General features: G+C 41.4%; 35 protein-coding genes and 1 tRNA gene (2 of these 36 running past the window's edge). 17 read left to right on the top strand and 19 right to left on the bottom strand.

All coding sequences use genetic code 11. From position 1 onward, the window contains the following. Positions 1-183: the 3' portion of a sulfotransferase family protein gene (locus tag QQK06_RS15320; protein ID WP_284245638.1), read on the top strand. It extends 456 nt beyond the left edge of the window; 183 of the gene's 639 nt are visible here — the last part of the coding sequence; its start codon lies off the left edge, out of view; its stop codon occupies positions 181-183. A gap of 80 nt (positions 184-263) precedes the next feature. On the opposite strand, the gene QQK06_RS15315 is transcribed toward QQK06_RS15320, so the two are convergent. After that, entirely contained in the window at positions 264-647 is a 384-nt protein-coding gene (locus QQK06_RS15315) for a winged helix-turn-helix transcriptional regulator (RefSeq protein WP_284245637.1), read from the bottom strand. A gap of 144 nt (positions 648-791) precedes the next feature. On the opposite strand from QQK06_RS15315, the gene QQK06_RS15310 reads away from it, so the two are divergent. The 4 genes from QQK06_RS15310 (at position 792) to QQK06_RS15295 (ending at position 6310) form a co-directional block, all read left to right on the top strand. Beyond that, a complete protein-coding gene (locus tag QQK06_RS15310) occupies positions 792-1334 on the top strand; it encodes a nuclear transport factor 2 family protein (protein ID WP_284245636.1) in 543 nt (180 codons plus the stop codon). Positions 1335-1607: 273 nt separating this feature from the next. Then, entirely contained in the window at positions 1608-3401 is a 1794-nt protein-coding gene (locus tag QQK06_RS15305) for an FAD-dependent oxidoreductase (RefSeq protein ID WP_284245635.1), read from the top strand. After that, complete coding sequence (locus QQK06_RS15300) at positions 3398-5248, top strand: 2-oxoacid:acceptor oxidoreductase subunit alpha (protein WP_284245634.1); 1851 nt, start codon at positions 3398-3400, stop codon at positions 5246-5248. Before QQK06_RS15305 ends, QQK06_RS15300 begins: the two co-directional genes overlap by 4 nt. 9 nt (positions 5249-5257) lie before the next feature. Further along, on the top strand, positions 5258-6310 hold the full coding sequence (locus QQK06_RS15295; protein ID WP_284245633.1) for a 2-oxoacid:ferredoxin oxidoreductase subunit beta: 1053 nt from the start codon (positions 5258-5260) through the stop codon (positions 6308-6310). Positions 6311-6760: 450 nt separating this feature from the next. Here QQK06_RS15295 and QQK06_RS15290 read toward each other — a convergent pair whose 3' ends face one another. From QQK06_RS15290 to QQK06_RS15275, 4 genes are all read right to left on the bottom strand, one after another. Beyond that, a complete protein-coding gene (locus tag QQK06_RS15290) occupies positions 6761-14563 on the bottom strand; it encodes a DUF4347 domain-containing protein (protein ID WP_284245631.1) in 7803 nt (2600 codons plus the stop codon). Positions 14564-14597: 34 nt separating this feature from the next. After that, entirely contained in the window at positions 14598-15416 is an 819-nt protein-coding gene (locus QQK06_RS15285) for a sulfotransferase (protein WP_284245630.1), read from the bottom strand. 458 nt (positions 15417-15874) lie between these two features. Then, entirely contained in the window at positions 15875-18523 is a 2649-nt protein-coding gene (locus QQK06_RS15280) for a TonB-dependent receptor domain-containing protein (RefSeq protein ID WP_284245629.1), read from the bottom strand. A 145-nt stretch (positions 18524-18668) separates the two neighbouring features. Beyond that, positions 18669-21572: a hypothetical protein gene (locus tag QQK06_RS15275; protein ID WP_284245628.1), complete on the bottom strand. Its 2904-nt coding sequence runs from the start codon at positions 21570-21572 to the stop codon at positions 18669-18671. A 281-nt stretch (positions 21573-21853) separates the two neighbouring features. On the opposite strand from QQK06_RS15275, the gene QQK06_RS15270 reads away from it, so the two are divergent. Further along, positions 21854-23032 (top strand): cyclic di-GMP phosphodiesterase, encoded by a 1179-nt coding sequence (locus QQK06_RS15270; protein ID WP_284245626.1) that lies wholly within the window; start codon positions 21854-21856, stop codon positions 23030-23032. A 72-nt stretch (positions 23033-23104) separates the two neighbouring features. Here QQK06_RS15270 and QQK06_RS15265 read toward each other — a convergent pair whose 3' ends face one another. From QQK06_RS15265 to queA, 6 genes are all read right to left on the bottom strand, one after another. Continuing rightward, positions 23105-23548: a hypothetical protein gene (locus tag QQK06_RS15265; protein WP_284245625.1), complete on the bottom strand. Its 444-nt coding sequence runs from the start codon at positions 23546-23548 to the stop codon at positions 23105-23107. Positions 23549-24113: 565 nt separating this feature from the next. Then, on the bottom strand, positions 24114-25061 hold the full coding sequence (gene secF, locus QQK06_RS15260; protein WP_284245624.1) for a protein translocase subunit SecF: 948 nt from the start codon (positions 25059-25061) through the stop codon (positions 24114-24116). A gap of 11 nt (positions 25062-25072) precedes the next feature. Further along, positions 25073-26920, bottom strand: a complete 1848-nt coding sequence (secD, locus tag QQK06_RS15255; protein ID WP_284245623.1) for a protein translocase subunit SecD — start codon at positions 26918-26920, stop codon at positions 25073-25075. Positions 26921-26982: 62 nt separating this feature from the next. Beyond that, positions 26983-27318, bottom strand: coding sequence for a preprotein translocase subunit YajC (yajC, locus tag QQK06_RS15250; protein WP_284245622.1), 336 nt, complete (start codon positions 27316-27318; stop codon positions 26983-26985). A gap of 37 nt (positions 27319-27355) precedes the next feature. After that, the gene (gene tgt / locus QQK06_RS15245; protein WP_284246633.1) at positions 27356-28489 is read right to left on the bottom strand and encodes a tRNA guanosine(34) transglycosylase Tgt; all 1134 of its coding nucleotides are present in this window, start codon (positions 28487-28489) and stop codon (positions 27356-27358) included. 86 nt (positions 28490-28575) lie between these two features. Beyond that, complete coding sequence (gene queA, locus QQK06_RS15240; RefSeq protein ID WP_284245621.1) at positions 28576-29622, bottom strand: tRNA preQ1(34) S-adenosylmethionine ribosyltransferase-isomerase QueA; 1047 nt, start codon at positions 29620-29622, stop codon at positions 28576-28578. 209 nt (positions 29623-29831) lie between these two features. Here queA and aceK point away from each other — a divergent pair, with 209 nt between their 5' ends. The 4 genes from aceK (at position 29832) to rimI (ending at position 32734) form a co-directional block, all read left to right on the top strand. Next, positions 29832-31592, top strand: a complete 1761-nt coding sequence (gene aceK, locus QQK06_RS15235) for a bifunctional isocitrate dehydrogenase kinase/phosphatase (RefSeq protein WP_284245620.1) — start codon at positions 29832-29834, stop codon at positions 31590-31592. A 117-nt stretch (positions 31593-31709) separates the two neighbouring features. After that, positions 31710-31786, top strand: a tRNA-Trp gene (locus tag QQK06_RS15230). Between the two features lie 117 nt (positions 31787-31903). Next, positions 31904-32284, top strand: coding sequence for a DNA polymerase III subunit psi (locus QQK06_RS15225; protein ID WP_284245619.1), 381 nt, complete (start codon positions 31904-31906; stop codon positions 32282-32284). After that, positions 32285-32734 (top strand): ribosomal protein S18-alanine N-acetyltransferase, encoded by a 450-nt coding sequence (rimI, locus tag QQK06_RS15220; RefSeq protein ID WP_284245618.1) that lies wholly within the window; start codon positions 32285-32287, stop codon positions 32732-32734. 448 nt (positions 32735-33182) lie between these two features. Here rimI and QQK06_RS15215 read toward each other — a convergent pair whose 3' ends face one another. After that, complete coding sequence (locus QQK06_RS15215; RefSeq protein WP_284245615.1) at positions 33183-34454, bottom strand: M56 family metallopeptidase; 1272 nt, start codon at positions 34452-34454, stop codon at positions 33183-33185. Position 34455: 1 nt separating this feature from the next. Next, a complete protein-coding gene (locus QQK06_RS15210) occupies positions 34456-34863 on the bottom strand; it encodes a BlaI/MecI/CopY family transcriptional regulator (protein ID WP_284245613.1) in 408 nt (135 codons plus the stop codon). Between the two features lie 253 nt (positions 34864-35116). Between QQK06_RS15210 and prfC the strand changes: the two genes are divergently transcribed. From prfC to QQK06_RS15195, 3 genes are all read left to right on the top strand, one after another. Next, positions 35117-36697, top strand: coding sequence for a peptide chain release factor 3 (prfC, locus tag QQK06_RS15205; protein ID WP_284245612.1), 1581 nt, complete (start codon positions 35117-35119; stop codon positions 36695-36697). Between the two features lie 179 nt (positions 36698-36876). Then, positions 36877-38616: an arginine--tRNA ligase gene (gene argS / locus QQK06_RS15200; RefSeq protein WP_284245611.1), complete on the top strand. Its 1740-nt coding sequence runs from the start codon at positions 36877-36879 to the stop codon at positions 38614-38616. Positions 38617-38822: 206 nt separating this feature from the next. Further along, complete coding sequence (locus QQK06_RS15195; protein WP_284245610.1) at positions 38823-39608, top strand: TatD family hydrolase; 786 nt, start codon at positions 38823-38825, stop codon at positions 39606-39608. Here QQK06_RS15195 and QQK06_RS15190 read toward each other — a convergent pair. Next, a complete protein-coding gene (locus QQK06_RS15190; RefSeq protein ID WP_284245609.1) occupies positions 39591-40214 on the bottom strand; it encodes an AhpA/YtjB family protein in 624 nt (207 codons plus the stop codon). The two genes, QQK06_RS15195 and QQK06_RS15190, sit on opposite strands and share 18 nt — an antisense overlap. A 99-nt stretch (positions 40215-40313) precedes the next feature. Here QQK06_RS15190 and serB point away from each other — a divergent pair, with 99 nt between their 5' ends. Next, positions 40314-41381 carry a phosphoserine phosphatase SerB gene (gene serB, locus QQK06_RS15185; RefSeq protein ID WP_284245608.1) on the top strand — a complete coding sequence of 356 codons (1068 nt, stop codon included), beginning with the start codon at positions 40314-40316 and terminating at the stop codon, positions 41379-41381. A gap of 29 nt (positions 41382-41410) precedes the next feature. On the opposite strand, the gene QQK06_RS15180 is transcribed toward serB, so the two are convergent. After that, complete coding sequence (locus QQK06_RS15180; protein ID WP_284245607.1) at positions 41411-43882, bottom strand: PilZ domain-containing protein; 2472 nt, start codon at positions 43880-43882, stop codon at positions 41411-41413. A gap of 142 nt (positions 43883-44024) precedes the next feature. Between QQK06_RS15180 and radA the strand changes: the two genes are divergently transcribed. After that, positions 44025-45386 carry a DNA repair protein RadA gene (radA, locus tag QQK06_RS15175; protein WP_284245606.1) on the top strand — a complete coding sequence of 454 codons (1362 nt, stop codon included), beginning with the start codon at positions 44025-44027 and terminating at the stop codon, positions 45384-45386. Between the two features lie 87 nt (positions 45387-45473). Here the strand turns inward: radA and metH are convergent, their stop codons facing one another. From metH to QQK06_RS15160, 3 genes are all read right to left on the bottom strand, one after another. After that, the gene (gene metH, locus QQK06_RS15170) at positions 45474-49166 is read right to left on the bottom strand and encodes a methionine synthase (protein ID WP_284245605.1); all 3693 of its coding nucleotides are present in this window, start codon (positions 49164-49166) and stop codon (positions 45474-45476) included. Between the two features lie 41 nt (positions 49167-49207). Continuing rightward, entirely contained in the window at positions 49208-50155 is a 948-nt protein-coding gene (locus QQK06_RS15165) for a homoserine O-succinyltransferase (protein WP_284245604.1), read from the bottom strand. Between the two features lie 825 nt (positions 50156-50980). Continuing rightward, positions 50981-52024, bottom strand: coding sequence for an alpha/beta fold hydrolase (locus QQK06_RS15160; protein WP_284245603.1), 1044 nt, complete (start codon positions 52022-52024; stop codon positions 50981-50983). A 445-nt stretch (positions 52025-52469) separates the two neighbouring features. Between QQK06_RS15160 and QQK06_RS15155 the strand changes: the two genes are divergently transcribed. Then, positions 52470-54614: a winged helix-turn-helix domain-containing protein gene (locus QQK06_RS15155; protein WP_284245602.1), complete on the top strand. Its 2145-nt coding sequence runs from the start codon at positions 52470-52472 to the stop codon at positions 54612-54614. Positions 54615-54797: 183 nt separating this feature from the next. Here the strand turns inward: QQK06_RS15155 and recA are convergent, their stop codons facing one another. Further along, entirely contained in the window at positions 54798-55826 is a 1029-nt protein-coding gene (recA, locus tag QQK06_RS15150; protein ID WP_284245601.1) for a recombinase RecA, read from the bottom strand. 305 nt (positions 55827-56131) lie between these two features. Here recA and mutS point away from each other — a divergent pair, with 305 nt between their 5' ends. Beyond that, positions 56132-57671: the 5' portion of a DNA mismatch repair protein MutS gene (gene mutS / locus QQK06_RS15145; RefSeq protein ID WP_284245600.1), read on the top strand. The gene runs 1028 nt beyond the window's last position; only the first 1540 of its 2568 coding nucleotides appear in the window; the start codon lies at positions 56132-56134; the stop codon falls past the right edge of the window.

Raw genomic sequence — 57671 nt, 5'->3', positions numbered from 1 at the left:
AGCCAGCCGGAAACTTTCGAGCAACTACACCAGTTTTTGCAACTGCCACAACCGATAACCAAGTTTGACAGGCTCAATGTCGGCGGCAAGATCACCGCCTGGAAAGATCTCACTCACCCAAATAAAATAGCATCAACCCGAAACGGGAAAAGCAGCGCGTTAAACTACTTCAATAATGTTTAGTAGTTTATTTCTACTCTGTCAGTTTTGATGCATGAGTTGATGAATCATCTGACAGCCAGCAATGAATAATGGATATTTAATCACATAATCTTTTCGTCATATTCTCTGCGAGAGCGTTTGATTTCCTCATGATTCTCGCTCGCCCAGGTGACTAGTTGATACAAAGGTTTAACTATACCGAGCCCCATAGTTGTGAGCTCGTATTCAACCCTTGCCGGCACTTCAGGGAAGACAGTTCTTTTAACATAGCCTTCTCTTTCTAAGTCTCGCAAAGTTTGGGTTAACATTCGTTGAGAAATACCGACGATTCTTGATTTAAGTGAGTTGAACCTGTCGGCGCCGTCGACCAAGGCAAATAAAATGAGCATTGACCATTTATCGCCTATTTGAGTGATAACATTGCGAATTGGACACTCTTCATTGTTATGAAACATTCTTCTTTCTGTTTTAACTTTAGCTACCACGATTCACCTCTTCCTTACCATTCGCCCATACATAGGTTACCAATTTGTGCCTTAGGCAGGTTTACGTGCCTAATTGTAACCTTGGTTACTTTTAATTACCATAGTGTATATTAATAACCTACTTTATCTTTTCAGGAGTTATCCATGCGGAAATCCATCACACTTTTATTACTTGTTCTAACTAGTCTTACCTCATTCGCGCAGAATGCTAATACGGCAACGATTAATTTTAAATCACTGCAAAAATCAAGCTGGACACAGCAAGAAATAAACAATGCAGAGCTGATCACCGGCTTTGTGCAAAAGCTGATGAACGATCATGATTTCGATTATGTATTAAAGCACTATAACGATAGTTCATATACTCAACACAACCGTAACCTTCCTGACAAAATAGTAGGCCTGGTTGGTTTCTTACGGGAGTTTGTTGAAGATTATCCAGAGTACTCTTATGAAGTGAAGCACATCTACGTAGATGGTGATTTTGTTATCTTCCATTCGCACGCAACCTTAGAAAAAGGAGATCGTGGAAATGATCAAAAAGGTATGAATATTATAGATACTTGGCGTATTGAAAATGGCAGAATTGTCGAGCATTGGGATTCAATTCAAGCACTTGATGGTTTTATGCGGTTTTATTCACTAGTAAGCGGTGGCAACATCCGCAACACAAATGGCGTATTTTAGCATTAAGCAAAACTGTATGTGAGTAGTCAGTATTATTCTTACTCGATTACTCATTACAGTTCGTCACTGTTAAGGCATTGCCGATGTCCGCTATGATAAAAATGTCAATGTCAGAGTTGATAATAACCTAATAATTGCGTTTAACAATTCAAGTTAACATGTATACAAATTACGAATGGAGACCCGTAAATAAAAGTTTTTCTGAAAAATTACTTAACAGCTTTCAAAATTGGTGTAGATTAATAAGTAAGCACTTTTTCTGGGGGGAATTAAGTGAAGCCAACCGATACCAGTAATTATCAACATTTTTTAAAAGTAGTTGATTGCCAATACGCCTGCCCTGCACATACGCCGGTTCCTGAATACATTCGTTTAATTGCTGAAAAACGTTATACCGAAGCCTATATGATCAACTGGCATTCCAATGTATTTCCCGGCATTTTAGGTCGAGTGTGTGATCGTCCGTGTGAACCTGCGTGCAGGCGCGGCAGAGTAGAAGAAAAACCTGTGGCAATATGTCGATTAAAACGTGTCACCGCCGACTATAAAGATGATATCCATCAGTATATTCCGGCGGTTCCGAGACAAAAAAATGGTAAAAGAATTGCTTTAATTGGTGCTGGTCCCGCTTCTCTGACAGTAGCCCGCGATTTATTGCCACTCGGTTATGATGTAGTGATGTACGAGCGAGATGCTAAAGCTGGCGGTATGATGCGGAGCCAAATTCCGGCGTTTCGTTTGCCGGAAACCGTACTAGATGAAGAGTTAGCATATATCCTCAACATGGGCATTGAAGCGCACTTTGGTGAAGAGATCTCAAGCTTAAATAATTTATTGAAAGCAAATTTTGACGCGATATTTGTTGGCACAGGCGCACCTCAAGGGCGCTGGCTCTCGATAGACGGCCACGAAAAAACCTCAGAGCAGGTAGACACAGGTATCAACTGGCTCTCCAATGTCAGCTTTGGCCATGTTACCAGTGCAGAAAAACGCGTCGTCGTCTTAGGTGGTGGCAATACCGCGATGGATTGCTGCCGCACCGCAAAAAGACTGGGAGCGAAAGAAGTCACAGTGTTAGTTCGTTCAAGTTTTGACGATATGAAAGCCTCCCCTTGGGAAAAAGAAGATGCCATGGCAGAAGGCATTGAAATAAAACCTAATTACACGCCATTAGCATACGTCTTTGAACAAGATGAATTCAAAGGCGTACGTTTTAGCAAAGTTGAGTCAGTCTACGATAAATTTGGCAAACGAACGTTAAAAGATACTGGCGAAGTTTTATTTGTCCCTTGCGAGCAAGTATTAGTTGCCGTTGGTCAGGACACGGCATTTCCGTGGATTGAACGTGATATCGGACTGCGCTTTAACAAATGGGGCCAACCGGCACTTAACCGTGCCACCTTACAATCCACACTAGACAAGGTATTTTTTGGTGGTGATGCCGCCTTTGGTCCGGAGAATATTATTTCTGCGGTCGCTAATGGCCATCAAGCGGCAATTTCCATCGATTTATTTTGTCAGGGCAAAAATCCGGAAAACGAGCGACCGGAAAGTGGCTTTAATCTGATCAGCCAAAAAATGGGCATTCACGAGTGGAGTTACCAAAGCCAGATCGATCACGGACAGCGCAAAAATGTCCCACATGTTGAATGGCAACAAGCGGTCAAAGAAATTAATACCGAAGTAGAATTAGGTTTTGATGAAAAACTGGCGCTTGAAGAAGCACATCGTTGTTTAAATTGTGATGTGCAAACCATTTTTAACGAAACTACCTGTATCGAATGCTCAGCTTGTGAAGATGTTTGCCCGACGGATTGTATTAACTTTGTCGAAATTGACAGCAATAGCAAACAAGGTGCTGAGCAACAAGCCCATGCTCAACTCAGAGTACAGGAGATTAATCCCGAACAAGAAATGATGATTTCGGCACCATTAAAAACAGGGCATTTTATGATCAAAGATGAAGATGTCTGTCTCCATTGTGGGCTATGTGCAGAGCGTTGCCCAACTGGTGCCTGGGACATGAGAAAACTAATCTTAGATAATATTGGAGCAACCATTAAATGAGCCAAGCTAGCAGTGCTTCACCTTGCCAAGGTACTAACGACTTTGTAATTCGCTTTGCTAACACCAATGGTACAGGTTCCGCCAGTGCCAATAATATGTTTGCCAAAGCCATAATTCGTATGGGTATACCGGTGAGTGCAAAAAATATTTTTCCTTCCAATATTCAGGGCATGCCGACTTGGTATGAAGTAAGGATCAATGAAAATAACTATTTAGCGCGCCGTGGCGGTAAGGCAGAACTCGTGGTGGCAATGAACGCACAAAGTATGGCACAAGACATAGACAGCGTAAAAACGGGCGGCTACTTATTATATGACTCCAGTAAACAGCTGGCAGACGAGCAATTTCGGCAAGACATTACCTATCTCGGCATGCCTATTTCCGCCATTTGCCAAAAAGAATATCAGGACCCAAGGCAGCGACAATTATTTAAAAATGTTATCTACGTTGGCGCCCTGGCTGCGCTACTTAATATTGAATTTGAGGTGCTAAAAGCACTGGTTGGCGATCAGTTTAAAGGCAAAGAAAAACTGATCACCCCCAATATTTACGCTTTAGAGCTTGGTTATCAGTTTGCTAATCACCATTTTGACTGCCCGTTAGCTATTAGAGTAGAACGTCGTGATTTGTTGCAAGACAGGATCATGGTCGACGGCAATACGGCAACCGCGTTAGGTGCAGTTTATGGTGGTGCAATAGTTGCGGGCTGGTACCCGATCACGCCTTCGACTTCAGTAGTTGAAAAATTTGGCAACTATTGCCAGCGCCTACGGATAGACCCTGCTTCGGGTAAAAAGAACTTTGCTTTAATTCAGGCAGAAGATGAACTAGCAGCAATTGGCATCGCCATAGGTGCTGGTTGGAATGGCGCCCGAGCGTTTACCGCCACCAGCGGCCCGGGAATTTCCTTGATGAGTGAATTTTTAGGGCTCGCCTATTTTGCCGAAATTCCTATGGTATTAATTGATGTTCAGCGCGCCGGCCCTTCCACCGGCATGCCGACTCGTACTCAACAGTCAGATATTTTATCCTGCGCTTACGCCTCACACGGTGATACCAAGCAGGTATTACTGTTTCCTGACTCACCAAAAGAATGCTTCGATTTAACCGCTGAAGCCTTTGAACTGGCAGATCAATTACAAACCCCAGTGATAGTTATGAGTGATTTAGACTTAGGGATGAATGATCACCTTAGTGAACCCTTTAGCTGGGACGATAATAAGCAATACAACCTAGGCAAGGTACTCAGCGCCGAACAACTGGATAGTATCGAACGTTATGGACGTTACTTAGATAGCGATGGTGACGGCATCTGTTATCGCACCTTACCCGGTACCCATGAAACCAAAGGCGCATTTTTTACCCGAGGCACCTCACGCAATGAATATGCGGCATATACCGAAAAGTCCGATGATTATGTCGCTAATATGGAGCGGCTGATTAAAAAATTTGATACCGCCGCTAAACTAGTACCAAAACCTCTCATTACTCAAGGGCAAAAACTCGCTAAACTCGGATTAATTTATTATGGCACGAGCAGTCATGCCATTAATGAAGTATTAGCGGAGCTAAAAGAGCATGGTTTATCTGCTGACACCTTACGTATTAAAGCATTCCCTTTTCAGCCAGAAATCAGCAAATTTATCGAACAGCATCAAGAAGTATTTATCATCGAACAAAATCGAGACGGCCAAATGCGCACCTTATTAATCAACGAATTAGCGATAGCGCCAGAAAAGCTGATCAGCATTGCCAATTGTGATGGTTTGCCATTAACCAGCGAGTATGTCGTCAATGGCATACTAAGCAGTTTATCCAACGAATTATCTAACCAACAAGTAGGTTAAGAGGTTATTATGAGTTTTGAAAAATCCAAATTTCATCACCCCAGACTTGCGATAAATGAGCTTGGACTTAATTACCGTGATTACGAAGGCAGTTTATCGACCTTATGCGCTGGTTGTGGTCATGACGCAATTTCCTCAGCCGTTATTCAGGCCTGCTATGAGTTATCCTTACCGCCTCATAAAATAGCCAAAATGTCCGGTATCGGTTGTTCTTCAAAGTCACCAACCTATTTTCTGAATAAAGCGCATGGCTTTAATTCCGTTCATGGCCGGATGCCGTCTGTAGCCACCGGCGCTAACCTTGCAAATCGAGACTTAATTTATATTGGCATGTCAGGTGATGGCGACAGTGCCTCTATTGGTATGGGACAATTTGCTCATGTGGTTCGGCGCCAGCTCAATATGCTTTATATGGTGGCGAATAACGGTGTTTACGGTTTAACTAAAGGGCAGCTTGCTGCGACCGCAGATAAAGGTATGACCAATAAGGCCGGCGAGTCCAGTTTATTCGCCGACATTGACTTATGTGTAATGGCATTGCAACTCGGGGCAAGCTTTGTTGCCCGCAGTTTCTCTGGTGATAAAAAACAATTAGTACCATTAATTAAGGCAGCGATAAGCCATCAAGGGTTTGCTTTTATTGATATCATCTCTCCCTGTGTCACCTTTAACAATCATGCCAATTCAACTCGTTCGTACGATTATGTTCACGAGCATGTCACCACCGCCGCCATCGCTGATTTTGTTCCGGTGAAAAAAGAAATTACCTGCGGTGTTGGCGATGGTGAAAATGAAGATATTTGCCTGCACGACGGCTCTATTATGCGTATTCATAAGCTCGACAAAAACTATCAAACCACTAATGCGATGCAAGCAATTATCGATATCGAACAGCATAAAGAAAAAGGGGAAATATTAACCGGTTTGTTTTACCTCGACCCAACCTGTAGTAATTTTCACGAGATTAATAACACTAACGATACACCGTTAAACCAGTTAAGTCAGGATGCTTTATGCCCAGGTTCGCGAGTATTATCTGGCATTAACGATAGTTTTAGATAGCTCTCGTTATAGGTCACCACGAGCACAGCGGGGTGAGAAAAAAGAGAGTTAGACTATGAATTTTGTCGAAGTAAACTTCGACCTACAGCAATAGAAGTTCGTCACTCATGCATCCTTGCCGCCCTGAACATCGTCGCTCCTATGCGTCCATGCATCCGCGACATACCTTTCGTCCTGAACATCGTCGCTCCTATGCGTCCATGCATCCGCGACATACCCTTCGTCCTGAACATATACGAAATTATGCTCCTGCAATTTCGTTATTGCTTACATGGATGTAAGTACTTAGTTTTTGTCTGGAACAAAAAAAACTGACCATACGTCCATGTATATATACGAAATTATGCTCCTGCAATTTCGTTATACCATACGTCCATGTATATAAAAGCCATTCGTTTTAGCGAATGGCTTTTGAGTTAATCAATGTTATTGGGTAAATAATAAAATTAATTATCGCTTAATATGGGCTAAACGACGAGTACCAACAGCAAGAATGCCTATCAGTAATATCCATAGCATACTACCTCCTCCTTTTCGGTGTGAGGGTTTATCTATCACGACCGGTGTACTGGCTTTAACCGTAACAGATACAACAGCCTGACTTTCTCCTTCATCACCATCACTAATGGTATAACTCAACGTATCAGTACCCTCAAACCCTGAAGCTGGAGTATAGTGCAAACTGCCATCAGCATTGATAGTAACACTACCATGTTCAGCACTTGCTTGTGTCACCGTTAAAGAATCTCCATCAGCATCACTGTCATTACTTAATACATTGATATCGATACTGGTTTCATTATCGGTTTCAGCACTATCATCAACCGCTACTGGCGCATTATTTAAGACAACGTTAATAACAACCCGCCCAGTTGCAGAGCCGCCCTGACTATCACTGATACCGTAAGTGATATTGGCGATACCATAATGATCAAGCTCCGTAGTGAATAGCAATTGGTTATCTTCAATACTAACCGACCCAATATCTACATTTGCGCTGGTGATAGTTAAAGTATCACCATCAACATCTATATCATTTGCCAATACATCAATGTAAACATTATGGTTGCGTTTAACATCGATAGCATCATCAACCGCCTCAGGGCGTGTATTTCCCGTTACGGCAACCGCAATACCACCTGGGTCATCAATCGACTGATTCACTTCACCATCAGCATCGTTAGCACCACCATCTTCAATGGTTAGTTGCACACACCAGTGACCTTCTGTTAAACCGTTAATATAAGCAACATCCCCCGGTGGCGGGCAAAACCCCTCACTGCCAAATGCTGATGCAACACTATTGTTATCATCAATGACAAAGTCCTGCCAGCCAGATGGCATCAATTTACGATAAATCGCATCAGCAGGGATTGGTGCAAACTGAGCAACCACAATGCTAACTGATTGTCCTGCTATCGGAAGTTCCTCAACATTAAAGTCAAATAAGCCATTACTATATTCATAGCTTTCATCTTTATTGGCTCCTTGCCCTTCGTTGCCGTGATTAACAATATCATCTTCACTCACTTGTGTTTTCGCACTTTTAGCACGGAAAGCCACTTCACCAAGGGTTAAAGCTAATCCCGGCTCGGTCTCCATCAAGAAGCTTGTATCATCAGCCTGACGTTCCTGAACAACATTTCGAGCTAAATTCGCTGAATCAAGAAAATCTGGAATGCCATCATCATCGTTATCACCAGTACCTTCATCCTTGTCGCTAATACCATCGTTATCTGAATCATCTTGATCATTTAACTCAGGTAATACTTCATCAATGCGCAGTTTTAAGCGATCCTGACCAACTTTATCGCCATCACTTACGGCGATACGTAATTTGTAAAAACCCGGAGATAATGCAGATGGATCAAGAGTGAAAGTCGTCTCATCATCATCTGTATCAACTAAAGCACTGTCTGAATTTGACCAATCATAACTATGGTTGTCATTCTGGTTTGGATCTTTTACTGTCGTTGATACCGTCACCAGCCCACCATCTTGGCTAACAATACGAGTTGCTCCATCACCTTGCGTGGCAGTAAGTGACACATCCGGTGCAACATTACCCTCAAAAATGGCTATCTGGCTCGAAGCTTTAGTACCAATTATCGCATTTGTTGGCTCTTCCAAGGTAATTACGATAGTTTCTTGCCCTTCACCTGCACCATCATCAACGATATTAACAGTAACATTTGCTGTTAATTGGCCAGACTCCAAGGTGACGCTACCATCGACCAAGTCATGATCAGAACCATCAATATCTGCCGTGCCACTAATGGTATAAGGTACAATAACGGGGTATTCGACTGCTGGACCATTCAGAATAATATTAAAATTAACGGTAGATCCTTCTGCGGTATTTTGGTTGTTACTTAAACCAACTAAAGGGATCACATTAATGACTTGAGTATCAGTAGCTTCATTGCCATCACTGTCTACCGCTGACCAAGTTACAATATGTGAACCAGGACTGAAAAAACTATTTGAATCTACCGCCACAGCAAGATCGCCATCTTCAACGTCTGTTGCTATTGCTGTTTTCATGTCAACCTCGGTAAACAGACCTGTTGCATTCACCGTGACATCAGCAGAAGCGGTAATTTCAGGTTTGCTACCAACGATCGGTGTACCCGAAATAGGAATGATGGCATTTGAAAGAATCGATTCACTTGTCCCCTGGCCATCAGTATAGCTAGCTACAACAGTAACTGACTGTTCAACATCATCTTCAGTAAGCGTATAACTATCAACGTTCGCACCAGAAATAGCTTCACCATTTCGTTGCCACTGATAATTGATGTCACCTAAACCATCTTCATCGCTAAGCGTATGCGATGCCGTTACGATTTCACCAGAAGTAGCAACACCACTAATAACCACTTCACCAGTAGGTAAATCATTGACGTTTGCAACAACCTCTGTAGCAGCTGACGTTACAGATTCTAACTGACCATATCCGTCGGTATAGTTTGCTTGAACAGATAATGTTGCACCAACATCTACTTGAGTCAGGGTGTAGCTAGCACTTGTCATTCCTTCAACAAGTTCAGCGTTTCGAAGCCATTGATAACTGATCTCACCTAAACCATCAAGATCTGCCAATGTATCGCTAACGGTTAATGTTTGATCTTCTTCGGCGCTACCTGAAATGATCACATTGCCAGTTGGTACATCATTAATATTAGCGACAGCAACTGTTTCCGCTGAAACTAAACTTTCTGAGGTACCCAAACCATCTATATAACTCACAATAGCGCTTATCACACTACCAACATCAGCATCACCAAGTAAATAACTTGTAGTTGTTGCTCCTTCAATTGCAACACCATTACGCAGCCATTGGAAACTAAACTCACCTAATCCATCTGCATCACCAATAGTACTGGTATCGGCCATTAAGGTTTGATCTTCTTCTACCACACCAGTAATTAATACCGCACCTGTCGGTGAATCATTAGTGTTGACGACAACAGAGGTCGGTTCGGAAGTGACACTTTCATCAAAACCATCACCATCGGTATAATTCACAGTAACGGTAATAGTATTGCCAATATCAAAAGTTACAACCTGATAGCTTGAGCTATTACTACCAACATTAGCGCCACCACTTTGCCACTGATAACTAAACGTACCAAGCCCGTTGCCATCACCTAATGATGAAGTATCAGCAGTTAAAGTACCTCCTTCTATCGCGCTTCCACTGATGACTACCGCACCTGTAGGATCACTATTGACTATTGGCGGTGAATTTCTGGTTATTGTTGATACATCTACTGCACCAGAAGCATTTCCCGCAGCATCGAGTGCCATAACCACAAAGTTATTAGTGCCAAGGGTCAGCGGTGCATTCAGACTCCAACTACCCGCAGCAACGGTTCCACTTGCCAGAGGTGCATTGCTATCATCCGCTGTGCCATTATTATCAGCATCTTTAAAGATTTTAACATTAACGCCATCTTCACCATGGGTACCACTAACTGATGTCGTTGTAGCAGTCACAGTTAAGGGAGCCGCAGGAGTTGTCACCACTGCAGATACAGGTGCCGTTGTATCTATAACTATCGCTTTGCCATCACTTAAGCTCCCCGCGGCGGCAGGCACAGCCAATGTTAAACTTGCGTTATTGCCATTACTGTCTTTAATTGTACCGCTATTTAAGGATAGCGACCCTGTTGCAACATAATCTAAATCAGCGCTGGTATCTCCGGCCTGTACCGTATAATCAAAAACCAAGGTATTACTGGCAGAGCCTGAAACATAAGTAGCTGCTCTGTCAGTTGCACCAGTTTCTAATAGAAGACTCGGCGTACCGCCAGTTGTATTTACCGTAACAGTATCATCAAAAGTCACCGTTACATTAATAACATCTCCCGCTTTATAGCTGCCATCAGCAGTACTAGCAGAAACTCCTGTCACAACAGGAGAAACAGATTCAACCAACACACCGCCAAGAGCACCGATGCTATTTAAAGTGGTATTGATATTATTCGCAGCACCGTCTTGAATAGTGCCGCCATTGGTTTCTAACGCCGATAAGCCAACCCCATCAGCATCATTTAACCCAGCTTCAACGACATAACGAAACACTAACGCCTGAGAGCCTGTACCAGATAAGTAACTGGCATATTTAGTCACGCCACCAATATTCAATACTAAACGCGGCGTACCTCCGCCGGTATTAACGGTAACAATTTCATCAGTATTGACAATAAAATTAAGGTTTTGTCCAGTCGCATAAGTACCGTTAGCTGGTACCGAGACACTGCTAATAGTTGGTGCAGTAGTATCGTCATCATCCAAAATAGTCACAGTTTGTTGCTGAGTACCACTTTCAGTAGCGCCACCACCAGAAACCGATGAAATATCTATAATGATAGTTTCACCACCTTCTTCTGTAACATCATCTACCCCTGTAATACCTGTAGCAGCATTCGCTGATGTACTACCACCAGAAATTGTAACGCTGGCACTTACGGTATTATTATAGTCACTACCTGATGTGGCCGTACCACTATAGATTAAATTAACCGTTACATCTTCATAGGTTGCATGCTCCAAAGACGCAGTTATCGTCGATGTGCCACCATTTTCAGCAATAGCATTGCTGCCTACGGATAAAGAAACCGTTGGTGCAGCCTCAGCATCAGTAATATTGATGGTTTGTTGGTTAGTCGCGCCTTCATTGCCTACCGATAAACTATTAATATCAACAATAACGGTTTCAGCTGACGCGGCATCATAAAGGGTATCGCCAACGCCTGTAACATTTGCCGTTCCCGTACTGCTACCACTGGCGATTGTGATGGTATTCGACTTAGTATAATCGGTGGTTACTGTAGCTGTGCCAGAATATGCTAAGCCAACACTGACATCAACTGGCCATAAACTATTCAAACTTCCAGATAAAGTAGCAGTTAACACACTCACACCACCATCTTCTGCAATGGTGTTGCTATCAGCAGTTAAATTTACCGTTGGAATATTAGCATAAATCGCATCACTGGCCTGACTGATTGCCGTGGTAAAGGCGCCAGAGGCGTTGCCTGTACTATCTGCCAGGGTAAAGTTTACTGGCACATTGCTACCAGCGGCAACATCGGTACCACCGTCGGTAATGGTAAAGCTTGCAGTATAAGTAGTATCATTGGTTTTACTTAAACTGCCCAGGGTATAGCCATCGATAGTACCGCTAATGCCACCGCTGCCGGTAGTATAATCATCGCTATCTGAACTCACGGTGATAGTGGCCGTTACAACATCGCCCACTTTATGGGCACTATTAGCGATACTCACCGCAGAAATAGTAGGAGCAACATCATCAGCCACGCTAATAGTAAACGCTTCTTGGTAACTGGCACTGCCATCACTAGTTTGCAAACAGATCTTATAACTGCTGGCATTGGTAGCCCCAACGGTTTCTAATATATTGGTATTAATCTGGAAGCTGGCATTATCGACGTCATTACCAACACCACAGGAGCCGCTGCCCGATGCGCCATCAGCAACCAAACTATAAGTGAATGCACCACTATCAACATCAGTCGACGTTAACGTACCTATATCTGCCCCCACGCCCGTAGCACTTTGATTAATACTACTAGCTGAAAGCGTCATATCTGTCGGAGCATCATTCACGGCTGTGATATCAAGGTTTACCGTTCCCAGTAATGGGTTGACCGTTCCATCATTTGCGTTAATGGTCATAGTGGCAGCATCATTACCATTGACGTTGCTGGCACCGGTGTATTGAATATTACTGGCAGTATCAAGATAAGTGTTGATGTCCGCAGGTGAACCCGCAAGCGTGATAGTGGTGGCATTGACTAAAGTTTCAGTGACACCTGCCCCCACGCCAGCACCATCTGCTGGCGTTGAAAATGTTCCTGCACTTGCAGCGAGCGTTACCGTTAAGCTAGCATTGTCTACATCTGCAAACGTCACCGCTGATAAATCAACATTACTGGCGGTATCTTCCGTCACCGTAACATCGGTAGGAATCCCCGTTGCTGTAGGTGCATCATTCACCGCTGAAACAGTGATAGTTATATCACTGTTAGCAGAAGTTCCGCCATCACCATCATTTACCGTCAGGCGAACATTACGCGCCCCTGTGGTAGGGTTATCGGTATCGGTGTCTTGAAAAGTAACAGCCTGCACCAGCGTTTGTGTATTTGTTGGTGTTGCGTTGACATTAAAATTCACCACCAAGTCGTTACCAGCAGCAATGTTATTACCAAGGGTACCTATTACCGTGCCACCAACCGAGACATTTGAACTGGCAGTAGTACCGGCCAATGCGACAGTACCCGATGTATCCAGACTTAACACATCTTCTGCGGCATCTTCACCTGAGGTGATGGTTACCGTCATATTGCCGGCATTAAAATCACCACCATCGGCATCAGTAACCGTGGCAGCAGTGCCCTGATCGATTAAGGTGGCAGCATCCCCTTCCGTAAAAGTAAAACTATCACCATTTAAATTGGCAATTGTTGGAGCTGAATTGGCAGGGGCAACGTTAGCCACCGCGAAATTATCTACGGAAAAGTACCCACTGCTATCTTGAACACTTATATACAGCTTAGTTACACCTGCACCGAAGCTACTAAGATCAATTGTTGTACCTGCTGAATCATTAAGCGCTCCTGAATTAACACTACCAGCTACGTCGGCAGTAACAACAAATGTGTCTGTTAAGCCACTAATGTTATACACATAAATTGACGATGGCTGAAAACTTTCATTTCCAGAAAAAGATAAAGTTAATTGAGACTCCCCACTTGAGCTATACCCCCGACCAAAGCCTCCATAGGTACTAGCTGCCGCACCGTCTAAAACAAGAGTATAACCACCGGCCCCCCCAAATTCTGCATTTGTACCACTACCACCACCTAAAGCGCCGGCGGTAGTCACAGTTGAAAAATTTATCGTACCTGTAAATGCCAAGACATGAGCAAAGTTATTAAGTGCTATTTCTGAGAATGGCTGTTTAGCGTTAATATTTCCACGAACGACTTCTAATTCCCAATCACCGTTCTGTTGCTTTGCCCCGGTATAATCATTTGATGCAGCCACATCTACCTTAGCGTTATTATTGATCAATTCAAGCAATGCTTTACCTTTAGCTGACTTGGCCAAATTACAGCCATAAAGCAGCACATCGGCATCATCAGCCATTACCTGCTCAAGGATAGATAATGATTGCCCCAATTTAAGGTCTTGCTCCTGTACGTTATCCGTACCAAGTTGCAGCACACCATCAGCGCCATGTGACACCAAATGCAGCGCCGTTAAGCCATGATAATCAGCCAGAATATTATTGAGTTGCTCAAGCCCTGGCTTGGTTTTATCAATAAAACGGACTTCTACATTAGGATTGATATCGCGTATTAAAGTTGCGTAATCATCAACAGCAGTATCGACAATTACCAGCTCTTTAACAGCGGTTGAGCGAGTCAGCTGCACCTTATCAATCACTGGCACATCAATCACTGTAGCTGCTTTAAGTTGTTTAATTGCTAACGACTGTTCAGCAGGCACTTTAGTATAAAGATCAGCAGCGCTTAACGGTGATGAAGCGCCTTGTTTTAACGCCAGTTGTGATGTTGTACTTGCCAAAGGCACGCCATTATCAATCGTCGTGAACTGCTCTTTACTGGTTTGTCGATAATAAGCGCCCACCGAAGGAGCAAAAGCAGATACTCCTAAAGGCATCATGACGGCCATTACTTGATTGAGTTTCGATTGTTTCACAACGAGTCCTCTTTAACTAGCGTTAACTATTGGATTACTTGGGTGAAATGATGCTGGCAGACGTCCCAGTGGTATCTTGCCAAAACGCCATTTCACTGTATTTTTCATATAAATCAGGCGGTAATATGCTGCGACGAGGGCTAAAGGCCACCTTCTTTTTCACCGTATGCAAGCCTTTAGCCCCTAACTGGGCATCAAACTCACCTTCTTGATATTCGACATGTTCAAAATCATGAGTAAAGGATGGCTCTTCGATAAACTGATACAACAATTGTAGGCACTGCTCAGGCTGACTCACTAATAAATCATAATCAACTAACAACAATTGCTCAGAAAATTCACCATAATATGCCTCTTTTAATGCGGTCCAGGCGCTGCCTACCACACCTTGCGCACTCATCATGCCTTCACAGCGGGAATAAACGGTTTGGCGCATTTGCGGACTATACATACGGCTGTATTCAAAAGGGTTTTTACGATAAATACGCTCAAAACTGTCCATGATCCAGGCTGGATTACGAACACAACAGATCATTTTAAAATTGCGGCCAAACAGTTCAACCAACTGATGCATGCGGGCAGACCAGATACGGTTGGTATCAAAAATAACGTGTTTCTCTTGGTGTTCACTGTAATAGGCCGAAAATATCGCCTGACACATTTGTTTGCGTTTAACATCATCAAAAAAAGCATGAAACTCACTGCCTGCCGCCATTTGCTCAAGCGTGCCATTCATTAAGCCCGCTACGGGGCTAGACATCGCCGCATGAAACGAACTGTTTTGTCGAAGAATACCCGCTAATAGCGTTGAACCAGAGCGTGGAAGACCGGAAATAAAGTGATACTGGCTCATGAAAAATGCAATCCCTATGTTTAATACCCGTAACCGAGTTTTTATTCTTTTACTGCGTTAACATTCTTGTTTCGCTAGCACTAATTATATTTAGATTAACTACTGTCTAGTTTAGAACAGAATGTATCTACGTGATTATAGTCAAAGATTTGTTATAAGGTTAAGAAAATTAAGTAAATATTTTTTTAAAGATAACGATTTAGACTAAATAGTGCTCATACAATTTCGATATTGCTGGTATTGTGAGTACTTAGTTTTCCGGAACAAAAACTGACCATACATCCATGTATATACGAAATTATTCTCCTGCAATTTCGTTATACCATACATCCATATATACGAAATTATGCTCCTGCAATTTCGTTATACCATACATCCATGTATATAAAAGCCATTCGTTTTTAGCGAATGGCTTTTATTTAATGCTAACTTTTAAACCGCTTGCTCAATATCAATGATTAAAACTCATATTTATAAGAGATATCAAAGCCAATACCTTTAGTTTCACTTCGGAATAAGGTATCAGAAAATTCCATTTCTTTTTTCTGATCCAGTAAGTTTTGCGCCTTAAATTTCAAGGTTGAAGCAAAGCTTGGGTAATAAGTATAAACCAAATCCAGTGAATGGAACGGTTGCTCCATTCTGTCTTCCTGACCTTCAATTCCAGGGATAATAATACGTTCACCGAAGACATTGTATGCCAAAGTAATCGCATGGTTACCATTTGGCGCGTCATAACCCAAATTCAAGTTAACCACATATTGGGAATGGCCAGTCATGCGGCGGCTGGCATTGGTGACAGCAGCAGATACACCGGTTTGTTCAACCACACGCTGAGTATCGATGTTGATTTCAGAATCACTTAAGGTAACATTACCAGAAACGAAGAAATCACTACCAATGCCACCTAAGAAAGCAAAGTCCTTCATAAACTCAACTTCAACACCATAAACTTCACCATCATCAGCATTAGCCATCACGATAAGCGGAGGACCATCCTGAGACGGCGACTGTACTGATTCAATCGGGTTGACCATGTCTTTATAGAACAGGCCTACAGATAAGTTTTCTCCGGTTTCCAAATACCACTCCCAACGCAGATCATAGTTTTTAATCTGTGTTGTTTGGATGCCAGGGGTACCACGTACCGGGTACTCTGTTAATGGATCCAAATAGGTAGTCGGCGCTACTTCACGTAAATCAGGACGAACCGTAGTTTCACCATAAGACAAACGATATTGAACCTGTGGACTGGCAATATAAGTTAGTGCCAAAGCCGGATAGAAGTCGTCTTCCCGAAAAGCCATGTTCGCAAGATCTTGCTCGGTTGGCGATGTTGGTAAGTCAAACTGACCATTTTCCGGATCTAACGGAGCGACTACTTGACGAAAATCTTCCCAGCGAACACCGCCGCTAACGCGCCAGGTATTATCAAACAGAAAATCTGCTGAGAAGTAATAAGCATCAACCATCTGTGCTGATAAATAATCATCACCCGGTACTGAATTATCACGGATAATAGTCTCAGAACCAGCCAGCGGATGATTTAAAATAACATTATCAGTCAGTACATCAGCCAAAACATAACCGCTTAAGTCAGCGTTATCAAAGGCTAATGTATTTATATCCAAACGGCGAGCAAAGGCGTCACGTGATTTTTCGATAAAATCACCACCAGCTTTTAATTCCACTTCACCGCCATCAAAATAAATAGGCATCGAGAAGTTAAAGCCATAGTTTTCAACTTTGTCATTCAGATCCTGGAAAGTATAACGACCAGCAGTGCGCCCCTTACGCAGGCTTGACTCGGTTGACAAATCCCATACACCATCTTCGTTGTTATCCGTTAGCATGAAGCGAGTGGTAAGGTTACCAGGTGCATAACGGCTGGACCTAGCGTTTGAATATTTCCAGTCAAAGCCCAGATTATTAAATTCAGGGAAATTGTGAGTACCACGAATTTGCGTAGCAATCAGCTCGCGCTCTTCATAATTAACATCAATATCACGCACTCGCAAACCATCGGTAATCAAAGCATTATTGGTGTTACCAAATTTTTCCTTAATTTTATCGGCAGTATCGTGCAAGATAATATTGCTGATATCAATACGATGGGCTTTATCATATTCAATCCCCAAGTTCAGCATACCTGACCATCGAATACTGTGCTCGGTAGCATCAACCTGATCAAAACCGCGCACTAACGAATAGCTACCATCATCATTATTAACAAAATCCTGGCCTTCATACAGTTTTGAAACCTGCCAGTTATTATCATAAGATACAGAAGTTAAATAACCGAAACGCCATTTACCTGATTCAAAGCGATCCCCAAAAGACAAGTCAACACCCCAGTTTGGGTCTATGCTTTGAGATTTCGGATCATAATCACGGTTTAACATCGCAGCTATGGCACGATTCTCATCTTGTGACACTTCATCCAGTGGCTGGTAGTTCCTCCACATACCCATTAATTGAACAGGTGCAGCACGCTTTCCATCGTCTTCACCACGCCAATCGTTATCCCCCCCGTTGTAAAAAATACCCTCATCAAAATTATCGGCATTCCCCCCCAGATTACCGGAGATGTTGAACATGAAGTCTGTCGGAATAGTTTTTAAACGGATATCAACATTACCACCACCAAAATTCGCCGGCATAGATGGCGAATACGATTTTTGTACCGACAGTGATTCGATCATTGCTGCAGGGAATAAATCCAATGGAATGACTGATCTTGAAGGATCTGGACTTGGTACAGATGCAGAATTTAATTGCGTACTTGAATAACGCTCACCTAAACCGCGCACATAGATAAATTTACCATCAACCAACGTCAAACCGGTAACACGTCGAAGAGCGGCAGCTGCATCGCTGTCACCGGTACGAGAAATTTGCTCGGCACCTAAAATATCAGCAACAAACGCTTGGCTTTTACGTTCTTCCATAACTGCACTAGCAGTGCCTTTTAAGCGACTTGCTTTAGCAACAACTTCTTCAATCGCTCTATCATCTGTTTCTTGAGCAATCAAATTAGTTGAAGGTAAGCTTGCAAGTACCGCTACAGCTATACTACTTAAGCTGAAACGGTTGAATGTTTTATTCATAATAAACCTCTTGGGAATGGCTGAAGAACATAGTGTTCTAGTCAGCTGTTAGGTCATAGTTTTGAGTTTGCTTGTTAAAAAGTAGCGATGGCGTTAATAGCCATCGCTCTCATTCATTGCTTTAGTTAAATAGCAAGTTGCACTATTACTCAAGGCCTACAGTCCAGCCAGCAGTCCAGTCGTTTGATTCACTAACCGCACCTATGTGGTCGGCATTATCAAAGAAAGTGTTGTTTGTGAATGTCTTAGGAGTAGTCGCATCTAGGGTGTAGATACCGTTTACAACGTCAGACTTACCAGTTGCTGTTGAGTTGTTTTCGTTGCTGTTTAAAACCCAATCTGCAGCGTTAAGTAAGACAACATCGTCAGACTTATCGGCAGTATCCTGGTTAGCATATGAGTCTTTGAAGTTTTCGCTACATGCAAATACTGAGTTAGAGATAACGGTTTCACCAGATTTCGCCTGGTCGACAGTAACCGACGATGTCTTACCGCCTTCAATTTCAAAACACTCACCCATACCTGCAGAGCCAGTCACGACAAAGTTATATAAGTGCGCCTTGGTACCTTCACGCAGATAAATACCTTCTGAATCCTTGTCATCACCTTTATAATCATTACCGATAATGGTCACGTTAGCTATCGTTGGATTTGATTGTGGCTTCTTATTAGCGATTTTTCCGTCGTTATCAGCTTCAATGCCACGGTTAGTTTCACCATTTTCAGGGTTTTGTCTAACCAGTACATACTGCATATTGCCGCGGTAGCCATTGTCCCAGTCTACACTGTCATCTTGGTTATCAGTCAATACAACATACTTGAGGTTTACTGTACCGCCGAAGAACTCAACACCATCATCAGCATTGTCGTGGATTTGGATGTATTCCACTTTTGTGCCCGAACCTATGGCGCCGAACGTAATACCGTTTAACTCATTATCGGTAGAAAGCTCATAACCCGCATGCTTAACCACGACATAACGTAGGGTACCAGAGCTGTCTTCATCGTTAGTGCCACCGAATACAGCACCTTCTTCAACGCCTTCTACCTGAAGTGCACACTCACTACCGTCGGTAGGACATTTGTTTGACTTAGCATTCCCCAAAAGTACGATGCCCCCCCACTGGCCTGCGTGCGTTGCTTCACCTTTTAAATCTTCACTTGAAGTGAAAGTAATTGGCGCTGATGCAGTACCGTTGGCTTCAATTTTTGAATCACGGCTTACCACCAAGTAATCCTTACCATTGCGGCCAAAAATAGTGGTGCCTGACTCAATTGTTAACGTTGCAGAATCGGCTTTATCGTGACCAACAAATACAGCACCATTTAACGCGTAGATATTGTTAGCAGTTAGTGTTATATCGCTGGTGATGGTACCCGAGATTTCACAGGTAGTTGTTGCGCCATCGATAGGTGAAATAGCCGTTGTGCCAGCAGGGCAGCCTTCAACAGGTGCTGAAGCTGTGACTTCTCCGCCACCAAAACCAAAGGCCCACCCCTGACGCCAGTCATTGCTACCATCTAAAGCACCTACATAGTGCACTTCATCAAACCAAGGATCTACGGTATTGGCTACGTTTTGACCCGCACCTTCAGCAACCAAAGGAGAGTTACTATCAGGCATACCATCGGCATCGATCAATAATGAAGTACTGACACCGTTGCTTTCTTCCGATAGGAACCATTGCTCAACATCAAGCAATACTGTGTCATCAGAAGTATCATTAGTATCCTGATTGGCTTTGGCATTTTTAAAATTTTCGCCATTGCTACAAGCTATGATGCTGTTTTGGAAGGTAATATTACCGTTATTGGCATTATCAACAGTAACAGAAGAAGTTTTACCACCTTCAAGCTCTAGACATTCACCCATTTCAGAAGTACCAGTAACCACAGCATTATAGATGTGTGCTCCTACACCTTCACGCAGATAAATACCTTCCGAATCCCTGTCATCACCTTTATAGTTATTACCCATGATAGTAATATTGGTAATGGTTGGCATTGACATAGGTTCTTTATCAGGATGTTTGCCATCGTTATCGGCTTCAATACCACGGTTAGCTTTACCTGAGTTTTTGTCGTGCTGAATGAAAACATGCTGTATACGTCCACGGTAGCCATTGTCGATATCAAGGCTGTCATCCTGATTGCCGGTTAACACTACGTGTTTTAAATCAACCGCACCACCAAAGAATTCGATACCATCGTCGGCATTGGAGTGAATTTGAATATAATCAACGGTTGTACCTGAACCAACACCACCGAAAGTAATGCCATTTAATTCATTGTCGGTAGAAAGCTCATAACCGGCATATTTTACAACAACATATTTTAGGACACCTGAGTTATCTTCCCAGTCAGTGCCACCGAATACCGCACCTTCTTCAACACCTTCAACTTGAAGCGCACATTCACTACCATCAGTAGGACATTTATTTGATGGTGCATTACCTAAGATAACAACACCGCCCCACTGACCGGCAGCTGTCTCTTCACCTTGAACATCAGCTAAAGAAGTAAAGACGATTGGCTTGGCCTTAGTACCTTCAGCCATAATTTTTGAGTTACGCTGAATAACTAAATAATCTTTACCTGACTGACCAAACAGCACGGCACCAGGTTCAATTGTTAAAGTAGCGCCATTAGCAGCTAAAGAAGATTTTTGAACACCTGATTTTGCCGAGCTGTTTGATGAGCCAGTAGAACTTAAACCTACGGTCACTTGTCCTTTCAAAGCATACATGACAGGTTTATTACCTAGTGTGGCAACTAAAGTAGTATCTTCTGTGATATTACCTTCAATGGTTTGAACCTGAACATCAAAACCTAAAGCAGTACTTACTATAGTTGACATTGCAGTATTAGGAATACCAGGTAATGAATCAAGGTTACCACCGTTATCTACTGGTTCAGGGTTATTAATAACAGTATCACCCACTGAATTATCAACATCTGATTTCAAATTAATGTCACCACCACAACCGACTAATGTTAATGATAACGCACTGGCAATAGCACTTACTTTAAAGAATGATTTCATTTGCATCTCGCTCTGCTCCGCAGAATTTTATTGTTAAATCGAACAAACAGACTAAAGACAGGCATTCATGAACTATTGTCATGAAAACTTCATTTAATCAGCTTGATTAAAAGTTGCGGTTATCCTACGGAGGAAAAATGACAGAAATGTTTTAGAAATATGTAGTTTTTGTTTCGCAAACATGACACTAAGATGACAGTACCACTGCAAATAAGATAAGGTGTATGCTTAAATAAAAATCATTTATCGCCGATACTATAAAAAGAATAACAGGCTAAATCGCATATATGTTAAAGAAACTATCTATAGATGAGTTAGAAGTTGGTATGTATGTCAAAGACATCATATTAAAAGATACTAACCATAAGGTTAAAAATCAGGGGAGTGTTAACTCCCCTCGCACTATAGAGCTGCTAAAAAAGCAAGGTGTCGTCCATGTGGTGATAGAATGCGATCCAAACCAAACTGAAGATAGCGATAAGATAGAGCAACAAACTGCAGATAACGCCCCAACAGAAGAGGAACCTCAAACCTCGTTAAATGAAGAGTTAGCTCACTCATGTAAGCTCTATGATCAAGCGACAGAAAATGTCAGAGAGTTATTTCTTAACAGTTCAATAGGGAAACCGCTAAGTCCTGATTCTATGGCGATACTGGCGGATGAAATTACTGCCTCAATATTAAGAAATGAACATGCCATTACCATTTTGACCCGTATCAGGCAAAAATCTAACTATCAATGGGAGCACGCGATCAACTGCGCGGTATTGATCTGCGGCTTTGCATTATATTTAGGGTTAAAAACAAATACGGTTAAAGAAATGACCTTAGGCGCTTTGCTTCATGATATCGGTTCGGCTAAAGTGCCAAAAGCTATACTCACCAAAAACGATGCCCTGACTGCAAACGAAATGTCAGTCGTCAAAAAGCATGTTTTATGGGGGGTGGAACTGGCAAAAAGAGAAGGATTCACCAGCCCCATCATCGTTGATATGTTAGTTAATCATCATGAAAGAGTTGATGGTTCAGGTTATCCCCGGGGCATCGCAAATAACAAGCTAACAAAATTATCCCGGATCACCGCTATTGTCGATGTCTACGATGCGATGACCGGCGAAAAAAACTATAGAAAGGGACAATTGCCACAAGCGGTATTACGTCACTTATTAAAGAATAAAGAAAAGTTTGATGCCGATTTGGTACAACAGTTCATAAAATACTTAGGCATTCATCCGGTTGGTTCTTTGGTTAAACTTTCAAACGAGAAGCTTGCCATTGTCATGGAAGGTAACCGAATTGAACCATTGAAGCCAAAAATCAAAGTCATCTACAACCTAAAATTCAACCGCTACACTAAACCTAGTGATCATGATCTAACTGAAGAGGAATTTGGCATTGTTTCTGCCGAATTAGCCAGTGATTATCAAATAAATCTCAATAAAGTACTCAAAGATATCGTAAATTAATATTGAAGAAATTAAGCAAAAAAAAGCCGCTAACAAATAGCGGCCAAGCACATGGGGGAAAGAAAGTGCAATTTAACTAGTGGTATAGCGAGCAACAAAACGTCTAAGCGTAACGCCGTTACATAATAGGTCATCGACTTTATTGCCTGTTTGCTCAGCCACAGCTTTAACACCATTTTTAACTGCCGCAGCACAAATCTTCGATTCTTCTCTATTATCGGCTGCTTTGATCATCACAGACTTTTTCACTAGCGCTTCAGGCTTAACCGGTTGATAATTTTTAGCAAATGAGCGTAAATTTTGTCCATTACATTTAATTGAAAGCATGACTTCAATATAATTATCGACACTATTTTTAAGTCGAGTTTTTGCTGCCTGAAAACCATCTTTTGCTGCAGTCACACACACTTGGCTTGCTAACGATTGATCATAAGCTTTGAACTCAACATTAGTCGTTAAAGCGAAAGTTGCTGTTGGCATAACCAATAAAATAACAAAACTAATTAATCTTTTCATAAAGACCTCAAAAAAACGAACAGGAATAATTTAGAGTAATTATACTAAATAAAATTACATAATCAAGCATTAAATGTAATTAAATTACAAGATTTCACTTAAGAAACGATGAAAAACTTTTACTTGTGTAATTTTATTACAAAATAATTCTTAAATAAGACATCTGAATTACACCTTTTAACAAAGAGAGTTCAATTTTACCTTTATAGCTAGCCCAGCAACTTTACTTAGGCCTATGCCTACCCCACTGGTTTCTTCTTAGGACAAAATAGTCCAATAGGGCGAGAAAAATCACTGTTAGCGTAGCATAAAAATATCTGAGTTTTATTGGCTAGCAGCACAGGGTTATAGATGGGTGCAGGCGACTAGAATAACGCAGGAGCTATTGTCGTTTCGTTAAGCTCCCACAACAAACTAAGCAGCCAATAAACTAGAATAGTGTTAACGAGTGAACTCTTTCAGCCAACCCCTTTTGAATGATAACCATCAACTGAAATAGAAGGTTTAGAGCTGAAAACAAAAAGCCAGCATATTGCTGGCTTTTGATCATAATAAGGAGAAAGCACTACGGCATCATAGCTTCCTGATCTGCTCCTTCCTTTTCAATCACTTCAGGGATCAAGTCTTCTTTTGAAATTCCTAAGCCTAAAGCAACCGCACTGGCGACATAAATTGACGAGTAAGTACCAACAAAAACACCAAATAATAAGGCGGTGGCAAAACCATGAATTAATGCACCACCTTGGTAAAACAAGGCAACAAGTACCAGTAAGGTAGTAATAGAGGTGATAAAGGTTCGGCTCAGGGTTTGGGTCAATGAAATATTGATAATTTCTTCCGGGCCCCCGTCACGTATTTTCCTAAAGTTCTCACGAATACGATCAGATACAACAATAGTATCGTTAAGTGAGTAACCGATAACCGCCAGAATTGCTGCTAATACCGTTAAATCGAACTCTAGTTGTAACACAGAAAACAAACCTAAAGTTAACAAAACATCGTGAAATAACGCAAATACTGAACCTAAGGCAAAACGCCATTCAAAACGGAACGCAACATAGACCAGAATACAAATCAACGCAGTTAACATTGCAAGTCCACCTTGCTCGGTTAACTCATCACCAACGCTGGCACCAACAAACTCTATACGGCGCATCACTAGCTCTTGTCCTGTGCCCTGCTTTAAGATTGACAGGATCTGGTTGCCTAGCATTTCCGCTTTGACATCTTCCCGCTGAGCCAAACGAATGACGACGTCTTTCGAACTACCATATAATTGCACTACCGCATCGTCATAACCATTGCTGTCCATGATTTGACGAATTTGATTTAAGTTTGCTGCTTGATCAAAGCCAACTTCAATTAAGGTACCACCGGTAAAATCTAAGCCAAAATTGAGCTTGTTAACAAATAACGAGCCTAATGCGGCTAGCATTAACAAAATACTAAATACCATCGCTCCTTTGCGAAAGCGCATAAACTCAACGGTTTCTTTCAACTTTAATAATTGCATATGATCAAATCCTATATTGAAAGCTTATCGAGACGCTTACCGCCCCACACTGCGTTGACTACGGTACGAGTACCAACAATCGCAGTAAACATTGAGGTAACAATACCGATTGACAATGTGATAGCGAAACCTTTAATCGGTCCGGTACCAACCGCATACAAGATAATCGCTGCGATTAATGTCGTGATATTAGCATCTAAAATCGTTGAAAATGCCGCATCATAGCCTTGATGGATCGCTTGCTGTACCGACTTTCCTTCACGCAGTTCTTCACGAATACGTTCAAATATCAACACATTAGCGTCAACCGCCATACCAACAGTTAATACGATACCGGCCATACCTGGTAAGGTTAAGGTTGCTCCTGGGATCATCGACATCACGCCGACAATTAAAATCAGGTTTGCCCCAAGTGCTAAGTTCGCTACCACACCAAAAGCACGATAGTAAATCAGCATAAAGATAAACACTAAAGCAAAGCCGCCAACGATTGCCTGAAAGCCAAGTTCAACATTTTCCGCTCCCAGTGATGGCCCTACAGTACGCTCTTCAACGATTTGGATCGGTGCAATCAAAGCACCGGCACGTAATAACAACGCCAGGTTATGGGCTTCTTGCTGAGAACCAGCACCGGTAATACGGAAAGATTTACCTAAGCGCGCCTGAATAGTAGCAACACTGATAATTTCTTCATGCTTCTCAAAAATAGTATTACCTTCGCTATCTTTACGCTCAGTCGGCTTATACTCAATAAATACCGTAGCCATTGGCTTACCAATGTTGTTTTTCGTTGCATTAGAGAATTTGCTACCGCCCGGTGAATCAAGAGTGATATTAACTTGTGGACGAGAATATTCATCAAAACTGGAACCGGCATCAACGATATGATCACCCGTTAACATGATGCGTTTTTTCACTAACGTTGGACGACCATCACGGTCATATAGCAATTGCGAACTCGCAGGCACCCGGCCATTAAGTGCATTACCGAGATCGCTTTCTTGATCAACCATTCTAAATTCAATGGTCGCCGTTGCATTTAAGATCTCTTTCGCTTTCGCGGTATCTTGTACACCCGGTAACTCGATAATAATATTTTTCTGGCCCTGGCGTTGTACTAACGGTTCTGCAACCCCTAATTCATTAACCCGGTTACGAATAATAGTAATGTTTTGCTGCAAGGCATATTCACGGATCTCTTTCAGCTTTTGCTCGCTCATCGTCGCGCTAAGCGTTAAAGTCTCTTCATTCTCAGTAAACAATAAATCCCGGTTGCGACGCTTTAAATAAGAAGTCGCTTGCGCTAAATCTTCTGCATTACGAAATTGAATATCAATGCCATTAGTGCTTTTCTTCACACTACGGTAGCGAATTTTTTCATTACGCAAATCGCTGCGAAAATCACCGACCATACCATCTTGTGCTTTCACAATAGCTTCATTCATATTGACTTCCATGGTGAAACTGACGCCACCACTTAAGTCCAAACCACGCTTCATTGGTGTACCACCAATACCGGCTAACCATTCAGGTGTAGCCGGCGTCAGATTTAATGCCACCGAGTACTTTCCGCCTAAAGAGTCATCCAGTAAGTCTCGCGCTTTCAACTGGTTTTCAGTATTTTTAAAACGCACTAACACCTGGCCTTGTTCCAGCGCAATACTTGAAAAACCAACTTGTTGTTGGTCAAGCTGAGATTTAATGGTATCTAGGGTTGTCGCGTCTGCTTCAACTCCTCTTAATCCTGATATTTGTACCGCCGGGTCTTCACCATAGAGATTAGGTGACGCATACAACGCACCAATCGCTACCACAAAAATCACCAGCAGGGTTTTCCATAATGGAGACTTGTTTAACACAATAGTTCCTTAACTGATCCGATAAAATAAATAGCAATAAAAAACAATTTCCCTGCCATTAATTATAAGTTTTTCATTGTACCTTTAGGCAATACTGCGTTAACAGACGCTTTTTGTACTGTTACTTCAGTACCTTCTGCGATGCTGATAACAATAAAGTCTTTTTCATCTGATACTTTAATGATTTTGCCGACTAAACCACCTTGAGTCAGTACTTCATCACCTTTTGATAACGCCGACATTAAACCTTTATGTTCTTTTACTCGCTTGGCCTGCGGGCGATAGATCATGAAATAAAACACTAAACCAAAAACCAATAACATGATCACCATTTCCATACCACCACCTTGTGGTGCTGAAGCGCCTGCTGCATGTGCTGTACCAATGAATAAACTCATAATTTCCTCTTATACTTGTTCTAAATTATTAAAATGACTAAACCTGCTCACTGCCTTGGGCTAACGGCGGTACCGGTAAACCACGTAAGGCATAAAACTGCTCGACAAAGTCGTCTAACTTACCCTGCTCAATCGCATCACGCAAACCTTTCATCACCCGTTGATAAAAACGTAGGTTATGTATGGTATTAAGCTGGGCACCTAAAATTTCATTACATTTATCTAAATGATGTAGATACGCTTTAGAATAATGCTGACAGGTATAACAATCACATTCGCTGTCTAACGGCCCGGTATCGGTTTTATTTTTCGCATTGCGAATTTTTACCACGCCAGTTGTGACAAACAAATGACCGTTCCTGGCATTACGGGTTGGCATCACGCAGTCAAACATATCAATGCCGCGACGTACCCCTTCTACTAAATCTTCAGGTTTTCCTACTCCCATGAGATATCGGGGCTTATTTTCCGGGATCAAGGGGGTCGTATGATCTAAGATACGGATCATGTCTTCTTTCGGTTCGCCCACCGATAACCCGCCGATGGCATAACCATCAAAATCAATTGCCTGTAATCCTGCGACAGAAACTTCACGTAAATCTTCATACATGCCGCCCTGAACTATACCAAATAAGGCATTAGGATTGTCGCCATGGGCATCTTTACTGCGCTGTGCCCAACGTAATGATAACTCCATTGATGCGCGTGATTCTTGATGCGTCGCTGGGTAAGGAGTACATTCGTCAAAGATCATCACAATGTCTGAACCGAGTTTACGCTGCACTTCCATCGAGCGCTCTGGGGTTAACATGATACGCTCCCCATTAACCGGTGAACTGAATTTCACCCCTTCTTCGGTGATCTTACGCATGGCACCAAGGCTAAACACCTGAAAACCACCAGAGTCCGTTAGAATCGGTTTATCCCAGTTAATAAAATCATGTAAGTCACCATGCTGTTCAATAATATCTGTACCAGGACGTAACATTAAATGAAAAGTGTTACCTAAAATAATCTCGGCACCAATTTCTTTAATTTCTTCACTTTTCATGCCCTTAACTGTGCCATAAGTGCCAACCGGCATAAAAGCAGGCGTTTCCACCGAGCCACGGGCAAACGTTAAACGACCACGACGAGCCTTACCATCTTTAGTAATAAGCTCAAACTGCATTGCTTTGTCTTTTTTTGTTTCTGTCATAATTTTTCCTTACCTACCGGCGAAACAGGCCAGCGGTTGAGTGAGTATCGTTTTTACAATTAACGTGTTTTTCTGGTGAGAAACATCGCATCACCGTAACTAAAAAAACGATATTTTTCGGCAACAGCATGTTGATATGCTGCCATGATATTATCGTAGCCAGCAAACGCGCTGACTAACATTAATAAAGTTGATTCGGATAAATGAAAATTCGTCACTAATGCATCAATGATCTGAAACTGATAACCAGGAGTAATAAATATATCAGTATCACCATAAAACGCCTGTAACTCTTGCCCCTTGGCTTTTGCCGCCTGTGCAGCACTTTCAATCGAACGTACTGAGGTAGTACCAACAGCAATCACCCGGCCACCACTAGCTTTAGTTTGCTGAATTTGTTCTACCACGGATTCTGGTACTTCGACATATTCTGCATGCATAATATGATCATTGATATTTTCAACTCTTACCGGTTGAAAAGTACCAGCACCGACATGCAAGGTCACAAATGCCAGATTAGCACCTTTTGCTTTGATTTTTGCTAATAACGCATCATCAAAATGCAAGCCAGCCGTTGGCGCAGCGACGGCTCCCGGCTTTTCATTATAAACCGTTTGATAACGCTCTTTATCACTGTCTTCATCCGGACGGTCAATATAGGGCGGCAATGGCATATGCCCGATTTCTTCCAGCACAGTTAATATATTCTGCTCGGCGTCTATTTCCAGCTCAAACAAAGCATCATGTCGAGCGATCATAGTCGCCTTAATTTTACCTTCCAGTATTAATTCACTACCGGCTTTGGGTGCTTTACTGGCACGAATATGAGCTAAAAACCGTTTATCATCCAGTAAACGCTCAACCAATACTTCTATTTTTCCGCCACTGGCTTTTTGACCAAACATCCGTGCCGGGATCACTCGGGTATTATTAAATATCAATAAATCCCCTGCGTTAATTTGCGCCAAAATATCGGTAAAATGACCATTTCCCAACGTACCGCTATTACCGTCCAGCGTCATTAAACGGCTGGCGGTTCGGTTTTCTTTTGGGTAACGAGCAATGAGCTCTTCGGGCAAATCAAAGGCAAAGTCAGCGACACGCATAATTTATTTCAAGCTTACTAGCAATTTATTAGGTAAAAAAACCGCGTAATTTTAGAGCCCTGCAGCACTAATAGCAAGTAAAACTCAAGGCAGATAAGTGTTAGCATTACCATCACTGATATTTATAGTGAGCATAGATAAAAATTTATCTTCCTAAATCATCATATTATCGTATGCTTTGCACAAGCGCAGCTACCGGTCAACAGCTTATGACAAAATCAACATTTTCAGCCAACCATCAAACGCAAAGCCAGCAGGCAATAGTGCATGCCATTGCAAAAACCATACTAAACGGCTTCGCGCGTCATATTTATTTATTTAGTGAGTTAACTCGTAGCGCTAAAATCCGTTTTGAGCAATGCCAGTGGCAGGAAATTCAGGATGCAGCCCGTGAACGAACCGACTATTTCGATAAACGGGTCGAAGAAACCTTAGAAACATTAAAAAACGATTTTGATATTCATCAACTAAACGAGTCTTTATGGAAAGCCGTTAAACACTGTTATATAAAGTTATTACAACAACATCCCCAAGCTGAATTAGCAGAAAGCTTTTATAACTCGGTGTTTTGCCATTTATTTGAACGCAAGTATTATCACAATGACTTTATTTTCGTTGAATCGAGCCAAGCGGAGATAAATTCCGGTAATCACCCGGCAATCTATTCCCGTTACCACCTTGCTGAACAAAGCTTACGCAGCACCATTAAAACGATTATTCACCATGCCGATTTTACTCTGGATTTTCCTAACTTAGCGTCAGAAATAAGCGCTATATTACGCGTTTTTCGTCAGCGACCCAGTTTAGCTAACTATCAGGTTGCCGATATCTCAATCGACATTCTCAACTTTACCTTTTATCGCAATAAAGGGGCCTATTTAATTGGCCGAGTGGTCACGCCAGGTAGCGAGCTCCCCTTTATTGTTGCCATCGTTCATAATGAGCAGCAAGGGTTACATATAGATGCCGTACTGACCGAGCAGGAAAATATGGCGGTAGTGTTTGGTTTTGCCCGCTCCTACTTTTTTGTTGATTGCCTGTACCCACAAGCCCTGGTCAATTTTTTACGCGCACTGATCCCCCACAAAACCCGGGCAGACTTATATTCTGCCATCGGATTTCATAAACAAGGAAAAACCCAATTTTATCGCGACTTTCTTCATCATTTGGCAGATAGTGATGACCAGTTTGTTTTAGCACAAGGTATTAAGGGCATGGTAATGTCGGTATTTACCCTGCCCTCTTACCCTTATGTATTTAAAATTATTAAAGATAAATTTGCCCCGAGCAAACGTATCACCAAAAATGACGTTAAAGCAAAATACCGGCTGGTCAAATTACATGATCGGGTCGGCCGCATGGCTGATACTATGGAATACTCAGAAGTGGCATTTCCAAAAAATCGTTTTTCACCCGAATTACTGGATGAACTATTAGCCGTTGCGCCATCGATTATTCGTTTTGAACAAGAGCTCATTATTATTGAGCACTTATATATAGAAAGGCGGATGACCCCGCTCAACCTTTATTTGGCTCAGGCAGATCAACAACAGATTAACGATGCAATGTTTGGTTACGGCGAAGCAATCAAACAGTTAATTGCGGCAAATATATTTCCCGGAGATATGCTACTGAAAAACTTCGGTGTTACCCGCCATGGTCGGGTGATATTTTATGATTATGATGAAATAAGCTATATGAACGAAGTCAATTTTCGCATTAAACCAGAACCGGTAACCGAAGAGCAAATCTACGCTGCCGAGCCCTGGTATAATGTTGAACCTGGCGATATGTTTCCGGAAGAACTGGCGACATTTGCTCTGGCAAACCCTCAATACCGCCAAGCATTTTTAATTCACCACGAGGATTTATTAAAGGCAAGCTATTGGCAAGAAAGACAAAAAAATATTACTAACGGAGTTTTTGAAGACGTTTTCCCTTATCCAAGTCGGTTAAAACTACAACCATAAATATCAAATAATGGAGTCACGCCACGGTGAAACAGAACAATATTTAGCCGAACAGTTTAAAATTTTCATTTAGCGCTTTACCTTTAGTTTTGCTTGAGTATAATTCTCCTCCGTTGCAGGGGTATAGTTCCAATTGGTAGAACAGCGGTCTCCAAAACCGACGGTTGGGAGTTCGAATCTCTCTACCCCTGCCATTTCCTTTTCTTAGAAACTTTTCATAGCATGTCACTAACGCAAATTAATGCTTAACAACTTTATTTCAGCACCTTATACTGATCATCGTTTTTATTCACTGAATTAATGCTGCTGTTATGGTTCTAACTCGTAAACAATTTGCTTACCTTAATGAAATGGGCATTAGCCTGTGGCAGCGAAAAAATATCGCAGAGACAAAGCAAGTAACAGAACCAACAGCTTTAAATAACACAGCTGTTGTTTCCTTAGCTGAGCTATCTAATCATCGAGTATTTAGGGATGTACTATTAGCCATTGGCAGTGAGCTCAGTGATATTGAGCAACAAGGTGAGCGGTTGATCTTAGGCGATATTAGCTGGCGTTTTAGTGATGATCAGCAACTGTCATTTAATAACGGTGAACTCACCACCCCTAAGCTAGATGATCTATCTACAAACGCCGACGCCAAACAAGCGCTATGGCAGTTAATCGTTCAACACCAATTAGTTACTCCTTAAATGCAATTAGAATTTATCGCTATTACCCAAGCTGACATTAGTCAGCTAATGCCAATTGAAAACGCCTGCCACTCTCACCCGTGGAGTGAAAAAGTATTTGCCAGCTGTCTAGGCGAACGCTATTTTGGCTATTACCTAAAAGCTGAAAAAGCCATAGTCGGCTTTTATGTTGGTGAATATATCTTAGGGGAAGCCACATTGATGGATATTTGCGTAAGCCCTGACTATCAAGGCAATGGTTATGGCAAATATTTACTCGAGCACTACCAGAGACAGGCGAAAACCTTAGGCGCCGAAACGTTATTATTAGAAGTCAGAGCAAAGAATATTTCAGCCTTGATGATGTATATCAATGACGGTTATAGTGAAATTGGCCGCCGCACTGGCTATTACCCTAGTGAAATAGGTTATGAAGACGCCATAGTCATGAAAAAGATACTGACAGCTTAAATTGATTCAAGTTTTAGTTTTCGCACTTCACTTCGCTCAAGAGGAACTACAAGGGCTTTGCGATTTATAGGCCGAGATTTATTTCGACAAATTATCATTTCAAACTTCGAAGTGCTCTGGGCAAACGATAAACCTCAACGTATGCACTACTTTAACTAAAGTTCATTTGACGCTGTTGGTTCAATTGCTCTGGTGACGGCGCTCGACGCCGCATTTTGCTGCCGTTTCTTGAGTTGTTGCTTCTTCAGATATGGCCTTCTCTAAAACCGGTGGTTGCTTTGGTAGTTCGATCTCTGCACCACTCATTTGGCTCTTATTCTATTTTCTCATAAGCTCATCCTGAGCCCTTTGCGTTTTGGAGAAAACATCCTGTACATAAAAAGGCTGGCATTAAAGCCAGCCTCAGTTCACACACTCACACATCCATACACTGATAAAATTACACCCGTTATTTCGTCACATTGATTTTTTCTATCAAGTTAACGTCTTTAAATGTTGAGTTTTCATCTAAACGAAAATCAAGCTGCACTAAGTTATTGTGAGCAACGCTTGCCCGGGGCTGATACTGCCATTGCTTTAATGCCGTTACCGCCACCCGGTCAAAAACATAAGCAGGTTCGCCCGTCATGACTTCTACGTTCATTACCGTGCCGTCGATATTTACGTCATACTTTAATACTACAGAACCTTCTATTTTCTCTACCGCCGCCTTAACCGGATATTTAGGTTCAACACGATGAATAGGCGAGATTTTTTCTTTCGCTTTTGGTGGCGTTCTATATTTAGGCTGTGATTCATTAGAGCTTAAGTTCCCTGCGTAACTAAAGCCTGAGAGCATAGCTATTGCAAGCACAGAGGCTAATGACACGCTTAAGCCGGAAGCTTTGGTATTTAATTTTATTTGATTAATACGTTCAAACATAATGGCTTTATCTCCATATTTTTTAAAAGATAGTTGTGCAAAGGCAAAGCGCGGTGCGGTTTGTGCAGCCACTAACAATGCCTTGCTATAGTTAACCCTGCTACTGACCTGTTTGCGCGCCAGAACATGAAAGTCGCAGGAAAGTTCCTGATCTCGGCGAAAGCGAAAATACGCCAGCCAGACCAAAGGATGAAACCAGAATAATGCCACGATCGAGAAAGCAATCAGGTTCCAATAAATGTCATTGCGATCAAAATGACAAATTTCGTGTTGTAAAATTAACTGCTGCTGCTCAGGGTTATAGGCCTGATGAAAATTTTCCGGTAGCACCAGTTTTTGCTTAAAAATGCCAACCAGCATAGGGCTATATGCACTACCACTATAATAAACTGCCAACTTGCGCGGCTTATGACTAAAACATAACTGCGCTAATTGTGCTTTTGTTGCTGGCTCTAACAACAGCTTTCGGATAAATTGCAAATGAGTGATAAGCCAATAGCCAATCATTACTGCGCTTACCAGCATGGCTAAGTAAACAAGTAATTCACTGTTATTAAATACCCGTTGTAGATCTTGTGTCGGATTAACAACAAAACGGCTAAGTTCACTGCTCAGCACCTTAGGTGGTTGTGTCGAAGGCCATGGCAGCAAATAAGCGAATAAACTCAAAGGCACTAAGCCCCATAACCGATATAAATAACTGGTCCCTAGTTTATCAACCATATAGCGATGCAAAATTAATAAGCAAACGATAGAGATAGACAGTGGGTATAACAAAGATACTAGAACGCTGCTCATGCTATTTACTCTTTTTCTCTGGCTGTTCAACGCTTGGATCATGCTCTTGTTCCCAGGAAGCAATGATCGATTTCAGCTCTTCAATATCGTCTTTTTCCAAATGCTTATTCTTAGCAAAACCGGCGATCAACGGAGAAACTCGTCCGCTAAATAATCGTTCAATTAAGCTTTCGCTTTGACTTGTCACATAGGCTTCCCGTGCCAATAACGGGGTATATAAATAGCGCCTCTGCTGCTTTTCAAAACTAATAGCCCCTTTTTTAACTAATCGATTTAATAAGGTTTTAACCGTTTTTTCATGCCAGTCTTTTTGTTGATTTAAACGTTCGATAATTTCATTGGCACTTGCCGGATATTGCTGCCACAGCACATCTAACACTTCGAATTCTGTTTGACTAATTTCTGCCATTACTCTGCTCTTTTGGTATTTTAGTTTCAGTGTTAGCATAGCGATTCAACATAATAATTACAAATGTAATCCAACAAAAAGAATTACATCTGTAATCATAAAAGTCAATAAATTTTAATTGTTATTTCGATGATGGAAATTTTTTTGCGTTTAACTAGAGATTGTTACTGCCTTAGATCAATGTTTTCGCTATAATACTGGCCGCTAAAAATTCATCTATTTTTCAATTTTTTATAAATAACAGGTAATTTGCATGTCTGTACAACAGCAGGAAGTCGACATTCGTAGAACGTTTGCGATTATTTCTCACCCTGATGCCGGTAAAACCACCATCACAGAAAAAGTATTACTTTTTGGTCAAGCATTACAAAAAGCCGGTACGGTAAAAGGTAAAAAATCAGGCCAGCATGCAAAATCCGACTGGATGGAAATGGAAAAAGACCGAGGGATTTCGATTACCACCTCAGTGATGCAGTTTCCTTACCGCGACTGTTTAGTTAATTTATTAGACACCCCGGGACATGAAGACTTCTCTGAAGATACTTACCGTACGTTAACCGCTGTAGACTCTTGTTTAATGGTGATAGATACCGCAAAAGGTGTTGAGGACAGAACCATTAAGCTGATGGAAGTGACTCGTTTACGCGACACGCCAATTATTACTTTTATGAACAAAATGGATCGTGATGTCCGTGATCCGATGGAAGTGATGGATGAAGTTGAAGATGTATTAAAAATAAAATGTGCCCCAATTACCTGGCCTATCGGCATGGGTAAAGAATTTAAAGGGGTCTATAACATTTTAACCGACGAAACCATCTTATACCAATCAGGCCAGGGACATACTATTCAGGAAAAACGCGTTATTAAAGGCTTGGATAACCCAGAGCTAGATAATGCCATAGGTAATTATGCTGAGGATTTACGTGAAGAACTAGAATTAGTCGTCGGCGCTTCACACGAATTTAATTTAGACGAATTTTTAAAAGGTGAGCTAACACCGGTATTTTTCGGTACTGCGCTCGGTAACTTTGGCGTTGACCATATGCTAGATGGCCTCACCAAGTGGGCACCAACACCATTACCGCGTAGCACGGATAAACGAGATGTTGCCGCCAGCGAAGAAAAATTCTCTGGCTTTGTTTTTAAAATTCAAGCAAATATGGACCCGAAACACAGAGACCGTATCGCTTTTATGCGTATCGTTTCCGGTAAATATGAAAAAGGCATGAAAATGCGTCAAGTCCGTATCGGTAAAGATGTCAAAATTGCTGATGCGGTGACCTTTATGGCGGGTGATCGCGCTAACGTTGAGCAAGCATTTGCTGGAGACATCATCGGTTTGCATAACCATGGCAGCATTCAAATTGGCGATACCTTCACTTCGGGCGAGGAGATGAAATTTAGTGGTATTCCAAACTTTGCTCCGGAAATGTTCCGCCGTATTCGACTGCGTGATCCACTTAAAGCCAAGCAATTACAAAAAGGCTTGATCCAACTGTCAGAAGAAGGTGCGGTGCAAGTATTTCGCCCATTTAACTCCAATGAGATGATCGTTGGCGCTGTTGGGGTACTACAGTTTGAAGTGGTAGTACAACGATTAAAAACCGAATACAACGTAGATGCGATTTATGAACCTATTAGTGTCGCAACAGCACGTTGGTGTACTTGTGATGATGAGCGTACTTTAGAGCAATTTCAGAAAAAAGCCTATGACAACTTAGCATTAGATGGCGGTGATAATCTCACCTATATTGCGCCGACTATGGTTAACCTTAATTTGGCACAAGAGCGTCACCCTGATATTGAGTTCCATCAAACACGAGAACACTAATTGGGCGTCATAGTGAATGTTTTATCTGCGTTGCTAATAAGCATCCACTATTTAGCCAAACATAAGTCAGAGTTAAAATTTGGAAAATGACATACTCGTTGCGTAATAACGCTTGATACGCAATGATTTGACTCAACTTGATAGCTGAGTCAAACAACCTTGAAAAAGAGTTTATTTAAATGAATATTAAACAACTATTAAGTGAAAAAGTATTAGCTGCCATGGTCGCTGCTGGCTTACCTGAAGATACTAACCCCGCGGTCAGTATTTCTAATCGCGCTAACTTTGGCGATTATCAAGCCAATGGGGTGATGGGCGCAGCGAAAAAGTTAAAAACAAATCCGCGCGAATTAGCAGCTAAGGTACTAGAACACTTAGATTTAACCGATATTGCCAGCAAGGTAGAACTTGCAGGACCAGGTTTTATCAATATTCATTTGTCCGAAATCTGGTTAGCTAAGCAATTGTCAAGCGTTGCTAAAGACAACAAGTTAGGCGTTAACCAACGCGCTATAGCGCAAAATGTTGTTGTTGATTATTCTGCACCTAACTTAGCAAAAGAAATGCATGTTGGTCATTTACGCTCCACCATCATTGGTGATGCCGTTGTGCGTGCACTGGAATTTCGTGGCGATAAAGTTATTCGTCAAAACCATATGGGTGACTGGGGCACGCAGTTTGGTATGTTACTCGCCCACTTAAGTGACAAATTACAGGCAAATGAAGTCGCAGAAACGGCATTAGCCGATTTAGAAAACTTCTACCGCGAAGCAAAAGTGCGCTTTGATGATGAAGAAGGCTTTGCTGATCGTGCCCGTGATTATGTGGTTAAGTTACAAGGCGGTGACGCTGAATGCTTGAAGTTATGGCAGCAATTTATTGATATCTCCATCACTCATAGTGAAGATATTTATCAAAAACTCAATGTCACTCTAACCCGAGATGACATTATGGGAGAAAGTGCTTATAACGCTGACTTGTCAAAGGTAATTGACGAGTTAATGGCACAAGGTCTTGCCGTTGAAGATCAAGGGGCTAAAGTCGTATTTATAGAAGAAATGGCGAATAAAGACGGTGAACCTTCAGTCTTTATCGTGCAAAAATCTGGTGGTGGTTATTTATACGCAACCACAGATTTATCGGCTTGCCGTTACCGCAGTGGTGAGTTAAACGCCGATCGTATTATTATTTTTACCGATGCCCGCCAAGCACTGCATTTTAAACAGGTAGAAATTGTCGCCCGTAAAGCTGGGTTCTTACCTGAACAGGTCGGCTATGATCATTGCCCATTTGGCATGATGATGGGGGACGATGGTAAACCATTTAAAACCCGTACTGGTGGCACAGTTAAGCTCGCTGAATTATTAGATGAAGCAGTGGTGCGAGCAAAAGCGCTGATCAAAGAAAAAAATCCAGATTATGATGATGAACAGCTGGATGAGATTGCCCACAAAGTCGGTATTGGCGCGGTAAAATTTGCCGATCTATCGAAAAATCGCACTAGTGATTATGTCTTTAACTGGAAAACCATGCTCAGTTTTGAAGGGGCCACTGCACCATACTTACAGTACGCCTATTCACGTATTCAAAGTATTTTTGCCAAAGCTGGCGTAGATCCACAGCAATTGACCAGCGGCTTTGCCATTAATGAGCCTCAAGAAAAAGCATTAGCGCTGAAATTACTCCAGCTTGAAGATGTCTTGGATGCCGTCATTAACGAATGTACTCCTAACCTGCTATGTAACTACCTCTATGAGCTTGCCAGTTTATATATGAGTTTTTATGAAGCTTGCCCAATCTTAAAAGATGGTATTGACGACTCAGTTAAACAGGCCCGTTTAGCATTGTGTGCCCAAATAGCGAAAACCTTAAAACAGGGCTTAGACATTTTAGGTATTGATGTCATGGAACGAATGTAGTTTATCTTAGCGATAATTAAAATACTGCTGGTCGATTACCAGGTAAGAAACTTAGCACCTGTTAGTCGGCTAGCCTCTTCTGTCTCCAGAACATTCCCCTTCTCTAAAAACTAGATGGCACTAACAACAACACAGCCACAATAGTTCTGTTGTGAACTGGCTATTTCTACTTTATAGTTAACAGACAATACCAAATACTATTTGCTATGCCGTTTACAGACAGCCATTGCCATATAGACTTTACTGAATTCCAAGATGATTTAACGCGAATTCTGGCTGACTGTTACCAAAAAAACATCCTCACGATTATCGCACCAGCAGTTGCGCCAAAGTACTGGCAACGATTATTAGATCTCTGCGCAATGCCAAGCCAATGCAAATTATACCCATGTTTAGGCATTCACCCTTGGTATTTAACCGGATTAAACGAACAGGATTTATTGCGTTTAGCTGAACATGCCATTGAGCATCTAGAAAATATCGTTGCAATAGGAGAAATAGGTCTCGATGGCGTCATTGCTAAACAGCAGGATAACTTAAAGCAGCAGCTAGATTTTTTTGAATTTCAGCTCTATCTCGCTAATCAGGTACAAAAACCTGTCATCATCCATCATAGACGCTCGCATAATGAGTTAATCGAACAATTAAAGAAAGTACCCGTTGAGCACGGTGGTGTTATTCATGGCTTTTCCGGAAGCTTTCAACAGGCAAGCAATTATATCGATATGGGATTCAAATTAGGCATAGGTGGTACTATCACATACCCCAGAGCAGAAAAAACCATTAAAGCGGTTGCTCGATTACCATTAAGCGCACTAGTACTGGAAACTGATGCACCGGCAATGCCTATCGCTGGCGAACAAGGAAAGTATAATAGCCCTCTTCGTTTACCGAATATTTTTCACGCCCTATGCCAGATAAGAACAGAGTCACCAGAGCTAATTGAGCACACCATTGAAGAAAATGTTAAGCAATTATTTTTTCCGATGTAAAGACTCATGCCTTAAACGAAACCCTTGACGACTAAAACGATTCAAGCCCCGAGTTAGTAAAAACCCTACCACACCGGCTAAAATCATCATTAACCTTAACAGATCATAATGCTCATCCGCCGCTTGCGCGATTGAGTGAGTTAAGACCTTATTTTCGACTGTTAACCTTAAATAGCCTAATAACTTGCCATCGACTCTTAACTCACTGACAAACGGTGTAAAGAGTTCACTTTTATCTTGCTTATACAGTGCTAAACCATAAAGCTCTTTTACACTAGCTTGATGCTCAGTGGCGATTAACAGTTGTCCGGTAGTATCGTAAAGACTGATATCTTTAATCCAGTGTTGCTGCGCCATTTCATCAAAATACGGCTGTATTTGTTCACGATTATTATTCCACAGAAATTTAACGCCTGAAGTTAATTGAGCAAGGTTTTGCTCGCTGACATAACGAAAATGCTGCTTAAGCGCTCGTTTATTTTCACCATAGCTATAGACCCATAAATTCATTAAAACAATAATAATGAAAATGGCTATAGCTAATTGCATTATTTTATTATAAATCGATGAAAATTTAGGGTATAAAGGCAACTCTGTTTGTGTCATAAAGCGCAAATAAAATAAACGAGATACTGACACTATAGTGGTTTCTCAATTCATTTTAAATAAACGCGTGAATAATTGCTTTAAAAATAAGGTTTTTCTGTGTCAACTGCCGTTAACAACTTCCCATTAACTCCCCTATTAGAGTTCACATTAGCGCAAGTAATTGCGCCACAGCAACCATTAGATAGTTTTCCCTTGCTGTGTCAGTTAACACCAAGTCAATTAACCCTTAGCAGCCAATGCCTATTAGCCTGTAGTACGTTAGAAAAGCACAGCGACGAATTAGTAACACCAACACGAGATTCAGCAATAGAGCTCGTCGTATTTAGCGATATTAGCATCAAACAGCTAATAGAAATTATCAGCCAGTGCCAGCTGACGATCTTAGCAATCAATGCCATTAATCATAGAAATGCACAAATCAGTTATCGCTTTAACGTGCAATGCCAGAATTTAACAACAGCAAGAGCGCAGCTTGCCACCTTAGCACTTAACAATCAATTTGAGGCTGCATTATTAAAAGATGCACCAGAGCTCAGTTCGCCCGGTGTTTTAGTCATGGATATGGACTCCACCACCATCGCAATAGAATGTATCGATGAAATTGCCGCATTAGCCGGAGTGGGTCAACAAGTAGCAGAAGTGACCGAACTAGCGATGCAGGGAAAACTGGATTTCGCCCAAAGTTTACATCAACGGGTAGCAACCTTAGCAGGTGCACCAGAATCGATACTAGCAACAGTTGCAGAGAATATTCCGTTAATGCCAGGGCTAACTGAATTAGTTAACACATTAAAAACCCATCAATGGAAAGTCGCCATTGCTTCGGGAGGCTTTACCTACTTTGCCGATCACCTGAAAAGTCTTTTAGCATTAGATGCCGCTTATGCCAATGTCTTAGAAATTACTAATGAAAAATTAACCGGTAAAGTTTTAGGACAAGTGGTTGATGCTAAAATAAAAGCCCAGTGCTTAACCCATTTACAGCAAGAATATCAATTACCTAGCAAGCAAACGGTAGCAATGGGGGATGGTGCGAATGACTTAACTATGATGTCAGCTGCCCACTTAGGCGTTGCTTTTCACGCTAAACCTATCGTTTTAAAACAGGCTGACACTAGCATTAATCATCAAGGACTGGATTGCTTGTTGCACTGGCTTGCTTAATTTATTGACCAGCCCGACAAGCTATCCCGCTAAACGGCGGCATTTGTCGCCTGTTTCATCATCTGGTAACGAAACATCGCCTCTTCGGTAATATCACAGATCTGGACGACACCAGCAACACTCCAGATCTCCTGCTCTAACTGCTTACCACGATGTATGGCATAAGAGCCTATATAGCTTAACTCAGGGTTTAAATACGCCATATCCGGCTCATCAGTGCGTGATACTATCACTTGTAAACAAAAGAACACCCCGCGCTTAAGGGCATTACGGATAAACATACTCTTTAATTTATCAGTCTTTAACTCGGAATCGAGCTTAGTTGTCACCGCCTGATCAATAATTTCATTATGCGGGTTAATGGCAATATACAGAATATCTTTAATCGGCGCATTACCTGGTTTCATCCGTTTTAAGGTTGAATGCATTAAACTGGTTGCCTGTAAATTGCTAAGTAAGGGATACAAATTATAATGCTGTTTCCGGTCGCTTAACTGCTTACAGTAGGTGAGAATTTTAGCGCTATCATCATTAGTCGTGATCGCTTCAACCTTATAACGGCTGCCACTAGTTTGGATGATCAAACTTGGTGTTTTTAAGGTACGACTATAAATATTTCTCAATGCTTTTGCCAATCCAGGGCTTAACATTGCATACTCATCCGGCGTTAATTTTTCTCGATTTTTTTGGATCAACGCTTTAAAAAACGAGCGACCAATATGCTGGTGTCTTTCAACGTAAACACGTAGATTTAATACCGTTTTACTCTTATTAAGTCGCATCACTTCATACGGCAGGCCTTTTAAATTAAATGACGAAGTGATCTTTTGCAGCTGAGGGAAAGAGACGTCAATAATATCGCCTTTTTTCAACACGACGGACTTTTCAACTTCCAGCTTTAAACCAGAGGTAGAAAAATCATGAGAAACACCAGTCCAGCTAACGCCATTAGCAGAGACAACAACTGGCGTTTTATATTTAAACCTTGGCTCCTGACGCTGATTGTTAAAATTAATACCAACATCATCAATGACAAGTGGCTCAGTTAATCGTTTATGACCAAAACTTTTGAGTTTACAGGTATTGATGTTTTCATATGACAAGCTTTGATAAAAAGCGTGAATATCTTTACTCTCAACACTTTGTGCAACGACGATCGCCGTTAAAGGCGATAATGTTGTCTTGACATCATTAGAAACTGGGGTAATTAAATATTCATCTTTTTTTGCTAACGAATCAGCTAAAGTTAAAGGGGAATCCGACAGCTCAGCATCAAACGGCAGGTAAGATAGCAATGTAATCGCAAAACTTTTCTTTGACGCCGCAAAACCTAAAAATTGTGACATAAAGCTGCTATCTTGTTCGAGCTGCTGTGTATCGGCAGTATAAAAAAACGATTTACCATTACTGGAGTGAACAAAACTAAATACCAGTAAACTATTACTTTTAGCGGCTGCTTTTTTTAACCGTTGTAATCGTTCCGGCGTGATCAGATTATGTATGGTCGATTTACGCGCTTCATCTTGCCAGTATTGAAAAATGCTTTGATTATTATGACAAGTCAAGGCGTAACGCGGGGTTACTTTACCACCAACGTCCTGTAAAAAGATTGGCAGCTCATTAGACTTAGGCAAAACAAATTGTTCAAAGCTGCGAGATTGTAACGCTTTAATTGAATTATCAAGATTAATTTTATAGCGGCGTTTATTACCTTGAATAAAACCTTTAAGAAAATGACGAAAACCATCGCGTTCTTCTGCACCAACATAAACACGACGAGCGCCAACTAATAACCCACCTTCAATTGGTTGAATATTACGCACTTCATAATCAAAAGTATCTTCTTTACCGAACTGGAATTCACCAGTCAAACCAACAAAACGAATGCTAACTAGCTGTCTGACCTTAATATTTTCTACGGCACTAAGACGAAACTTACAACCATTGACGCTGATGTCAGAACTGGTTGCTTCGGCAAGATGTTTTTCATTGAACAGCACCTGAATAGCGATGGCGAAATTCATGCGCTCTTCGCAGCGATTAAAGTAAGGACCAAAATGAAAGAGTTGCGCCGGATATTGCGTTTTCTCAAACACCTTAGCTGTTGGCGGCACCACATCGGGTGTCGCTAAATTAGTTTTTTCCCGCTGATAAATGACCCGAAAATTATTTTCCGTGTTCATCACCGCTTCATATACACCAAAAGTATAACCTTGATACTCAGCAAGCTTATCCTCAAACACCTTGATCGCAATATCATCTAAATAATGGACGCGATTATCATGTTCATACCCCCGACATTCACCATCGACATGACCACGTAAATCAATCAAACGTGTACAAGGCGCCGCTAACCGCTTAAGTTCCATTTTTAGCAAAAAACGTTCAGTTTTAGATAATTGCTTGGTCGCTAAGGCATAGCGATTTTCAAAATCACTAGAGAATACTTGTCCCTTGAATTCATCTATAATGCTTTGATATTTTGAAAAGTCTTTAATCATTTAAGCTTCTAAGTATTTACAATAGCTAACGCTGTCGAGTGGCGAAAAAATCATTATAATGGTATCGCTTTCAAATGTACTATAGCTAATTATGATAGTTTTGAATAGCTTAAGCAATTAACATACCTCTACAAGGAAAAACATGGCAAAGAGTAAAGTCGCCTATGTCTGTACTGACTGCGGAGCCGAGTATTCACGCTGGCTGGGACAGTGTAACGAATGTAAAGCCTGGAATACTATTTCTGAATTTAGACAAGCGAAAGCTCCCACTAGAAAAGACAATTTTAGTGGCTTTGCCGGCATGGTGGAAGCGAAAGTTCAAACTCTTGACACTATAGACCTCGCTGACTTGCCACGATTCTCTTCTGGTTTCGCAGAATTCGATCGGGTGCTAGGTGGTGGAATTGTTCCCGGTAGTGCGATATTAATTGGTGGTGAACCCGGAGCAGGTAAAAGTACCTTATTGCTACAAACCATGTGCGCATTATCAGCGCAAATGCCCACCTTGTACATCACCGGCGAAGAATCGCTACAACAAGTCGCCATGCGGGCAAAACGTCTTGGCTTAACCGCTGAAAATTTAAAGTTGTTATCCGAAACTAGCGTGGAAAACATCTGTCATATTGCCGAAAAAGAACAACCGAAAATAATGGTAATAGACTCAGTGCAAGTAATGCATATGGCAGATATTCAGTCAGCTCCCGGCAGCGTCTCACAAGTCAGGGAAACCGCCGCCTATTTAACCCGTTTTGCCAAACAAAACCATGTCGCTATGATCTTGGTAGGACATGTCACTAAAGACGGTTCGCTCGCCGGTCCTAAGGTACTGGAACACTGCATTGACTGCTCTATCATGTTAGAAGGCAGTACTGATTCACGTTATCGCACCTTACGAGGCAATAAAAATCGCTTTGGTGCCGTTAATGAATTAGGGGTTTTTGCTATGACCGGCACCGGCTTAAAAGAAGTAAAAAACCCATCGGCAATTTTCCTAACCCGCAGTGATGAACAAACTCCTGGCAGTGTCGTGATGGTGTTATGGGAAGGCACCAGACCTTTGCTGGTTGAAATACAGGCTTTAGTCGATCACAGTGCCCTTGGTAACCCACGTCGGGTCGCCGTTGGTGCGGAGCAGAACCGCTTAGCGATGCTCTTAGCTATTTTACACCGTCATGGTGGCTTGCAAATGAACGATCAGGATGTCTTCGTCAACGTTGTCGGTGGCGTCAAGGTAGCTGAAACCAGTGTCGATTTAGCCTTAGTATTGGCGCTGGTATCAAGCTTTAGAGACAATGCCTTGCCGCAAGATCTAGTCGTTTTTGGTGAGGTAGGCTTATCGGGTGAAATCCGCCCAGTTCCCAGCGGCCAAGAACGCATTAATGAAGCTGCTAAGCATGGTTTTAAACGAGCAATAGTGCCTTATAATAATATGCCTAAAGACCAGATAGCAGGCATGGAAGTGATCGGCGTGAAAAAACTCAGTGACGCGCTAGAGCAAATTTAAGCTCCATAATTTACTTACTAAAACAGCATAATAACGGCGCATAATGCGCCGTTTTTCTTCAGAAAAAATCGTCCTTATTTATAGCAATTACTCAGGTTCATAATCCAAATTAGCGGATAACCAACGCTCTGCCTGCTCAATGGTCATGCCTTTGCGCGCCGCATAATCAAGTACTTGATCTTTTGCCACCTTAGCAACAGCAAAATATTTACTGTCTGGATGAGCAAAATACCAGCCGCTAACCGCGGCTCCTGGCCACATCGCAAAGCTAGAAGTAAGCTCCATACCTATGTTTTCATTGACATTGAGTAGCTGCCACAACAAACCTTTTTCAGTATGTTCAGGGCAAGCCGGATAACCAGGTGCAGGACGTATTCCCTGATACTGCTCTCTAATCAAGGCATCATTATCAAAATCTTCGTCAGGTGCATAACCCCAATATTCGGTACGAATTTTTTTATGTAGATATTCAGCTGCCGCTTCTGCTAACCGATCGGCAACCGCTTTGACCAAAATACTGTTATAGGTATCATGCTCAGCATCATACGCTTTGACCATTTCATCACAACCAAAACCTGAGGAAACCGCAAAAGCGCCAATATAGTCATCAATACCTGAGGCCTGATCCGCAACATAGTCCGCTAAACAACGATTATATTGTCCGGCGGGTTTCTTACTTTGCTGACGAAGCTGATGTAAGCGCATTAATGGTGTTTCTCGGCTGTCATCAGCAAACACCACGAGATCATCCTGTTCACGATACGCAGGAAATAAACCGACCACCGCTTTTGCCGTTAATTTATTATTAGCAATAATATCGTCAATCATTGCATTCGCATCATTAAACAATTTAGTTGCTTCTTCACCAACAACTTCATGCTTTAATATCAATGGATATTTACCCGATAGCTGCCAGGTCATAAAAAATGGCGTCCAGTCGATATAATTTCTGATCTCCGACAAATCAAGCTGATCCAGCACTGTCACTCCCAACTTATTCGGTTTGGTCGGGGTATAATGTTCAAAACTCAATGGCGTCGCATTGGCTCTCGCCTGCTCAATTGTCACTAAGCTCGAACGCGGCCCTTTTTTATAATGACGCTCTCTCACCTTTTGATATTCTTTATCCTGACGTGCAATAAAATCGCTTCGTAACTCATCAGATAATAAGTTACTGACGACAGAAACCGAGCGTGAAGCATTCGGCACATAAACCACAGGGTGTGGATATTGCTGCTCAATTTTTACCGCAGTATGTGCTTTAGACGTAGTAGCGCCACCAATTAACAGCGGTAATTCAAACTGTTGGCGTTTCATTTCTTTCGCAACGTGCACCATTTCATCCAGCGACGGAGTGATCAGTCCAGATAAACCGATAACGTCCACATTTTTCTCGCGAGCAACGCGCAAAATTTCTTCACAAGAAACCATGACACCTAAGTCGATAATATCAAAGTTATTACATTGCAACACCACGCCGACAATGTTCTTGCCAATATCATGGACATCGCCTTTCACGGTAGCTAATAAGACTTTGCCATTTGATTTAGCTTCGGTTTTCTCGGCTTCTATATAGGGATTTAAATGTGCCACGGCCTGCTTCATCACTCGCGCTGATTTCACAACCTGAGGGAGAAACATTTCACCAGCGCCAAAGAGATCGCCAACGACATTCATGCCATCCATTAGCGGACCTTCAATCACATCTAAAGGGCGCGTAGCGGCTAAGCGAGCCTGCTCTGTATCTTCAACAATAAATTCATTAATGCCTTTAACTAACGCATGTTCTAAACGTTTATTAACTGGAAGCTCTCGCCATGCAAGATCGGCTTTATTATCTTTTGTTGCTCCCTGGCCCCGATACTGTTCAGCAACATCCAGTAAACGCTCTGTTGCTCCATCGTCAGAGTTTTGAATAACATCTTCAACTGCCAGACGCAGATCTTTTGGGATCTCAGAATAGATCGCCAACTGACCCGCATTAACAATTCCCATATCCATACCGTTTTTAATGGCATGGTATAAAAACACAGCATGGATCGCTTCACGCACAGGATTGTTGCCACGAAATGAAAATGAGACATTAGAAACCCCACCGGAAATCATGGCATAGGGCAAGTTTTGTTTAATATCCGCTACAGCTTCAATAAAATCCATCGCATAATTATTATGCTCATCAATGCCGGTTGCCACAGCAAAGATATTTGGATCAAAGATAATATCCTCCGGCGGAAAACCGATTTCATCGACTAAAATATGGTAGGCGCGCTGACAAATTTCATATTTACGTTTGCGGGTATCAGCCTGGCCTGTTTCATCAAATGCCATCACGATCACAGCTGCGCCGTAACGTCTTAATAACTTGGCCTGTTCACGGAAATTACCTTCACCTTCTTTCAGTGAAATGGAATTAACAACCCCTTTACCCTGAATACATTTTAGCCCTTCTTCAAGTATTTCCCACTTCGAAGAATCAAGCATGATTGGTACTTTAGCAATATCAGGTTCACCGGCGATCAAATTCAAAAAGCGCACCATTGCCGCTTTAGAGTCCAGCATGCCTTCATCCATATTGATATCGATAATTTGTGCGCCGTTTTCAACTTGCTGCAATGCAACAGCTATTGCCTGATCATAATTCTCTTCGGTAATTAGGCGCTTAAATATCGCAGAGCCAGTGACATTAGTACGTTCACCAACATTCACAAACAAGGTATCTTTATCTATTGTTAATGCTTCTAAACCAGATAATCGACAGGCGATTGCTCGTGGTTTAACTTCCCGAGGCGTAACACCAGCCACAACTTGCGCCATGCCTTTAATATGCTCAGGTGTGGTACCACAACAACCACCAATAATATTTAAAAAGCCAGATTGCGCCCACTCCGCCACATGCTGGTTCATTTCTTCGGCATCAAGATCATATTCACCGAACGCATTTGGCAAACCGGCATTAGGGTGAGCAGAAACAGCAACGTCTGAAATCCGGCTCAATTCTTCTACATACTGCCTTAATTCCAATGGCCCTAATGCGCAGTTTAGGCCAAAAGAAACCGGCTTGGCATGACGTAATGAGTTATAAAAAGCTTCTGTTGTCTGACCGGATAAGGTACGGCCGGAAGCATCGGTAATAGTACCGGAAATCATAATTGGCAGTTGATAACCAATGTCTTCAAATACCGTTTGCACAGCAAAAATAGCGGCTTTTGCATTTAATGTATCAAAGATGGTTTCAATTAATATAATATCACAACCACCTTCTATTAAGGCTTTGCTTGACTCAATATAGGCATCTTTAAGCTGATCAAAAGTAACATTGCGGTATGCCGGATCATTGACATCCGGTGAAATAGAGCAGGTTCGATTAGTTGGCCCAAGTACTCCGGCAACAAAACGTGGTTTATCCGGCTGCTTGGCACTAAATTCGTCCGCCACCTGACGAGCAAGCTGAGCCGCCGCTAAATTAATTTCACGACTATGTTGTTCCATATCATAGTCAGCCATTGCAATAGTCGTAGCATTGAAAGTATTGGTTTCAATAATATCGGCACCTGCAGCCAGATACTCGGCGTGAATGGCTTTAATAACTTCAGGCTGAGTCAACACCAGCATATCATTATTACCTTTGACATCGAGATGCCAATCAGCAAAACGCTGACCGCGGTAATCCTGCTCTTCAAATTTATAGGCCTGGATCATAGTACCCATAGCACCATCTAGGATTAAAATCCGCTGTTGTAACTGCTGTTCGAGCAAAATATAGGGCGCTGACTTTTTCATACTACTTCTCTTTTAAATGCAACTGATAGCCAGTTACTAAACTATTTCTCTACTGCCGGATGTAACGCTTTAATATGATCAGCATCCAGTTGATAAGGCGTGATCTGATAAACGTAATAATTGAGCCAATTGGTAAATAATAGACTACCGTGAGCCCTCCATGTGCTATATGGCGGATTCGCAGGATCATTATCAAGATAATAATTTTCCGGTAACTGCGCGTCGCTCCCTTGTTTTAAGTCTCTGTGATACTCATCATCTAAGGTTGTGGCATCATATTCCGGGTGACCGGTTAAATACACTTGCTGCTTATTTTTACTGGCGGCAAGGTATACGCCAGCTTGCTCTGATTCGGCTATAATTTTCAGATGTTCAATCGACTGATAATCCGCCTTATCAATAAAGCCATAGCGAGAATGAGGAACATAAAATACGTTTTCAAATCCCCTGGTAAGCTCTTCTTTTGCATCTACAGGTTGATGCGAATAAACCCCGGATAATTTTTGCTGACGCAAATGACGATTCAAACCATAATGATAATATAACGCGGCATGGGCTGCCCAACATGAAAACATAGTAGACGTGACGTTCTGCTCAGCCCAGTCAAATACTTCGCATATTTTATCCCAGAAACTTACCTTTTCATAAGCCATACGAGCTAATGGTGCACCGGTAATAATTAAACCGTCATATTGCTTATGTTTGATATCATCGAATAAACAATAAAAATTGTCTAAATGCTCTTTCGGAGTATTTTTTGATTCATTGCTATGAATACAAACAAATTCAATATTTATCTGTAATGGAGTATTAGACAACATACGACAGATTTGCACTTCAGTTTCTATTTTATTCGGCATTAAATTTAAAATTGCCACTTCCATCGGACGAATATCTTGATTAGCTGCTCTGTGTTCAGACATCACAAAAATATTTTCTTTATCAAGTACTTGAAGTGCAGGCAATTGATCTGGAATTTTTATTGGCATATTAACTACCTAGTCGTCGTTGCGCTATACCCTATGAATAACCATAGACGTAAATCATTATAGCGACTAATGTGCCTTGGATTTCTAGATATGTCAACATCTAAACGTATAGACGTCTATAATAAATTAATCTGTCATATATAGGCGTCACATTTGTGTAAAACGTCATTTAAAACGAGAATACCGTTAAGCGCGAGAATGACACAGTGTAAAAGCTACAAGCCAATTTTGAACTGAACATTTTGTAAAACACGAAAACTAGTAGGTAATATTTTTCAATCTTATCTGGTAATCTACTGATTGCTAATCGCTTTAATGAAGAAAAGTATTATCAAAAGCTAACATTATTTACGGTAAAAGTGCAAAAAGTCAGGATTAGATCCACGCTTTCATTATGTTTTTAATTCGATATTTCCTATCATGAGCTTAAAATATTCTCGGAGATTCGCTCATGAACACTATCATTTCAAACTGGCAAATTGTCTCGGTAATGGACGGAGAGAAATTGATTGGTAAAGTTCTTTGAGGATGTCAGATGCAATTGATGGAACTCAATCAAAGCTAACAATCACATATGTGCCCACTTTGACAGGCGTTGTAATGTATTGCAGCTCCTAAAACTCCAACAACCTTATTTCGAGCTTCAAGTACTCAAATACGGCTCTATTTTAAAAAATCCTGCATAGACCCGCGCCACCACAATCACTAATGCATATTTTTTCACTGATCTTATAAGCACTTCTGCAGAGCTAGAAAATAAGACTCCTAATTGGGACTAACCTCTATTAAAGATAGGCGTCTTATTTATTTTCTCGTCATTGATTATTAATTAAGCTCGGTTTTTAATTGAGTACCAGACCTATTAGTCCCTATTACTCCAGACTTCTTCGACACCATTTCACGGATCGCTTCAACAACAAGCTCCGGCTGTTCCAGCTGAATGAAGTGACCACTATCAGGCGCTAATACATGAGTACTGTTGCTAGATAAGGTCAGTAAGTCTTTTTGTAACCTTAGCCATAAGTCTAACAATTCTTTTTTTAGATCATCATCAAAACCAGTGTTGTCTACGCGTGCAGGAGATATCGCGGTAATAACCGTTAGTGGAAAATCACCTAAGACACGCATATCGCTCACTTCCGCCATCATTTGCTCTGCGTTTGTCATCTCGTCAACATATCCCGTGAGGCTTTTATGAAGCATTGTTGTCACTACCTGATTAATGTTATCGCCTTTTTTGGTGTTTGGTTGTAAGTTATCGGCTAACATAAATCGCGCTAATCCAAGATGAACGGCTGCTTTTATAAGCTGTGGTGGCGGTGGCGACGACATTAACTCTTTCTTCAGCCTTGCTGACATATGTTCTTCCATATCTGGATGTGAACCGTCAACCAGAATCATACCGCCAACATCCTCGATATGATTTAGTGCGTATGGGCGAAGGATAACACCAGCCAATGAATGACCAACTAAGATATAGGGTTTTTCCAGCCCTAAATTGGTTAATAGCTCGTTAAGCTCTGCAGCAATTGCCGATGCTGTTTTAGGGTTTTCACCTCGCTCACTCCACAAAAGCCCAGCTCGATCATAGGATATAGTAGTAGCAAATTTAGCCACTTCTTCTTGAACCTTAAACCAAGGAAGGTGACCACTATAGCCTAGTCCTGACTCAAAAATTACCGTTGGCCCACCACTCCCTTTTTTCACTATATGTAGCTTATGGCCACCAACATCAATCAATTCCCCAGGTTGTTGATGCACTCGCTCTGCTGAACTTCTTGAAAGTTGTTCGTAGCTAAATCCCAGCAGCAGTAAAAAAGAGAATAAAAATCCAATTCCCAATCCTATTTTTTTCAACCATTTTGTCATCAAATACACTCCGTTTATTGTCATTCAAATAATTCTTTCTTGTTATATAATTTCACTAATGCACACAAATATGTCAGACCTCAGATCAGCAAACTTTGTGAGGATGAAGTAAAATAAAAACTAAGAGGCGTCTAGTAAATTAGAAGCGGTTCCGTCAGTTATTGAAATACCACGAACATTGACACTTACATCTTTGAAGCCAAACAAAAACGCAAAGATAAAAATTACTATCTGTTTAATCATAAAAATTCCATTATTTTTTAATTACTGTTTGAAAGTAAGTAATGTGGCTAAGAGCTTAGAAAAAGTAATGAAATTGTTGGGAAAAAAGATGAAGAAAAGGTGAATATCAGAAAACTAACTTAAACAGGCGTTAGCCATTTTTATATTTAATTATCAGTGTGATAAGCTCGTTAAGCATTTTTCAATATAACAACAAACTTTTATGAAGCAATTTGGCGAGTTCGTCCTCGACACTAAACAAACAAGATTATTACGCCAAGATCAGGAAGTAGCGATAGAGCCTAAACTTTTTGAATTGCTATCCCTTTTTGTTGAGCAACCCAATAGCATTATTTCTCGGCAAGATATCCTAGATGCATTGTGGCCTGGCTCACTTGTTACCGATAATGCCATCAACAAAATGATTGCTAATCTACGTAAAGTACTAGGTGACGGTGCAAAGAACCCGCGTTATATCCAAACAGTGCCTAAAAGAGGCTATCGATTGATATCTGAGGTGCTCCCGATTGCTCCCTATTCTGTGACAGATATTACTAAACAGATATCGAGTGAAACCAGAAAAGACTACGGTAACCCCAAAATATTATCAAGTGAGTATAACCGCAAAGTCATATTCATTTTTTTATCAATACTATTATGTGTTTTATTATGGCAATTCTTTCACGATAAAGATCACGAAAGTAGTACACATTACTATACTAAAGCGTTAACTCGTTCACATGGCGCAGAACAATCAGCGCGTATGCATCCTGATAGGAAGCACTTATATTACCTTAAAAAAGACGCTAAACATGCGCGTTTTCAACTATGGCTGAAAAATATCCATACTGAGCAAACTGAACAAATAGATATAGGTAGTGTTAGCATGAGCCAAATCATTGCATTGGATACTCAAGAGGATGGTAAAACAACAAACTTGTTCTATCTTGATAAAAAACAAAGCAGTTGTGGTGTATATCGAGCCACACTTTCATCGGTAAATCAGATAAAACACACCGTAGAGAAGTTATTTGACTGTAGCAACAAGCGAATTAAAGATATTGATTACCACGCCGAGCAACAAGTAATTTACTATGCAGCACAGCCGAAAAACCTGTGGCCAAATCAAATATATGCTTTTGAGCTCAAAAGCCAAAAGCATAGTCTAGCTACCCAAACAGAGCCTGCTGGCTGGGGCCATCACAGTATTGATATTTCTCCCGATGGAGAAAAACTGTTAATAATGAGCACAAATAGCGATTACAAAACCCAGCTACTGGTGTTGGATTTACTGACTAATGAAATTACCGAAGGAGTCAAGTTTAACCGTCCGGTTTATGAGGCTATATGGCATCATGATTCTAAAAAAATTTACTATTATGCTTCGCCACCTGCGCATCAAATTATAAAAAGTGATTTAGACGGTGACAATGCAACGACTGTGGTCAATGTATCTGAGTACTTGGCACCACGCATGACGTTATTTCCTGACGGTCAAAATTTGTTGTTTAGTACCAAACAAGAAAACTTTAGTAATCGTTGGTTAGTGCCTCCAGAACAAGTAGAAAAAATTGATAATTCAACGGTTAATGATAGTAACCCTGCATTATTTCATCATAGTCCACAGTACTTATTTGTTTCAGAGCGCAGTGGCCGCAGGCAGTTATATTTAGCGCATTATGACAATAACCAAGCCAAGATAGTCACTAATTTTGCTCTCCCTTATTGGTTAGGGTATATCGCGGTGTCTACCGATGATCAAAGTGTTTTACTCAATGTAGAAAATAAAATTTATCATTTGCCAATAAGTGAATTGAGTATCGTCAACCCGCTAACATTACTAAAACAAGAGCATCTAATCTATTCGAGTGAAAGTCCTATAATTTCTCTCGATTGGCTGTCAAAAAGCAAAGCAGCCATAACGACTGTGGTAGACGGTAGTCCGGAATTAGTAGTTGTCAGCTTGAATAATAAGAAAATTCAACCAATTAATGGCCAATGGGCATATGGACTGACAGATAGTAAACAGCCTGATGGTATCTATTTAATTGAACAGCAAACTAATGCCCTATATCGTGCTAAATTAGCAGAATTAACAAGCTATTCAGCCGTTAATCAGAATCAAGCTATTCCTCTACACCTAAACCTGGCAGATGGTTTTTATCATGTAAAAATAGACTCAAATACGCTGTATTATGGCAGCGATGAAAACGGCAATACCTACTTAAATGTAGTGCCATTAAACGATACTAAAAAGAGTAAAAAATATCTTTTAGATGAACTTTCTAGCTATGATGTCAATAACGGTCAAATAATGGTAAGTGACATAGAAAGTCTGGAAGGCGATGTACATCGTACTATCCACTAGATATTCGATATTGGAAACATAGTTAGCTTACTCATATTATCCGGAAAATCGTGATGACTTCTCTCACCTAGCAGATACACTTTAAAGTTTCCAAAACAAAGTACTTTTACTTTCGTAACTAAACAAGTAACAGTAAAAAAGCCATCATATTGATGGCTTTTTAACGTTAAATTTAGCTTAAGCTTATTCTGCGACAGGCTCTTCCTGCTCTTGAACATCTTTATTTCGATTTAAAAACATATCTCGTAATTTAGTATCTAACTCTTTAGACATTTCTGGATGTTCTTTAAGGTAATCTACCGCTTTCGCTTTACCTTGACCAATTCTGTCACCATTATAGCTATACCAGGCACCTGCTTTTTCTACCAATTTATTTTGTACACCAAGGTCGATTAACTCACCCAAGCTATTGATCCCTTCACCGTATAGAATTTGAAATTCAACTTGTTTAAACGGTGGCGCAACTTTATTTTTTACCACTTTAACTCGAGTTTCATTACCAACAATCTCATCGCCCTGCTTAACCGCACCAATACGGCGGATATCTAAACGAACAGAGGCATAAAACTTCAAGGCATTACCACCAGTAGTGGTTTCCGGATTACCAAACATCACACCAATTTTCATGCGAATTTGGTTAATAAAAATCAGCATGGTATTAGACTGCTTTAAGTTACCGGTTAGTTTACGCATTGCCTGTGAGAGCATACGTGCTTGAAGCCCCATATGAGAATCCCCCATATCACCTTCAATTTCAGCTTTTGGCGTTAATGCGGCAACAGAGTCAACCACGATGACATCAACAGCACCGGAGCGGGTTAACATGTCACAAATTTCTAATGCTTGCTCACCAGTATCTGGCTGTGACACTAGCAGTTCATTAATGTTTACCCCGAGCTTTTCAGCATAAATAGGGTCAAGCGCATGCTCGGCATCAACAAAAGCACAGACTTTACCATTACGCTGCGCTTCAGCAATCACTTCTAATGTCAGCGTTGTTTTACCACTTGATTCAGGACCATAGATTTCAACTACGCGTCCCATAGGTAAACCACCGGCGCCTAGGGCAATATCAAGTCCAAGAGAGCCTGTAGAAATGGTTTCTACGTCCATGCTGCGGTTTTCACCTAGCTTCATTATTGAACCTTTACCAAACTGACGTTCAATTTGGCCTAACGCAGCAGAGAGTGCTTTTTCTTTGTTCTCGTCCATTTCTTGCTCCACAGATAAATAGATATAATCATTCAATACGGCAAAGTATACTGTATGACCGTACAGTATCAAGAGTTTTTTTAGAAAATCTAATTCTGATTTTTTAATAACTTGTTTTTAAAGGAGTTAAATTTAAAAGCTAACGATTTACTTCACCCATTAGTAAAAAATTTACAGAGATACAGTATTCACTTAGGCCAATAAAATAAGAAAATAGCAAAAATAGGCGATGATCGCGAGAACGCTTATGGCATAATATCCGCTATCACTTTTAGATTAGCTTAAGCCAAAAAGAATAATTTTTAATGACAAATTCCACTGCTGATTTATCTTCGCACACCCCGATGATGCGTCAATACCTAACCATTAAAGCCGAATTTCCTCAAATATTATTATTTTACCGCATGGGAGATTTTTACGAGTTGTTTTTTGACGATGCGAAAAAAGCTTCCGATTTATTAGATATTTCCTTAACGGCCCGTGGTAAAACCGGTGGTAACGCAATCCCAATGGCTGGCGTGCCCTATCATGCGGTTGAAACTTATCTTGCCAAGCTGGTGGCGTTAGGTGAATCCGTCGCTATTTGTGAACAAATTGGCGACCCAGCAACCAGTAAAGGACCCGTTGAAAGAAAAGTAGTCCGTATTGTTACCCCTGGTACCGTCAGTGATGAAGCGTTATTAGCCGATCGGCAAGATAATCTGTTGGTATGTATATTTGAAGAAAAAACTCAGTTCGGCCTGTCATATTTAGATATGACCAGTGGTCGCTATGTTATTTGCCAGCCGCAATCTATAGAGCAACTACAAGCAGAATTACAACGTTTATCACCCGCTGAGCTTTTGTACCCAGAATCGTTTTCACAGTTTAGCGTTATTGAGCGCTATAAAGGCTTACGCCGACGTCCAGACTGGGAATTCGATTTAGCAACTGCCACTAACCTGCTGAATCAGCAATTTGGTACCAAAGAACTCAGTGGTTTTGGCGTCGATGATTATCCATTAGGTTTATGCGCCGCTGGTTGTCTTTTACAATATGTGAAAGATACACAACGCAGTGCACTGCCTCATATCCGCGCTATTGTGGCAGAATCAGCACAGCAAGGCGTAATACTTGATGCCGCCACCAGGCGCAATCTCGAGTTGACACAAAATTTACAAGGTGGATTAGAAAACACCCTAGCAGCGGTATTAGATAAATCTTCGACTCCTATGGGGTCAAGGTTATTAAAGCGTTGGTTACACTTCCCGCTACAAGACCTCAATCAATTACAATTTAGACAAAACGCCATTAGTGAGCTGTTAACAAGCGAATTACATTTTGCGTTGCAACCTCAGCTTAAAACTATTGGTGATACAGAACGTATCGTCGCACGAATTGCATTACGTTCAGCAAGACCAAGAGACTTTGCCCGTTTACGTAATGCGTTAGGTCAACTACCAAATTTAATTACCAGTGTGTCAGGAGAACAACATCCGCAATTAGCAAAGCTAGCTCAGCGATTACAACCTATGCCAGAGCTCTATCAGCTACTTAATAACGCTATTGTTGATAATCCACCAGTATTGATCCGAGATGGTGGTGTCATTGCTCCGGGTTATCATCAGGAACTCGATACCTTGAGAGACCTTAGCCAAGGAGCAAGCGAATTTTTGGCGCAACTGGAAGAGCGAGAAAAACAAAGAACTGGCATTCAAACGTTAAAAGTAGGCTATAACAAGGTCCACGGCTTTTATATTGAAATCAGCCGAGCCAGCTCTGGCGAAGTACCTGATGATTATATTCGCCGGCAAACACTAAAAAACAATGAGCGCTTTATCACTAATGAACTAAAACAGCATGAAG

Origin of the sequence: Thalassotalea insulae, from assembly GCF_030161395.1 — a bacterium.
Classification (GTDB): Bacteria; Pseudomonadota; Gammaproteobacteria; order Enterobacterales; family Alteromonadaceae; genus Thalassotalea_E; species Thalassotalea_E insulae.
Note: the sequence above shows the minus strand (reverse complement) of the source record. Positions and strands in the feature narration are given on the sequence as shown.

Bases quoted from the DNA above. Each gene is read 5' to 3' on its own strand.
- QQK06_RS15165 (WP_284245604.1), bottom strand. From the start codon at position 50,155: ATGCCAATAAAAATTCCAGATCAATTGCCTGCACTTCAAGTACTTGAT.
- QQK06_RS15295 (WP_284245633.1), top strand. From the start codon at position 5,258: ATGAGTTTTGAAAAATCCAAATTTCATCACCCCAGACTTGCGATAAAT.
- QQK06_RS15215 (WP_284245615.1), bottom strand. From the start codon at position 34,454: ATGAGCAGCGTTCTAGTATCTTTGTTATACCCACTGTCTATCTCTATC.
- QQK06_RS15210 (WP_284245613.1), bottom strand. From the start codon at position 34,863: ATGGCAGAAATTAGTCAAACAGAATTCGAAGTGTTAGATGTGCTGTGG.
- QQK06_RS15285 (WP_284245630.1), bottom strand. From the start codon at position 15,416: ATGAGCCAGTATCACTTTATTTCCGGTCTTCCACGCTCTGGTTCAACG.
- QQK06_RS15180 (WP_284245607.1), bottom strand. From the start codon at position 43,882: ATGATTAAAGACTTTTCAAAATATCAAAGCATTATAGATGAATTCAAG.
- QQK06_RS15310 (WP_284245636.1), top strand. From the start codon at position 792: ATGCGGAAATCCATCACACTTTTATTACTTGTTCTAACTAGTCTTACC.
- QQK06_RS15155 (WP_284245602.1), top strand. From the start codon at position 52,470: ATGAAGCAATTTGGCGAGTTCGTCCTCGACACTAAACAAACAAGATTA.
- argS (WP_284245611.1), top strand. From the start codon at position 36,877: ATGAATATTAAACAACTATTAAGTGAAAAAGTATTAGCTGCCATGGTC.
- QQK06_RS15225 (WP_284245619.1), top strand. From the start codon at position 31,904: ATGGTTCTAACTCGTAAACAATTTGCTTACCTTAATGAAATGGGCATT.
- aceK (WP_284245620.1), top strand. From the start codon at position 29,832: ATGACAAAATCAACATTTTCAGCCAACCATCAAACGCAAAGCCAGCAG.
- secF (WP_284245624.1), bottom strand. From the start codon at position 25,061: ATGCAATTATTAAAGTTGAAAGAAACCGTTGAGTTTATGCGCTTTCGC.
- QQK06_RS15190 (WP_284245609.1), bottom strand. From the start codon at position 40,214: ATGACACAAACAGAGTTGCCTTTATACCCTAAATTTTCATCGATTTAT.
- yajC (WP_284245622.1), bottom strand. From the start codon at position 27,318: ATGAGTTTATTCATTGGTACAGCACATGCAGCAGGCGCTTCAGCACCA.
- tgt (WP_284246633.1), bottom strand. From the start codon at position 28,489: ATGCAGTTTGAGCTTATTACTAAAGATGGTAAGGCTCGTCGTGGTCGT.
- QQK06_RS15270 (WP_284245626.1), top strand. From the start codon at position 21,854: ATGTTAAAGAAACTATCTATAGATGAGTTAGAAGTTGGTATGTATGTC.
- metH (WP_284245605.1), bottom strand. From the start codon at position 49,166: ATGAAAAAGTCAGCGCCCTATATTTTGCTCGAACAGCAGTTACAACAG.
- radA (WP_284245606.1), top strand. From the start codon at position 44,025: ATGGCAAAGAGTAAAGTCGCCTATGTCTGTACTGACTGCGGAGCCGAG.
- QQK06_RS15160 (WP_284245603.1), bottom strand. From the start codon at position 52,024: ATGACAAAATGGTTGAAAAAAATAGGATTGGGAATTGGATTTTTATTC.
- QQK06_RS15275 (WP_284245628.1), bottom strand. From the start codon at position 21,572: ATGCAAATGAAATCATTCTTTAAAGTAAGTGCTATTGCCAGTGCGTTA.
- QQK06_RS15195 (WP_284245610.1), top strand. From the start codon at position 38,823: ATGCCGTTTACAGACAGCCATTGCCATATAGACTTTACTGAATTCCAA.
- prfC (WP_284245612.1), top strand. From the start codon at position 35,117: ATGTCTGTACAACAGCAGGAAGTCGACATTCGTAGAACGTTTGCGATT.
- rimI (WP_284245618.1), top strand. From the start codon at position 32,285: ATGCAATTAGAATTTATCGCTATTACCCAAGCTGACATTAGTCAGCTA.
- recA (WP_284245601.1), bottom strand. From the start codon at position 55,826: ATGGACGAGAACAAAGAAAAAGCACTCTCTGCTGCGTTAGGCCAAATT.
- QQK06_RS15265 (WP_284245625.1), bottom strand. From the start codon at position 23,548: ATGAAAAGATTAATTAGTTTTGTTATTTTATTGGTTATGCCAACAGCA.
- QQK06_RS15300 (WP_284245634.1), top strand. From the start codon at position 3,398: ATGAGCCAAGCTAGCAGTGCTTCACCTTGCCAAGGTACTAACGACTTT.
- QQK06_RS15280 (WP_284245629.1), bottom strand. From the start codon at position 18,523: ATGAATAAAACATTCAACCGTTTCAGCTTAAGTAGTATAGCTGTAGCG.
- queA (WP_284245621.1), bottom strand. From the start codon at position 29,622: ATGCGTGTCGCTGACTTTGCCTTTGATTTGCCCGAAGAGCTCATTGCT.